Origin of the sequence: Alcanivorax sp. DG881, assembly GCF_000155615.1 — a bacterium.
Classification (GTDB): Bacteria; Pseudomonadota; Gammaproteobacteria; order Pseudomonadales; family Alcanivoracaceae; genus Alcanivorax.
The window spans coordinates 2987538-3043224 of record NZ_DS989915.1 but is presented as its reverse complement, the minus strand read 5'-3'; the positions used below and the strand labels follow the sequence as shown (position 1 = coordinate 3043224).

At 57.6% G+C, this 55687-nt stretch carries 62 protein-coding genes and 1 tRNA gene (1 of these 63 running past the window's edge); 10 read left to right on the top strand and 53 right to left on the bottom strand.

Going from position 1 to position 55687, the window contains the following annotated elements; translation table 11 throughout:
* The 3 genes from ADG881_RS13785 to ADG881_RS13775 form a co-directional block, all read right to left on the bottom strand.
* Positions 1-526 carry the 5' portion of a nitroreductase gene (locus ADG881_RS13785; RefSeq protein ID WP_007151480.1) on the bottom strand. It extends 158 nt beyond the left edge of the window, so only the first 526 of its 684 coding nucleotides appear in the window; its start codon is at positions 524-526; its stop codon lies off the left edge, out of view.
* Positions 527-594: 68 nt separating this feature from the next.
* Complete coding sequence (locus ADG881_RS13780) at positions 595-924, bottom strand: hypothetical protein (protein ID WP_007150910.1); 330 nt, start codon at positions 922-924, stop codon at positions 595-597.
* A gap of 115 nt (positions 925-1039) precedes the next feature.
* Entirely contained in the window at positions 1040-1672 is a 633-nt protein-coding gene (locus tag ADG881_RS13775; RefSeq protein WP_007151503.1) for a TetR family transcriptional regulator, read from the bottom strand.
* A gap of 234 nt (positions 1673-1906) precedes the next feature.
* Between ADG881_RS13775 and ADG881_RS13770 the strand changes: the two genes are divergently transcribed.
* Both ADG881_RS13770 and ADG881_RS13765 read left to right on the top strand, forming a co-directional pair.
* On the top strand, positions 1907-3913 hold the full coding sequence (locus ADG881_RS13770) for an SDR family oxidoreductase (RefSeq protein WP_039926827.1): 2007 nt from the start codon (positions 1907-1909) through the stop codon (positions 3911-3913).
* Between the two features lie 267 nt (positions 3914-4180).
* Entirely contained in the window at positions 4181-6139 is a 1959-nt protein-coding gene (locus ADG881_RS13765) for a GMC family oxidoreductase (protein WP_156790424.1), read from the top strand.
* 11 nt (positions 6140-6150) lie between these two features.
* On the opposite strand, the gene ADG881_RS17610 is transcribed toward ADG881_RS13765, so the two are convergent.
* Positions 6151-6348, bottom strand: a complete 198-nt coding sequence (locus ADG881_RS17610) for a hypothetical protein (RefSeq protein ID WP_039926818.1) — start codon at positions 6346-6348, stop codon at positions 6151-6153.
* Between the two features lie 271 nt (positions 6349-6619).
* Between ADG881_RS17610 and ADG881_RS13755 the strand changes: the two genes are divergently transcribed.
* Positions 6620-7597 carry a hypothetical protein gene (locus ADG881_RS13755; RefSeq protein ID WP_007148795.1) on the top strand — a complete coding sequence of 326 codons (978 nt, stop codon included), beginning with the start codon at positions 6620-6622 and terminating at the stop codon, positions 7595-7597.
* Between the two features lie 96 nt (positions 7598-7693).
* Here ADG881_RS13755 and ADG881_RS13750 read toward each other — a convergent pair whose 3' ends face one another.
* Together ADG881_RS13750 and ADG881_RS13745 are read right to left on the bottom strand one after the other, a co-directional pair.
* Positions 7694-8185, bottom strand: a complete 492-nt coding sequence (locus ADG881_RS13750; protein WP_039926817.1) for a nucleoside triphosphate pyrophosphohydrolase family protein — start codon at positions 8183-8185, stop codon at positions 7694-7696.
* Positions 8175-9143 (bottom strand): alpha/beta fold hydrolase, encoded by a 969-nt coding sequence (locus ADG881_RS13745; protein ID WP_039926814.1) that lies wholly within the window; start codon positions 9141-9143, stop codon positions 8175-8177. The genes ADG881_RS13750 and ADG881_RS13745 overlap by 11 nt, the downstream gene beginning before the upstream one ends.
* Positions 9144-9359: 216 nt before the next feature.
* Between ADG881_RS13745 and ADG881_RS13740 the strand changes: the two genes are divergently transcribed.
* Both ADG881_RS13740 and ADG881_RS13735 read left to right on the top strand, forming a co-directional pair.
* The gene (locus ADG881_RS13740; RefSeq protein WP_007149226.1) at positions 9360-10859 is read left to right on the top strand and encodes an adenylate/guanylate cyclase domain-containing protein; all 1500 of its coding nucleotides are present in this window, start codon (positions 9360-9362) and stop codon (positions 10857-10859) included.
* A complete protein-coding gene (locus tag ADG881_RS13735; protein WP_007151375.1) occupies positions 10843-11862 on the top strand; it encodes a hypothetical protein in 1020 nt (339 codons plus the stop codon). The genes ADG881_RS13740 and ADG881_RS13735 overlap by 17 nt, the downstream gene beginning before the upstream one ends.
* Positions 11863-12057: 195 nt before the next feature.
* Here the strand turns inward: ADG881_RS13735 and gspD are convergent, their stop codons facing one another.
* The 5 genes from gspD to ADG881_RS13710 all read right to left on the bottom strand — a co-directional run bounded on the left by gspD (position 12058) and on the right by ADG881_RS13710 (position 17881).
* Positions 12058-14142: a type II secretion system secretin GspD gene (gspD, locus tag ADG881_RS13730; RefSeq protein WP_007151300.1), complete on the bottom strand. Its 2085-nt coding sequence runs from the start codon at positions 14140-14142 to the stop codon at positions 12058-12060.
* A gap of 50 nt (positions 14143-14192) precedes the next feature.
* Positions 14193-15056 carry a type II secretion system protein N gene (locus ADG881_RS13725; protein WP_007150017.1) on the bottom strand — a complete coding sequence of 288 codons (864 nt, stop codon included), beginning with the start codon at positions 15054-15056 and terminating at the stop codon, positions 14193-14195.
* Between the two features lie 96 nt (positions 15057-15152).
* A complete protein-coding gene (gene gspN, locus ADG881_RS13720) occupies positions 15153-15881 on the bottom strand; it encodes a type II secretion system protein N (protein WP_007150684.1) in 729 nt (242 codons plus the stop codon).
* Between the two features lie 26 nt (positions 15882-15907).
* Positions 15908-16423: a single-stranded DNA-binding protein gene (gene ssb / locus ADG881_RS13715; protein ID WP_007150577.1), complete on the bottom strand. Its 516-nt coding sequence runs from the start codon at positions 16421-16423 to the stop codon at positions 15908-15910.
* A gap of 90 nt (positions 16424-16513) precedes the next feature.
* Positions 16514-17881 (bottom strand): MFS transporter, encoded by a 1368-nt coding sequence (locus ADG881_RS13710; protein WP_007151147.1) that lies wholly within the window; start codon positions 17879-17881, stop codon positions 16514-16516.
* A gap of 265 nt (positions 17882-18146) precedes the next feature.
* On the opposite strand from ADG881_RS13710, the gene ADG881_RS13705 reads away from it, so the two are divergent.
* From ADG881_RS13705 to ADG881_RS13690, 4 genes are all read left to right on the top strand, one after another.
* The gene (locus ADG881_RS13705) at positions 18147-18797 is read left to right on the top strand and encodes a response regulator transcription factor (RefSeq protein WP_007148438.1); all 651 of its coding nucleotides are present in this window, start codon (positions 18147-18149) and stop codon (positions 18795-18797) included.
* A gap of 120 nt (positions 18798-18917) precedes the next feature.
* Positions 18918-21740 carry an excinuclease ABC subunit UvrA gene (uvrA, locus tag ADG881_RS13700; RefSeq protein WP_007150119.1) on the top strand — a complete coding sequence of 941 codons (2823 nt, stop codon included), beginning with the start codon at positions 18918-18920 and terminating at the stop codon, positions 21738-21740.
* 199 nt (positions 21741-21939) lie between these two features.
* Positions 21940-23265, top strand: a complete 1326-nt coding sequence (locus tag ADG881_RS13695) for a glycerophosphodiester phosphodiesterase family protein (RefSeq protein ID WP_039926810.1) — start codon at positions 21940-21942, stop codon at positions 23263-23265.
* A 124-nt stretch (positions 23266-23389) separates the two neighbouring features.
* Positions 23390-23767 carry a hypothetical protein gene (locus tag ADG881_RS13690; protein WP_007148712.1) on the top strand — a complete coding sequence of 126 codons (378 nt, stop codon included), beginning with the start codon at positions 23390-23392 and terminating at the stop codon, positions 23765-23767.
* Between the two features lie 20 nt (positions 23768-23787).
* On the opposite strand, the gene ADG881_RS13685 is transcribed toward ADG881_RS13690, so the two are convergent.
* The 42 genes from ADG881_RS13685 to ADG881_RS13485 form a co-directional block, all read right to left on the bottom strand.
* Positions 23788-24123, bottom strand: a complete 336-nt coding sequence (locus ADG881_RS13685; protein WP_007150909.1) for a DOPA 4,5-dioxygenase family protein — start codon at positions 24121-24123, stop codon at positions 23788-23790.
* Positions 24124-24230: 107 nt separating this feature from the next.
* Positions 24231-24614 carry a 50S ribosomal protein L17 gene (rplQ, locus tag ADG881_RS13680; protein WP_011587709.1) on the bottom strand — a complete coding sequence of 128 codons (384 nt, stop codon included), beginning with the start codon at positions 24612-24614 and terminating at the stop codon, positions 24231-24233.
* 49 nt (positions 24615-24663) lie between these two features.
* Positions 24664-25671 carry a DNA-directed RNA polymerase subunit alpha gene (gene rpoA / locus ADG881_RS13675; protein ID WP_007150795.1) on the bottom strand — a complete coding sequence of 336 codons (1008 nt, stop codon included), beginning with the start codon at positions 25669-25671 and terminating at the stop codon, positions 24664-24666.
* A 20-nt stretch (positions 25672-25691) separates the two neighbouring features.
* Positions 25692-26324, bottom strand: coding sequence for a 30S ribosomal protein S4 (gene rpsD / locus ADG881_RS13670; RefSeq protein ID WP_007148340.1), 633 nt, complete (start codon positions 26322-26324; stop codon positions 25692-25694).
* A 16-nt stretch (positions 26325-26340) separates the two neighbouring features.
* A complete protein-coding gene (gene rpsK, locus ADG881_RS13665; RefSeq protein WP_011587706.1) occupies positions 26341-26739 on the bottom strand; it encodes a 30S ribosomal protein S11 in 399 nt (132 codons plus the stop codon).
* A gap of 36 nt (positions 26740-26775) precedes the next feature.
* The gene (gene rpsM, locus ADG881_RS13660) at positions 26776-27132 is read right to left on the bottom strand and encodes a 30S ribosomal protein S13 (protein WP_007150589.1); all 357 of its coding nucleotides are present in this window, start codon (positions 27130-27132) and stop codon (positions 26776-26778) included.
* Between the two features lie 116 nt (positions 27133-27248).
* Positions 27249-27365 carry a 50S ribosomal protein L36 gene (gene rpmJ, locus ADG881_RS17420; protein ID WP_008928865.1) on the bottom strand — a complete coding sequence of 39 codons (117 nt, stop codon included), beginning with the start codon at positions 27363-27365 and terminating at the stop codon, positions 27249-27251.
* 17 nt (positions 27366-27382) lie between these two features.
* Positions 27383-28765: a preprotein translocase subunit SecY gene (gene secY / locus ADG881_RS13655; RefSeq protein WP_039926807.1), complete on the bottom strand. Its 1383-nt coding sequence runs from the start codon at positions 28763-28765 to the stop codon at positions 27383-27385.
* 11 nt (positions 28766-28776) lie between these two features.
* Complete coding sequence (rplO, locus tag ADG881_RS13650; RefSeq protein ID WP_007151502.1) at positions 28777-29211, bottom strand: 50S ribosomal protein L15; 435 nt, start codon at positions 29209-29211, stop codon at positions 28777-28779.
* 3 nt (positions 29212-29214) lie between these two features.
* A complete protein-coding gene (gene rpmD, locus ADG881_RS13645) occupies positions 29215-29397 on the bottom strand; it encodes a 50S ribosomal protein L30 (RefSeq protein ID WP_007149547.1) in 183 nt (60 codons plus the stop codon).
* Between the two features lie 24 nt (positions 29398-29421).
* On the bottom strand, positions 29422-29919 hold the full coding sequence (gene rpsE / locus ADG881_RS13640; protein ID WP_007149291.1) for a 30S ribosomal protein S5: 498 nt from the start codon (positions 29917-29919) through the stop codon (positions 29422-29424).
* Positions 29920-29931: 12 nt separating this feature from the next.
* Positions 29932-30282: a 50S ribosomal protein L18 gene (gene rplR, locus ADG881_RS13635; protein WP_011587701.1), complete on the bottom strand. Its 351-nt coding sequence runs from the start codon at positions 30280-30282 to the stop codon at positions 29932-29934.
* Positions 30283-30299: 17 nt separating this feature from the next.
* Complete coding sequence (gene rplF / locus ADG881_RS13630) at positions 30300-30833, bottom strand: 50S ribosomal protein L6 (RefSeq protein ID WP_007150172.1); 534 nt, start codon at positions 30831-30833, stop codon at positions 30300-30302.
* A gap of 31 nt (positions 30834-30864) precedes the next feature.
* The gene (rpsH, locus tag ADG881_RS13625) at positions 30865-31257 is read right to left on the bottom strand and encodes a 30S ribosomal protein S8 (protein ID WP_007150648.1); all 393 of its coding nucleotides are present in this window, start codon (positions 31255-31257) and stop codon (positions 30865-30867) included.
* 31 nt (positions 31258-31288) lie between these two features.
* Positions 31289-31594, bottom strand: a complete 306-nt coding sequence (rpsN, locus tag ADG881_RS13620; RefSeq protein WP_007148355.1) for a 30S ribosomal protein S14 — start codon at positions 31592-31594, stop codon at positions 31289-31291.
* 11 nt (positions 31595-31605) lie between these two features.
* Positions 31606-32145 (bottom strand): 50S ribosomal protein L5, encoded by a 540-nt coding sequence (gene rplE, locus ADG881_RS13615; RefSeq protein ID WP_007151080.1) that lies wholly within the window; start codon positions 32143-32145, stop codon positions 31606-31608.
* 13 nt (positions 32146-32158) lie between these two features.
* Positions 32159-32467 (bottom strand): 50S ribosomal protein L24, encoded by a 309-nt coding sequence (rplX, locus tag ADG881_RS13610; RefSeq protein ID WP_039926805.1) that lies wholly within the window; start codon positions 32465-32467, stop codon positions 32159-32161.
* Positions 32468-32482: 15 nt separating this feature from the next.
* Positions 32483-32851, bottom strand: coding sequence for a 50S ribosomal protein L14 (rplN, locus tag ADG881_RS13605; RefSeq protein ID WP_007151625.1), 369 nt, complete (start codon positions 32849-32851; stop codon positions 32483-32485).
* Between the two features lie 51 nt (positions 32852-32902).
* Positions 32903-33166 (bottom strand): 30S ribosomal protein S17, encoded by a 264-nt coding sequence (gene rpsQ / locus ADG881_RS13600; RefSeq protein ID WP_011587695.1) that lies wholly within the window; start codon positions 33164-33166, stop codon positions 32903-32905.
* A 2-nt stretch (positions 33167-33168) separates the two neighbouring features.
* Positions 33169-33360 (bottom strand): 50S ribosomal protein L29, encoded by a 192-nt coding sequence (gene rpmC, locus ADG881_RS13595; protein WP_007150643.1) that lies wholly within the window; start codon positions 33358-33360, stop codon positions 33169-33171.
* A gap of 3 nt (positions 33361-33363) precedes the next feature.
* Positions 33364-33777, bottom strand: coding sequence for a 50S ribosomal protein L16 (gene rplP / locus ADG881_RS13590; RefSeq protein ID WP_007150407.1), 414 nt, complete (start codon positions 33775-33777; stop codon positions 33364-33366).
* A 13-nt stretch (positions 33778-33790) separates the two neighbouring features.
* On the bottom strand, positions 33791-34483 hold the full coding sequence (gene rpsC / locus ADG881_RS13585; protein WP_007149325.1) for a 30S ribosomal protein S3: 693 nt from the start codon (positions 34481-34483) through the stop codon (positions 33791-33793).
* Positions 34484-34487: 4 nt separating this feature from the next.
* On the bottom strand, positions 34488-34832 hold the full coding sequence (gene rplV / locus ADG881_RS13580; RefSeq protein WP_007149326.1) for a 50S ribosomal protein L22: 345 nt from the start codon (positions 34830-34832) through the stop codon (positions 34488-34490).
* A 10-nt stretch (positions 34833-34842) separates the two neighbouring features.
* Positions 34843-35118 (bottom strand): 30S ribosomal protein S19, encoded by a 276-nt coding sequence (gene rpsS / locus ADG881_RS13575; RefSeq protein WP_007151633.1) that lies wholly within the window; start codon positions 35116-35118, stop codon positions 34843-34845.
* Positions 35119-35140: 22 nt separating this feature from the next.
* Positions 35141-35965 carry a 50S ribosomal protein L2 gene (gene rplB / locus ADG881_RS13570; RefSeq protein ID WP_011587693.1) on the bottom strand — a complete coding sequence of 275 codons (825 nt, stop codon included), beginning with the start codon at positions 35963-35965 and terminating at the stop codon, positions 35141-35143.
* Between the two features lie 18 nt (positions 35966-35983).
* Positions 35984-36280, bottom strand: coding sequence for a 50S ribosomal protein L23 (rplW, locus tag ADG881_RS13565; RefSeq protein WP_007150124.1), 297 nt, complete (start codon positions 36278-36280; stop codon positions 35984-35986).
* Complete coding sequence (gene rplD, locus ADG881_RS13560; protein WP_007150728.1) at positions 36277-36879, bottom strand: 50S ribosomal protein L4; 603 nt, start codon at positions 36877-36879, stop codon at positions 36277-36279. The genes rplW and rplD overlap by 4 nt, the downstream gene beginning before the upstream one ends.
* A 14-nt stretch (positions 36880-36893) precedes the next feature.
* A complete protein-coding gene (gene rplC / locus ADG881_RS13555; RefSeq protein WP_007149479.1) occupies positions 36894-37529 on the bottom strand; it encodes a 50S ribosomal protein L3 in 636 nt (211 codons plus the stop codon).
* Between the two features lie 42 nt (positions 37530-37571).
* Complete coding sequence (gene rpsJ, locus ADG881_RS13550; RefSeq protein ID WP_007148458.1) at positions 37572-37883, bottom strand: 30S ribosomal protein S10; 312 nt, start codon at positions 37881-37883, stop codon at positions 37572-37574.
* A gap of 605 nt (positions 37884-38488) precedes the next feature.
* On the bottom strand, positions 38489-39679 hold the full coding sequence (tuf, locus tag ADG881_RS13545) for an elongation factor Tu (RefSeq protein WP_007151164.1): 1191 nt from the start codon (positions 39677-39679) through the stop codon (positions 38489-38491).
* Between the two features lie 32 nt (positions 39680-39711).
* On the bottom strand, positions 39712-41811 hold the full coding sequence (gene fusA / locus ADG881_RS13540; RefSeq protein ID WP_007148612.1) for an elongation factor G: 2100 nt from the start codon (positions 41809-41811) through the stop codon (positions 39712-39714).
* A gap of 78 nt (positions 41812-41889) precedes the next feature.
* Positions 41890-42360, bottom strand: coding sequence for a 30S ribosomal protein S7 (gene rpsG, locus ADG881_RS13535; RefSeq protein ID WP_011587676.1), 471 nt, complete (start codon positions 42358-42360; stop codon positions 41890-41892).
* A gap of 133 nt (positions 42361-42493) precedes the next feature.
* A complete protein-coding gene (rpsL, locus tag ADG881_RS13530; protein WP_011587675.1) occupies positions 42494-42865 on the bottom strand; it encodes a 30S ribosomal protein S12 in 372 nt (123 codons plus the stop codon).
* Positions 42866-43083: 218 nt separating this feature from the next.
* Entirely contained in the window at positions 43084-47286 is a 4203-nt protein-coding gene (rpoC, locus tag ADG881_RS13525) for a DNA-directed RNA polymerase subunit beta' (RefSeq protein ID WP_007150244.1), read from the bottom strand.
* Positions 47287-47377: 91 nt separating this feature from the next.
* On the bottom strand, positions 47378-51520 hold the full coding sequence (gene rpoB, locus ADG881_RS13520; RefSeq protein ID WP_007148802.1) for a DNA-directed RNA polymerase subunit beta: 4143 nt from the start codon (positions 51518-51520) through the stop codon (positions 47378-47380).
* Positions 51521-51666: 146 nt separating this feature from the next.
* The gene (gene rplL, locus ADG881_RS13515; RefSeq protein ID WP_007149799.1) at positions 51667-52044 is read right to left on the bottom strand and encodes a 50S ribosomal protein L7/L12; all 378 of its coding nucleotides are present in this window, start codon (positions 52042-52044) and stop codon (positions 51667-51669) included.
* Positions 52045-52109: 65 nt separating this feature from the next.
* Positions 52110-52640, bottom strand: a complete 531-nt coding sequence (gene rplJ / locus ADG881_RS13510) for a 50S ribosomal protein L10 (RefSeq protein ID WP_007148782.1) — start codon at positions 52638-52640, stop codon at positions 52110-52112.
* A 306-nt stretch (positions 52641-52946) separates the two neighbouring features.
* Positions 52947-53642, bottom strand: a complete 696-nt coding sequence (gene rplA, locus ADG881_RS13505) for a 50S ribosomal protein L1 (protein ID WP_007150884.1) — start codon at positions 53640-53642, stop codon at positions 52947-52949.
* Positions 53643-53645: 3 nt separating this feature from the next.
* The gene (gene rplK / locus ADG881_RS13500) at positions 53646-54074 is read right to left on the bottom strand and encodes a 50S ribosomal protein L11 (protein WP_007148611.1); all 429 of its coding nucleotides are present in this window, start codon (positions 54072-54074) and stop codon (positions 53646-53648) included.
* A gap of 113 nt (positions 54075-54187) precedes the next feature.
* Positions 54188-54730, bottom strand: a complete 543-nt coding sequence (gene nusG, locus ADG881_RS13495; RefSeq protein ID WP_039926800.1) for a transcription termination/antitermination protein NusG — start codon at positions 54728-54730, stop codon at positions 54188-54190.
* Between the two features lie 9 nt (positions 54731-54739).
* Positions 54740-55114: a preprotein translocase subunit SecE gene (secE, locus tag ADG881_RS13490; protein ID WP_007150146.1), complete on the bottom strand. Its 375-nt coding sequence runs from the start codon at positions 55112-55114 to the stop codon at positions 54740-54742.
* Between the two features lie 43 nt (positions 55115-55157).
* Positions 55158-55233 (bottom strand) — tRNA-Trp (locus tag ADG881_RS13485).
* A 60-nt stretch (positions 55234-55293) separates the two neighbouring features.
* Between ADG881_RS13485 and pth the strand changes: the two genes are divergently transcribed.
* On the top strand, positions 55294-55687 hold a 394-nt coding region (gene pth / locus ADG881_RS13480; protein ID WP_232211771.1), incomplete at its 3' end, for an aminoacyl-tRNA hydrolase.

The following is a 55687-nucleotide window of genomic DNA, read 5'->3' as shown; positions in this document are numbered from 1 at the left end:
AATAACGCATGCTGCCCTGGGCGCAGGCGCCCAACCCATAGGCACTCATGGACAGCAGCAATGACTGTACATACATGCCCACATCCAGGCCCACGGTGACACCGAAATCCCGCTCCATGCCGATAAACGCCACATGGGGTGCATCAAACAACTCGAAATTACGCAGCTCTGCACGCTGGCGACCAGGGCGGTCTTCGCGGGCAATGCCCATGCTGCCGTACAGCGCCATGGCGCAATCCACCTGGCGCTCGCGGTACACCCCCTCGAACCGGGGCAGGCTGTCGTAATCCGGAGCAAAAGGGACGCCCTGGGTCACCTTCTCCACCATGCGCTCGCGCAGCGCATCGCGCACGGCACCGGACGCCACCCACACTTTCCAGGGCTGGATATTGCAGTTGGAGGGAGAGCGCTGGGCGAGTGAGAATACCGCGTCCAACACCTCTTTGGGCACCGGCTTGTCGGTAAAGCCGCGTACCGAGCGGCGCTGGATCATGGCATCAGCCAGGGAAATATCGTGGGCGGTCATCAGGGGCTCCTGTCAAAACTCGCTCCGAGTCTACCGGGGCAAGAGGACAGACACGATGACCGTAGCGATCAGGCCGCTTGTTCGGACGCGTCACGCATGGCCTGGCAGATCTGGTCGATCACCGGTGCCGCCAATTCCATGCGGCCGTCGCAGCCATCTACCCCAAAGCGCCGGGCACAGTCAGGGCAAAGCACGTTGAACACCAGTTCATCACCGTGATTGCGGGCCGGCAGCACCGCCCACTTATCAAGCCGGGCCTGCTGACCGATGCGGTGGTAATAATCCAGATTCACCTCACCACCGGGTTCAAAATCAAAGGTGGCAGGACAACGGCTGCAATTGAGCCACATGTCATACAGCGCAGCGGCGTCGTATGGGTCCTTGGGATCGAAAGACATCGCCACCTCCTGTGGCAATCGGCGGCAACGTTGCGGTATTAACGTTGCTGAGTTCGCGACCCTTTTTAGTGCATTTTGCGGCATAAACCCACGAATCACGTCACAAACCGCCATTTCATAGCCGATTACCTACGGCCATCTGCCTGCCGCCCAATGCCATCATTTCCAGCTGCAGGCAGGCATGATCGGCCAGCACACGGCGCGCAGCAGGGCTGCTGTCGAGCATGGAAATGCCGGCGCCGAACATGATCGCGATGGCCGCTTGCGCTTCCTGTTCCGCTGGCACCTGGGCACGCCCCTGGCTGGCCACCGCCTGGCGCACGTCTTCGGCCAGCTCGTCCACCAGCAACTGTAATTCGCGCTGAATTCTCAACCGGTAGCGATCATGGCTGCCCAGACGCTGCTGCACCAGCAGGCGAAAATCATTGCCGTTCTCCGCAATGTAACGGGAAAACCGTCCGACCAGCTCCTGCACTGCCTGGGCCGCACCGATCTCGATCATGCTGCGCCGCTCGTATTCCATGGCAGAGCGCAGCCGAAAACAGCAGGAGTCGATCAGCGCCAGCCCCAGCGCTTCCATATCCGGAAAATGGTTATACAGGGAGGTGGCAGCCAGACTGGATTCCCGGGCCACTTCACGCAGCCCCAGGCTGTCCAGGCCCCGCCCGCCCGCCATCAAATTTCGGGCGGATTCCAGAATCCGCTCCCGGGTTTGCCGTTTCTGGCGCTGCCGCGCTGTTTCAGCCATAACAGTATCACTAACGAATGTTAGTTAAATATTCCCATAAACGGCAGCACCTGCGCAACAGCACGGCGGTTACAAAACAATCTTTGACAAACACTTGTTAGCTGGAAGAGAATTCACCTTACAGATGTAAGGCCGAAGATTTGGCACACGGCCTGATCACGGCGCATGATCAGACAGCGCTACAACATAACCTGCCTGCCCGAGCAGGCAGCAAGGAAGCACAAGGGGAAAGCAATGAACTATTTCGTTACCGGTGCCACCGGGTTTATCGGCCGTTTTCTGGTTGGCCGTCTGCTGAAACGCGACGATACCCGCGTTTTTGCCCTGGTCCGCTGCGGCTCCGAGTACAAGCTGGATGCCCTGCGCAATCGGCTTGGTGTGGATGCCGACCGGCTGGTCGCCATTCATGGCGACATCAACGAAAAACTGCTGGGCGTGAGCAAGCGTGACCAGGATGATCTGAACGGACAGATCGATCACTTTTTCCATCTGGCCGCCATTTATGACCTGACCGCCGATGAAAACACCCAGCGCTACACCAACATCGAAGGCACGCGGCAAACGCTGAAACTGGCTGAAAAAATTCAAGCCGGCCGTTTTCATCATGTCTCCTCCATCGCGGCCGCCGGCCTTTACGACGGCACCTTTACCGAAGACATGTTCGAGGAAGCCACCGGGCTGGATGACGCCTACCTGCTGACCAAGCACGAATCCGAAGCACTGGTACGCCAGGAAAGCAAAATCCCCTGGCGCATCTACCGCCCGGCCATGGTCGTCGGTCACTCCGAAACCGGCGCCATGGACAAGGTGGACGGCCCCTATTACCTGTTCAAATTCATCCAGAAACTGAAAGACGTGCTGCCCAACTGGATCCCCCTGATCGGCGTGGAAGGCGGGCACTTCAACGTGGTGCCGGTGGATTTCGTGGCGGACGCCCTGGACCACATTGCTCACCAGCCTGACCACGACGGCCAATGCTTCCACCTCACTGCGGACCGCAGCTACAGCCTTGGGGAGATCATGGACATCGTCGCCGGCGCCGCCCAGGCGCCGCGCATGGCCTTGAAGCTGGAAAACCGCCTGTTCGATGTGGTCCCCGGTTTCGTGCGCAAGGGCGTCAGCGCCCTGACCCCCAACCTGCTGCTCAATGCCGCACTGGACAACCTGGACATCCCGCCCTCGGCCATGAAGTTCCTCACCTTCCCCACCGAGTATGACAACAGCCGCGCCAAAGCGGCCCTGGAAGGCACCGGCATCGCGGCACCGGGGCTGGAAAGCTATATCCAGCAACTGTGGGATTTCTGGGAAAACCATCTGGACCCGGACCGCGGCGAGCGCAAGGATGAACTGCAACCGCTACCCACCCTGCCCGAACGGGTGGAAGGCAAGGTCGTCATGGTCACCGGTGCCACCTCCGGTATCGGCAAGGCCAGCGCGCTGAAGCTGGCTCGCGCCGGCGCCACCGTCCTGGTGATCGCCCGTACCGCCGAAAAACTGGAAGAAACCCTGCATGAGATTGACCAGCTGGGCGGTACCGCACAGGCCTACAGCTGTGATGTCTCCGATCTGACCGACGTGGACAATTTAATCCAGCAGGTCCTCGCCGATCATGGCCATGTGGATATTCTGGTGAACAACGCCGGGCGCTCCATTCGCCGTTCCGTGGTCCATGCGTTTGACCGTTTCCACGATTACGAACGCACCATGCAGCTCAATTACTTCGGCGCCCTGCGACTGATCATGCAGTTGATGCCCAGCATGATCGAGAATGGCAGCGGCCATGTGATCAACATTTCCAGCATTGGCGTGCTCACCAATGCGCCCCGCTTTTCCGCCTATGTGGCATCCAAAGCGGCACTGGATGCTTTCACCCGCTGCGCTTCCAGCGAGCTGGCCCACGAGGGAATCCGCTTTACCACTATCAACATGCCGCTGGTGCGCACACCGATGATCGCGCCCACCAAGATCTACAACCACGTGCCGACCATCAGCCCCACCCAGGCAGCGGACATGATCTGCGACGCCATTGTGCGCCAGCCAAAACGCATCGCCACCAACCTGGGCGTCATGGGGCAGGTGATGCACTTCATCACCCCCCGGGTCACCGAGACCATCATGAATACGGGCTACAAGCTGTTCTCGGATTCCTCTGCCGCCCTGGGAGGCAAGGAAGGCACGCCGAAGAAGATCCGCCGCGAACAGGCCGCTTTCTCGCGGTTGTTCAAAGGGATCCATTGGTAAAGGGAGACGCTTCACGCGACACGCACCATGCATCAAGGGCATGTCGTGTGAAGCCGGCAGACGCAAACAAAAAAAAGGCCCCGTTTCCGGGGCCTAATTGTTTCCGGAGACAACCGGAAGCATACGCAGCGGGATCAAATCCCACGGCTATCCTCTCTCCTCACCGCCTCTCCCGCCTTGATCGACATCAAGGTTTTTGTCCGTAGCCACAATCAATCCCTGTCAGCGAAGACAAGCACGCATTTCCGTGCTGACTACACTGAAGCCATGGGACAACTCACACTACGCCAACACCCCACCGCCATCGCCCTGTGCCGCGCCCTGTTCCCGGCCGGGAAGACGTTACCGGCGGCAGATACCGACGCCCTGCTCGGCAAGATGGATGCGCAACTGACCGGCCACCCGGCCCTGCAACGCAGCCTGAAAACCGGCTTGCTGTGGCTGGACAACCGCCACCGATTGGTGCGGGGCTACGCCTTCCATCGAGCCAGCCCGGCCCGCCAGGCCCGCTTTCTCGACAAACTGGCCACCACGACGGTGTCCGGCAAACTGCTGCGCCTGCTGGCCCTGCCCTTCAAGGCCGCCTATGTGCTGGATGATCAGGTAGAGCAGGCCACCGGTTGCCGGGAACCGGTGCAGCTGCCCGCCCAGATCGAAACCTTCCGCTGGCAACAGCAGATCACCGCCGCCCGGGACTGTGAAGAAGACCTGACACTGGAAGCGGATGTAGTGATCCTGGGCAGCGGTGCCGGCGGTGCCGCAGCGGCCTACGAACTGGCCTGCCGTGGCCTGGCCGTGGTGATCATCGAGGAAGGCCAGTACTACGACCGCAGCCACTTCAACGGCAAACTCACCGAGGTGATCCCCAAGCTCTACCGCAGCTGGGGGGCGACCGTGGCCACCGGCAACGCCATCATTCCGGTGCCGGTGGGCTGCAATGTGGGCGGCACCACCACCATCAATTCCGGCACCTGCATGCGCACGCCGCCGTCGGTACTGGCACGCTGGCGGGAGCAGGGGCTGCATGATTTCACCGAACAGAATCTGGCCCCCTGGTTCGAGGGCGTGGAACGCATGCTCTGTGTACAGCAAGCGACGCCGGAGACCGTCGGCCCCATTGGCCACATCATCGACCAGGGCGCTGCTGCCAACGGTTTTTTGCAACGCCAGCCACTGATGCGCAATGCAACGGGCTGTGACGGCCAGGGGCTCTGCCAGTTCGGCTGCCCCACGGACGCCAAGCAATCCACCAACGTCAGCTACATCCCTCGGGCCCTGGAACGGGGCGCCTTTCTGTTCAGCGGTTTCCGCGCCGAACGACTGCACCGCCACGGCAACCGCATTACCGGCGTCACCGCCCGCGGCACCAATGCCGCCGGGCGCCCGGTAACCCTGCGACTCACCAGCCAGCGCACCATTGTTGCCATGGGCAGCTTGTTCACGCCCCTGTTCCTGCAGCAACAAGGCGTGCGCAATCGTCATCTGGGTCGCCATCTGACCCTGCACCCGGCAGGGGTAGTCAATGCTCTCTTTGCGCAACAGGACCTGGGCAACGGTCGCAGCATTCCCCAGGGCTACGGGGTATCGGACTGGGAAGAACAGGGCCTGATGTTCGAGGGCGGCACCATTCCGCTGGCCGGGCACAGCCTGCTCAATCCCCTGGTCGGGCGGGACTGGGTGCGTTTCACCGAAGACTATCCGCACACCGCCTACTTCGGCTTCATGATCCGCGATACCAGCGAAGGGCGGGTACGCCGGGGGCCACATCGGGGGTTACCGCTGATCCGCTACCACCTGAACCGGCAGGACTTTGCGTTGTTCAAACGCGGCATTCACACCCTGGCCTGCTGGTATCTGGATGCCGGCGCCAAACAAGTGCTGATCCCCGGCCTCAACCGCATTGCGCGAATCCACAACCGCACCGAACTGGAACGCTTTCTGCGCTCGCCACTGAAACCCACGGACTTCCTGATCAGCGCCTATCATCCGCTGGGCACCGCCCGTATTGCCGCCTCCCCTCATGAGGGCGTCTGCGACAGCCATCATCGGGTATTCGGTCATCCGGGGCTGTATGTCATGGATGGCGCCAGCGTGCCCACCAGCCTGGGCGCCAATCCCCAGGTCACCATCATGGCCATGGCCAGCCGGGCCGCCGACACCCTGGCCCGGGAACTGCTCGACGATATGGATTCCACCCACACACGACCACAAGGAGAATGCGCATGACCCTGGGCCTGTTACTCAAGGAACGCATGAGCGGCTGGCTGCAACTGGACAGTCAGGGCCGCCAGCAACCCTTTGCCTTCCAGATCCGCGCCTTTACCACTCGCATCTTCAGCATCAGTGCCCCCCGTTACTTTCGCGGCACCGTCAATCTGGACGGACAAGACTTTCCCTGCGAAGGAGAACTGACCATCCACCTGAACGGTCCCCATTACTGGCTGACCTTCAGCCACCCGGAGCTGGGCCAGCTACGCGTGGAGGGCAAGAAACAATACGGGCGTAACGGCCTGCTGGCCTCGCTGATTACCTGCCCGATGACGGTCTACCGAACCCGGCAGCCATCGGCCAGGCGGAAGTGGCCTACCGGGAAAGCATGCTGGCCTTTCCCTTCACCGCCCTGCGCCTGGTGGACGAACAACAGGCTTACCAGCAAGATCATGGCGTCGGTTCGTCCCGCGGATGATCCAGACCAGGGAGCCCTTCATGATTCCTTACTACGGCCTGCAGGCACCGGCCAAAGGCGGTCACTACGAGTCCTGGTTTGTGCGTGCCAATCACCCGCACAAACCCCAGGCAATCTGGATTCGCTACACCCTGTTCCGCGCCCGTGATCAGCGCCCGGCCCTGGGTGAAGTGTGGGCGGTATGGAGTGACGGCGCCCGGCAGCAGACCCATGCATTCAAGGAAGAGTTTCCTCTGGAGCAGTGCCACTTCAGCACCACACAGATGCAGGTGAGTGCCGGTGGCAACCACCTGCAACCCGGCGCCCTGCAGGGCCAGCTGACCCGGGGCAACGACCAACTGAGCTGGGATCTGCACTACGATGACGGCGAGGCGCCATTGCTGTTTCTACCGGAGAACTTTTACCAACGCTCCCTGCCCAAGGCCAAATCCCTGGTCAGCCGCCCCCATATTCGTCTCAGTGGCACCCTGACCCTGAACGGCGAGCCCCTGGTGCTGGACCGGTGGCCCGGCAGCGAGAACCATAACTGGGGGAGCCAGCATACCGACCGTTATGCCTGGGGCCAGGTGGTGGGCTTCGACAATGCGCCGGACGCCTTTCTGGAATGCGCCACCGCCCAGGTGAAAGTGGGCCCCCTGTACAGCCCGCCATTGTCCATTGCCGCCCTGCGGCTGGACGGGGAAACCCTGCTGTTCAACAGTCTGCCCCGGGCGCTGCGGGCCAACGCCGGCTACCGCCCCTTCCAGTGGACCCTGCAAACCGGTAACGGCGATGCCCGGTTGAGCATCAGCATGGCCACCGTGGCAGACCGGGTGGCCGCTCTCACCTACTACAATCCGCCCGGCGGCAACAAGATCTGCCTGAACAGCAAACTGGCCCAGGTCACCACCACCCTGTCGCGACGGGGCAAACCGGAGCGGGTATTGCACAGCGCCCACGGCGGCGCGTTCGAAATTCTCACTGACCAGTTGCCGGCGGAGGTGGAGCTGCAGGTATAGGGACGAGTTTCGAGGGGCGAGTTGCGAGTAGCGAAAACATTAACAGCCCAAACCCCGAAAGGGTTTTGCCTCTGGAAACTCGCTTCTCGCAACTCGTTATTCGCCGCTGATGCTACCTCCCTGCGCCGCCAGCACCCTCTCCAGGGATGGCGGCGAATAATCCGGGCCCTTTAGCACCTTGCCCCGCGCGTCCTTCACCGGCTTGCCATCGGCGCCCAGCTTGCTCATGTTGCTGCGATGCACTTCTTCGCAGCAGGCATTCAGGTCGATACCAAAGGTGTGCCCGGCGCCGTAGGTGACATAGTTGATATCGGTGAGCGCATCCGCCACCTCCACCAGATCCACCCGAAAACCACCCAGCGTTTCCAGCTGCTCGCGGGCCTGGGCCAGCGTGGCGAGAAACGCCTGCTGACTATCGTTGGCCTCCTGGCAGGTCGCTTCGGCCAGCTCGTGAAACTCCTCCAGTAACAGGGCCAGCCGCAGACGCACGGTGGCATCGTCTGGCACCATCGGTGTCGGTTCCACTGGCAAGGAAAAGGCCCGATGGAACGCTCCCACCTTGTCAAAATTGCTGACGCTATTCCCCATCGACCTGAATCTCCTCCAGGAACGCCAGGATTTCCCGGTTCACTTCGGCCGCCTGCTCCATCTGGATCCAGTGACCGCACTGATCCAGCATCACGGTACGCAGGTCCGGAATATAATCCGGCATGCGCTGCAGCGCTTTCTGGCCAAACATGATGACCGGGTCCTGCAAACCACCGATAAACAAGGTCGGCATGGTGATCTGCCAGTTGCTGTCGTCACGGCTTTCTTGCCAGGACGCATCCATGGCACGGTACCAGTTGATTGGCCCGGTAAAGCCACTGTGCTCAAAACGTTCCACGTAATAAGCCAGATCCTCCTCGCGCATCCAGCGCGGCTGGGTCTCCGGCACCGGCATGGATTGAAGGAAACCGGTGTCATCCGGCTTCACATTGAAATCTGCAATGCCATCCGCCGACAAGCCATGGAAGATGCATCGCAAGCTATGCGCCACATCAGCTTCCAGCTCCTGCTCCGGCAAGGCCGGCTGCTGGAAGTAGAGCATGTAGAAAAAACGGTCTTCAAACAGTTTGCGCATGGCGGCGGTGGGCGGCTCCGGAGCCGGCCCACCATAGGGCACCGACATACCAATCACGGCTTTGATAGCTTGCGGATATTGCCGTGCGACCTGCCAGGCCAGACCGCATCCCCAGTCATGCCCCATCAAGATAGCGCTTTCATACCCCAGCGCCTGAATCAGCGCCATCACATCCTCGACCAGCAAACTCTGCCGGTAGGCATCCACCTCTTTGGGGCCACCGGTAAAGCCATACCCCCGCAGATCCGGAGCCACCGCGTAATAACCGGACTGGGCCAACACCGGTAATTGGTACCGCCAGGACGCCCAGCATTCGGGGAACCCATGCAGGCACAGTACCAGCGGGGCGCCAGCTTCACCGGCCTCCGCCACAAAGAAATCCAGCCCATTCGCGGGGACCTGCCGCTCTCGCGTAAACGCCATACTCATATCCTAATTCAGGGCCGGGCAACAAACAGTCAGACGGCTACTTACCCGGCACGACGAAAATGCTATTGTTGGCATAACATAGGCTCGAATTTGACAGCAAGAACTGCCGCTGACAAGCACAGACCGGAGCCCACGGATTCCGGCCTGCGCGAACCTGCTTGCTGACAGAAACACGGGGATCCACCCCCACAGCAACACCAGGGATGAAACGTGAACACGCCAAAGGGACCTGAACAATCCAGCCCCCCACGCACCCGCCTCGGCGAGTGGCTGGCCCCCTATGTGCCTGCGTATTTCCCGGTGGCCTGGAAACTGGGGCTGTCCATCTCTTTGCTGATTCTCTGCGGCATGACCATCCTCGGTACCCTGCTGCTCAATAATCAGCTCAGCCGCATGCGCGACCAGGCCGACAGCTTTGGCACCGCCATCGCCCAGCAGCTGGCCAACACCGCCCGCGAACCCCTGCTCGCTGACGACACCTTCTTTCTCAAAGTGCAGCTCAACAACCTGAGCCGCAGCGACAGTGTTCGCGGCGCCGCCCTGTTCGGCCGGGACGGAAACCTGATCGACAAGGCCGGTATTCTGCCGCTGGCCGCCAGCCCGCTGCACGAGCAGGTAAAGCGCTGGAGCCTGGAAGACGAACCGGTCACCACCTACTACGCCCCCATCAAGATCAGCGATGCAGTGGCCGGGCACACTGCCATCTCCCTGTCTGACCGCCCGATCATGGCGGCCCGCCAGGCCGTGCAGGACACCATGGTGACTGCCACTCTGATCATGAGCGTGATTGCCATTATCGTTGCCTTCCTGATCAGCCGCCGGCTCGCCCAGCCCATTCATGATCTGCTGGCCGCCACCAGTGCCATGCGCAAAGGCGACTTGAACTACCGCATTCAGGACCGCCGTAACGATGAAATCGGCGGCCTGATCGAGGCCTACAACACCATGGCCCACGGCATGCTGGAGAAAGACCAGGTGGAACGGGTACTGCAACGCTTCGTCAGCCCCTCCGTGGCCCGCAACATGATGGCCGACCTGGATCAGGTACAGCTGGGAGGCCGTGACGTTTCCGCCACCGTGGTCTTCGCGGATATCGTCGGCTTCACCCGGCTGTCCGAAAACCTGGCGCCGGATGCCATCGCCGACATGCTCAACGTCTACTTTGATGCTATCACCACCGCCACCAGCTTTTACCGAGGCACCATCGACAAATACATGGGCGATTGCGCCATGATTGTCTTCGGCGTGCCAGAGAAAGATGACGAGCATCTGTTTCACGGATTGTGTTGTGCGGTGATGATCCAGCGGCTGGTGGAACGGCTCAACGAATACCGCAACGCCCGTGGAGAAACCACCGTGGCGTTCCGCATCGGCATCAATTCCGGCGACATGCTGGCCGGCAACCTGGGCTCACGCGACCGCATGCAATACACCGTGGTCGGCGACGCGGTCAATTTGGCTTCACGGCTGTCGAACATGGCAGGCGGCAACGAGATCATTGCCGCCGCGCCCCTCCTGTCCAACCCCAACATCGCCTCACGGGTTCGCGCCACAGAATCCGGGGCCATGCGGATTCGCGGCAAAGAAAACCCCGTGGGCACCTATCGCATCGACGGCGTTCACGCCTTGTCCGAAACCCTGATGGAACAACGTATTGCCCAGTTTCTGGCAAAACTGAATACGGAGCATCAACGTGTACAAGGCGAGTAGCCTGACCCTGGTCACGGTGCTGGCTGGCTGCACGACCTTCGGCAACCCCCACCCGGAAAGCGATATCAGCGCCGCGCTGGAACAGCACGACTACGCCCGGGCGGCGGCCATTATTGAACAGACCAAACCCAGGCACCCGGAATACCCGGCCCTGCAGGAGCAATACCCCGGTATCCGCCAGGCCAGCAAGGCATACCGCCAGCACATCATTCAGCAGGCACAGGAACTGGGCAGGAAACAGCAGTGGGAGGACGCCTTCAGGCTGCTGGACGATAACCGCGACAAGGTGTTGAACCCGGCGGCCATGGATGAATTGAGCGCCGCCCTGACGACTCTGGAAGAGCGCCAGCTGAACCAGCTACTGGCAGAGAGGCGCCAGGCCCAGGCTACTGCCATGCTGGCCAACGACAGACTGGAACAGCAACTGGCCAACTTCCACGCGGCCGACGCCAAGCAGGAGCGCCAGACCCTGGCTGAGGAACGCCAGCAGCTGATCCAGGACCTGACCACGCTGGGCGAATATTTCGGTGAACGGGAACAGTGGATGCTGGCCCGCGACCTGCTGCGCTCCGCCCATCAGCTGGCCCCCCAGACCAAACCGTCCCCGGTACTGGCCCAGGCCCAGCAAGTGCTGAACAATGAAGAACAGCGCGCTCGCGCCAAGCGCAACCTGGCCCTGCAAACCGAAGCGGAACAACGGATGAGTCGTTACCAGCGCAACGGCCAGCTGCAATCGCTGCTCGCCGCCCGCGCCTTCCTGAACCGACACCCGGGCAACCCGGCCCTGGCCAGCCATCGCAAACGGCTGGAGCAATGGTGCCGCCGCCGGTTCGCGGAAGAGATGAACACCGGGGAAGCCCTCTATGCCCGCGGCCAGTACCGCGAGGCTTACCGAATCTGGAAACAGGTCGCACCGCTGTACCCGGACAACGAAGAACTCAACAAGAAACTGGAACGCAGTCAGCGTGTACTGACCAACCTGCGCAGCCTTCAGCAATCCTGATAAGGCTCTGCCCTCTGAGTGTTATTCCCTCCGGGGGAGCGAATAACACCTCTCTGCTCTGAATCCTCAGCAAAGCACGAAAGGCCCCATCACAACCCGGTCAGCCGGCGGTCACCGGCTTGCTCATTTCACCCGCGATGAACATAAAAAAACGCGCCGAAGCGCGTTTTTTTAACTCGAACGAAGGAAGACCTACTACAGGTCGGAATCCCCCTCCGCCTGACGATCAACCCCTGGAACCTTCCTGGGCTGCTTGTCCTCGATGTCTTTTTTGGTGGCCGGAATCGGCGCATCCTGCTCATTGAAGTAGGCATCACGGAAGTCCTGCGGTACCGGTGTACGCCCTTCAAAAATATGATCCAGAGTCTGCGGGATCGGGTTCTTCTCCACCTGCTCCAGCTCGCCATCATCATTAAGACGGAACTGCAGGGCGGTGAGGCCCATGTACTTCTCGCGACTCATTTTTACCAGACGATCATTGTTGGCCAGAATCGTCGGTTTCAGGAAGACCATAAGATTACTTTTCACCCGGTCCTTGCTGGTCGAGCGAAACAAGAAACCCAGAAACGGGATATCGCCCAGCAATGGCACCTTTCGCACCGTAACGCGAATATCATCCTTGATCAGGCCGCCCAGGGCGATGGTCTCAGCATCATCCGCCAGCACCGTACTTTGCAACTTGCGGGTCGTGGTAACGATATCCACGGCATCACCGGCGGAGTCCTTCACCGCAGAGTTTTCCTGCTCCAGCTCCAGACGAATGGTGGACAAGCCCGCCACATGCGGGGTGACTTTGAGGGTCAGACCCACGTCTTCACGCTGAATGGTGGTGAACGGATTGGATACCCCGGAACCCGTGTTGGTGCTTTGCCCGGTCACGAACGGCACATTTTCACCGACAACAATTGAGGCTTCTTCGTTATCCAGGGTCAGAATGCTCGGCGTGGACAGCAGGTTCACATCTGACGAAGTGGAAAGTGCCTGAACCAGGGCGCCCCACTTCAAGTCGCCGTTGGAATCGGTTTCACCCAGCCCGGCGGTAATACCATCGCCCAGGCTCAGGCCAGAAGGATCATCAGTGGCCAGGGCCTGGACGATGGAATTGATGCTCAGCCCACCGCCACCAAAATTCACTGCGCCGACGCCACTTTCATTGCTGCCGCCCACGTACTGAAAGCCCAGGTTCTTACCCTGCTCGCCGGAGATTTCTACAATCGCCGCCTCAATCAGGATCTGCGCACGGCGCACATCCAGCTGGCTGATCACCGACTGTAGCTCACGCATCATGCTCGGTTCGGCGCGGATCACCAGCGCGTTCAGGGATTCGTCTGCCTGAATGGACACCTTACTGTTATTGGATGATGCGGCTGTGGCGGTCTTGCTATCGCCGCCCGCCTTGGTCACCGATGCGCCATCAGCAAAATTCTTGAGCAATTCGGCCAGGGTCTTGGCATCGCCATGGCTAAGACGGATGACTTGCACACCGCCATTATCCGTTTCTTCGGTGTCCAGGCTGCGGATCATCTGCACCATCCGCTGACGGGTAACTCGATCCCCTTTGATAATCAGCCGATTGGTCCGCTCATCTGCCACCACGGTCACCCCACCTTCAGGGGTTTTACCGCGACGACCGCCCGTCTGTGGCGTCAGGCTTTCCAGCATCTTCACCATGTCACCCGCGAAGGCATACTTGAGCTTGATCACCTGAACGTCTTCGGATTCCGCACTATCCAAGCTGGCAATAATCGCTTCCATGCGACGGATGTTGTCCATGTGATCACTGATGATCAACGCATTGGCAGACCCCACCGCCGCCAGATGGCCGTACTGGGGCACCAACGGGCGCAGTACTGGCACCAACTCTTCCACCGGCGAGTTTTCCACCGGAATCACCCGGGTCACCAACTCTTCTCCACCGGCTGCATTCTTGCCCACCAGCGGCAGATTGCTCTGTTTGGCCGTGGTGTTGGGCACAATCTTGATAATGTCGCCGGCCGGCACCGCCGCATAGCCGTGCACCTGAAGCACGGACAGGAACAGCTCATAGACTTCACTGGAGGTAAGCGACTTGGTGGACACCACCGTCACGTCCCTGGCCCGGACCCGGGGGTCGACCACGAAGTTCTTGCCGGTCATGTCGGCCACCTGGCTGATAAACGCCTGAATATCCGCATTGCGGATATTCACCGTCCAGCTCTTGCCGTCATCACTGGCCTGCACTTCGTTCGTTGTCCGCGCATGGGCTGTGGTCGCCATGGCAACCGACAACGCCAGCAGCATTATTATTCTTGATAGAGACGTTCTGAAAAAAGGCGTCATAAAACCACTCACTAAGGCGGATAGTTCACGGTAAATTGCTGGTCACCCCGTTGCACCACAATGGATGCCTGCTGGGTGTCCTGATACGAACGCAGAGCCGCCATGTCGTTGCTTTCTGTTCCCAGCGGGTGTCCGTTAACCGAGAGAATTACGTCATCGCTTTGCAGGCCAACCTGCGCAAGCAATTGCTTTGGAGCACGCTTGCCCAACCGGTAACCGGCGCTGCCACCCTCGGTGACAGGCTCCAGCCCCAGCTGGCCAATAATAGTGGTACGCTGGCGAGCCAGATCGGCCGCCCCGCCCTCATTGCCGGCAGGCACCGTGGGTGCCGGGCGCGGCGCGGGCTCACGCGACACTTCAGTCACACCGCCCAGGGCATTGTCGCTCCAGCGCAGCGTTTCCAGTCGACCCGCCCGGCGCAGGATCACCCGGTCGGGGTACACTTCTTCCAGTTTGGCGTTACCGGGAATGCTGTCACCGATATGGTACAACTCCCCCTCTTTGCCTTTCTCGGCAATAATCGCCGTAGCGCGCTTGGTATCGGCATTCTGGAAGACCCCCAGCAGCTCCAGGCGCAGGCGGGTATCGGGGGCGTCGGTGGGCTTGTCATCGCCGGTGCTGGCCACGGGCTCATAGTTACCGAACAGTTGCCAGTTATCGATCTGGGCCTGGGAGAGGGTCGGGGCATCGCCAGAAGAGGAGACCTCCAGGCGCGTCCGGGTATTCGCCGGCACGGGCTCACTGGGGCCATACCACAATAGCCATACGGTCTGCGCCAGCACATAGGCCAGCACGACCACCAGCAATACAGCGATCACCCACCGAAGCGGTGCGCCCCATTGCTGCTGCTTTCCCCAACTCGCCAGTTGCGACATAACTGTCCTGCGACTTCCTTTATCGTTATTGCCGATTACCGATATGGCAGAGGCTACAACCTACCGGATTCTACGGCTTATTATTGCAATATAGTGTTACTGACCACCCGGCAAGGCAAAAGGTTGCGACATCTGAAATACCACATCCTCCGGATTGCCTCCCTGGCTCACACCCAACAGCATGGGCCAGGCACGCCGCACTTCCAGGTCGAAGCGCCCATCTGCCAGTCGGGCATCCACCAGCGACTCACTCTCCGGCCCCACCACTTGCAAGGTCGGCTGCGTATTTTCCATGCTCAAACGACCCTGCAGCACCGGTACCGTTGCGGAGCCATTGCGGCCCCAGGTGACCGTGCCGCCGCCGTACTGCAGCGTGCCCTGCAATGCCTTGATCTTGCCATCACCAAAGGTAATCTGCATCAGGGTCGCGTCCACACGCCCGTCTGCACTGCCCTGGGGAATATGGTCAGCCACCAGCGCCACCGGCAACGACAGCCGGGTCTGCTGCAATTGCCAGTCACCCCAATCTGCACCCAGCCAGCCGGACAGGCGCGCGGCGTCATCATCACTGCGGGTCTTCAGTGCCAGGCCTGGCACCAGCCCGTGCCAGTCCAGCGCCCACTGCACTGCTCCCTGGCGGCGCTGCCACTGCCAGTTTGCCTGCCCGTCCCACCAGAGCCCCTGGGGGTTAGTGATGACCAGCGGTGCACCGCCAGGCCGCAGGGCCGGGACGCGCTCCACCAATACAGCTGCTGGCATCAGCAGCAGCAGGAACAGTAGCAGGCTGACGCTGAAAAGCAGCGCCAGTGTTATTTTTCGTGGCATAACGGAGCCGGTTTCCTGTCTACCGATCAGAACGGGATGTCGTCGTCGAAGTCATCCGCCGGGCCGCTGAAACCGCCACCCTGGTTGCTATTCTGGTTCTGCGCCGGCTGGCCGCCTCCGGACTGGCTATCATTGCCGTAGCCACCCTGATTGCCCTGAGCCGGGGAAGACTGGGTATATCCGCCGCCCTGGCCGCCGCCGTCACCGCGCCCATCCAGCATCTGCATCTCGTTGGCCACGATTTCGGTGGTGTAACGATCCTGGCCGTCCTGCCCCTGCCACTTGCGGGTACGGATAGAGCCTTCGATGTACACCTTGGAGCCTTTTTTCAGGTACTCGCCAGCAATCTCGCCCAGCTTGTTGAAAAACACCACCCGGTGCCATTCGGTGCGTTCCTGCATCTGGCCGCTCTGACGGTCTTTCCAGCTTTCACTGGTGGCCAGCCGCACATTCGTGACAGCGCCACCGCTGGGCATAAAGCGGGTTTCCGGGTCCGCCCCCAGGTTACCAATCAAAATTACCTTGTTAACGCCGCGCGCCATGTTTCTCTCCGTGACTTCTTATGGTCTGACTACTGTCTATCTTCTCGTCATCGCCGCTGGACGACAAACTCAATCAAGCTGTCCATTGTGTCAGCTTTGTCCGGCTCCGGCGACACCCTGTAACTGTTGCTCATCCAGCTGGCCGGCATCCACCTTCAGCAGAGCTAGGGCCTGCTCTTCTACAATCACTGTTTCTACCACCCCGGGCACGGATTTCAGCCGCTCAGTCAGGGCCTGCCAGTCCTGCCCGGGCGACAACGGCAGAACCCGGTTATCCAGCTTGGGCAGCTCTTTCATCCCCACCAACACCAGCAGCCAGATCAGCGCCAGTGCACCGCAGCCATAAAAAACGGCTTCCGCGCCCACCCATTGATACAGCGCGCCACCCATTTGCCCGCCGACAAACACGCCCAGAAACTGGCTGGTGGAATACACCCCCATGGCCGTTCCGCGGGTGCCGGCCGGGGCAGCGCGCCCCACCAGCGAGGGCAACAAGGCTTCCAGCAGGTTAAAAGCCGTAAAGAAAACCAGCAAGGCCAGGACAAAATGCCACAATTGCGCGCCAGCCAGCGCCAGCAGCAACTGGGAAACCGCCAGCAACACTACTGCCAGACGCTTCATGGGCACCGCTCCGCGGCGCTCCGCCCGGATAATCAAGGGCACCATGGCCAGGAACCCTGCCACCAGCACCGCCAGATACAACAAGCTGTGGCTTTGCAGCGTCAGCCCCAGGCGCTCGCTAAGCAGGGCAGGCACCACCACAAAGGATGCGGTCATGATCAGATGCAGGCTAAAAATGCCCACATCGAAACGCAGCAATGTCTTACTGCCCAATACGCGGCGGAAGCGCTCCGACGCGGGCAATGCCTCACCCTGCAAGGCTTTCGGAGCCGGCACCACAAAAGCAACCAGCAAGGCAAAGCCCCCCAGCACCGAGGTCATCCAGAACAGGCCGGACAAGCCCAGCCAGCCCGCCAGCAGGGGGCCAAGAATCAGCGCCAGCACAAAAGAGCCGCCCACCGACATGCCGATCAGCGCCATGGCCCGGGTACGGTGCTTTTCCGTCACCACATCACCAATCAACGCCATGATCACGCTGGCGATGGCCCCGGCCCCCTGCAGCGACCGCCCCGCAATCACTCCGTAAATATGGTCACTCATGGCCGCCACTGCGCCACCGGCAATAAACAGCAACAGGCCAATTAACAACAACGGACGACGACCAAAACGGTCCGACAGCATGCCAAACGGAATCTGCAGCAATGCCTGCATCAGGCCATAGGCGCCAATGGCCGTACCGATCAAAAGCGGCGAAGCCCCTTCAAGGGCCTGCCCGTAGACTGCAAAAATCGGCAGGATCATGAACAAACCAAACATCCGCAACGCGAAAATGGTTGCCAGATAACCCGTGGTTTTCAGTTCTGTCCGCTGCAGGGCATGGGAAGATGATGCCGTCATGAACCGTGATCGCTCCTAACCCGGAGAGGCCGCTGCACCGCAGCACACAGCTGCCGCAACCCCGGCCGATACAAAAGGGCACGCAGTGTAGCAGATTCCGGCACCGTCAGGACCAGTGCCCGGAAGACCCGGTCCACAACCTTTGATCGTGAAATCGGTAAAACTCGACTGCATCAAATTGAACCCCCGCCAAAGCGGTGATAAATTGACAGGCTGATCAGTTTTTTTTCTTAGGTGTTTGCCTGAGCAATCACGGACGGGGCCAATGAATAGCCAAGAACATACCCAGCAAGTTTACGTGGTCGGCAGCCAACAGCTGCAAAACGCCCTGCTTACAGAGTTTCTCGTCAAGGAAGACGTGGCAGCCAAGAGCATTCCCACCGCCCTGGATATCACCACCGAGATCCTGCGCGAACAGAACCAGAACCTGTTTCTGGTGGACTACCACTCAGTGGACGTGAATGAAGTCATCGCCCACTTGCTGGAAGCCGACCAGGAAGTGGAAAGCGATGTCCTGATCGCCGTTTTCAACGTGGACAGCGATGAGTCACTCTCCAAACTGGCCGGGCTTCCCATGGTCAACGGCGGCTTTCAGCACGACTGCCCCCAGGCCCTGCTCAGCAAAGGCATCAAGGCCATTTTCGACGGCGAGCTGTGGTTCCCGCGCGCCGTCCTGCAGACCTATTTGATGAAGAGCCGGACCTTCAACAAGACGTTCTCCCGTAGCGAGGTCAGCCTGACAGACCGGGAAGTGGAAGTGCTGAAAGTCATGGCCACCGGCGCCAAGAACTCGGAAATCGCCAGCAGCCTGAATCTGAGCCCGCACACCATCAAGACCCACATCTACAACATCTTCAAGAAAATCAACGCCTCCAACCGCCTGCAAGCGGTGAACTGGGCCCAGGAAAACCTGTAACCACGCCTGACGCAAGACGCCAAATGCCTGACGCCGGCTTTTCGCATCCTGCGTCTGGCGTCGAGCGTCCAGCGTCCCTTATACTGCCCTGTTCATTTTGACAGTACTCAGGGGCAGTAGATGGATACCATTCTGGTTCGTGGCGCACGCACCCATAACCTGAAGAACGTGGACCTGGATATTCCCCGGGACAAGCTGGTGGTTATTACCGGCCTGTCCGGTTCCGGCAAATCGTCCCTGGCGTTCGACACCCTGTACGCGGAAGGTCAGCGCCGCTATGTGGAATCGCTGTCCACCTACGCCCGCCAGTTCCTGTCGATGATGGAAAAGCCCGATGTGGACCACATCGAAGGGCTGAGCCCGGCGATTTCCATTGAACAGAAGTCCACCAGCCACAACCCGCGCTCCACCGTGGGCACCATCACCGAAATCTACGACTATCTGCGCCTGTTGTTCGCCCGGGTCGGCGAGCCCCGCTGCCCCGAGCATGATGCCCCGCTTGCCGCGCAAACCATCAGCCAGATGGTGGACCAGGTGCTGACCATGGAAGAAGGCAGCAAGCTGATGCTGCTGGCCCCGGTCATCCGCGAAAAGAAAGGCGAGCACGTTCACCTGTTCGAGGAGTTGCGCGCCCAGGGCTTTATCCGGGTACGCATTGATGGCCGCATCTACGACATGGACGACACCCCGGACCTGGACAAGAACAAGAAGCACACCATCGAAGTGGTGGTGGATCGCTTCAAGGTCCGTGACGACCTGCAGAACCGCCTGGCGGAATCCTTCGAAACCGCCCTGAACCTGGCCGACGATATCGCGGTGATCGCGCCCATGGATGGCGACGGCGAGGAAACCACCTTTTCCGCGAAATTCGCCTGCCCCAGCTGTGGCTACTCGATCCCGGAACTGGAGCCTCGCCTGTTCTCGTTCAATAACCCGGCCGGTGCCTGCCCCAGCTGTGACGGCCTGGGCATGAAACAGTTCTTCGATGAAGGCAAGGTGATCAACTCCGACGAGCTGTCTCTCTCCGAAGGCGCCATCCGAGGCTGGGACCGACGCAACGTCTATTACTTCCAGATGCTCCATTCCCTGTCCCAGAGCATTGGTTTCGACATGGACGCGGCATTTAAAGACCTCCCCAAGGAGGTCCGCAAGAAGGTGCTACATGGCACCGGCAAGGAAAGCATCGAATTCCGCTACCTGAACGACCGCGGCGATATCATCAAGCGTAACCATCCGTTCGAGGGCATCATTCCCAACATGGAACGCCGTTACCGGGAAACCGAATCCGATGCGGTGCGCGAAGACCTGCTCAGCTACATGTCGACCTCCAGCTGCCCCAGCTGCAACGGCTCGCGCCTGCGCGAAGCCGCCCGCCATGTCTTTATTGAACAGACTACCCTGCCGGAAGTGGTGCGTCTGGCGGTGGGCAAGGCCCACGCCTACTTTAGCGAGCTCACGCTGCCCGGCAGCAGAGGCGAAATCGCCGACAAGATTCTCAAGGAAATCCGTGACCGCCTGCAGTTTCTGGTTAACGTGGGACTGGAATACCTGACGCTGGAGCGCAGCGCAGAAACCCTCTCTGGCGGCGAGGCCCAGCGTATTCGCCTGGCCAGCCAGATCGGCGCCGGCCTGGTGGGCGTGATGTATGTGCTGGATGAGCCATCAATCGGCTTGCATCAGCGCGACAACGAACGCCTGCTCAGCACCCTCACCCGCCTGCGGGACCTGGGCAATACGGTGCTCGTGGTGGAGCACGATGAAGACGCTATTCGTCTGGCTGATCACGTCATCGATATCGGTCCCGGAGCCGGAGTCCACGGCGGCGAGGTTATCGCCCAGGGCAGCGCCCAGGACGTGGCGGACAACCCCGCTTCACTGACCGGTGATTACCTGTCTGGCCGCAAGCAAATCGCCATTCCCGCCCAGCACCGGGAGCACAATGACGATCGCTGGCTGACCTTGCACGGCGCCACCGGCAACAACCTGAAAGGGCACCCGCTGAATATTCCGGTCGGGTTGCTGACCTGCATCACCGGCGTGTCCGGCTCCGGCAAGTCCACGCTGATCAACAGCACCCTGTACCCGCTGGCGGCCACCAAACTCAACAAGGCCACCACCCTGACCGCGGGCCCCCATGAGTCCATCGACGGCCTTGAGCATTTCGACAAGGTGGTGGATATCGACCAAAGCCCCATCGGTCGCACCCCGCGCTCCAACCCGGCCACCTATACCGGTATTTTCACCCCGGTGCGGGAATTGTTCGCAGGCACCCAGGAAGCCCGCGCCCGCGGCTACAAACCCGGGCGCTTCAGCTTCAACGTGAAAGGGGGTCGCTGCGAAGCCTGCCAGGGTGACGGGGTCATCAAGGTAGAAATGCACTTCCTGCCCGACATCTATGTTCCCTGTGAAGTCTGTGAAGGAAGACGCTACAACCGGGAAACCCTGGAAATCACCTACAAGGGTAAAAATATCTTCGAAGTGCTCGACCTGACTATCGAGGATGCCCGCGAGTTTTTCGATGCCGTACCGTCGCTGGCACGCAAACTCCAGACCCTCATGGATGTGGGCCTCAGCTATGTGAAACTCGGCCAGGCAGCCACCACGCTATCCGGCGGCGAAGCCCAGCGGGTCAAACTGGCCAAGGAATTGTCACGCAGGGATACCGGCAACACCTTGTACATCCTCGACGAGCCCACCACCGGCCTGCACTTCCATGACATCCAGCTCCTGCTGGACGTACTCAATCGCCTGGCCGACCACGGTAATTCTGTGGTGGTGATCGAACACAACCTGGATGTGATCAAGACCGCTGACTGGATCGTGGATCTGGGTCCCGAGGGCGGTGACGGTGGCGGTGAAATCATCGCCGAAGGCACCCCGGAAGACGTCGCCAAGGTGAAAGGCAGCCATACCGGGCGCTTCCTCAAACCCATGCTGAAATAATGCGGCCAGCCTGATACCGGCACGGGGCGGCGAGGACGCCAAGCCCCTGTCCGTCTCTTCCTTAAAGGGCCACCGCAGGAGTTTCGCCGTGACGAACAGCACATTTCCACGCCCTGTCACGCAGCCGCAGCCTGCTCCCCACCAGCCCGTCATATTTGACCTTCAGACTCCCCCTCAATCACCAACATGGAGGCGAGTCATGAAACGGATTGATGCATTGAAAGGCTGCATCGCAGCACTGGCCATGGGCGCCGCAGCTGTAGCCTGTGCCGCTCAGGCACCTGATCACAACACACCAGGTGACGCCAATCGCAAAGCGCCACACCACGCCGCGGTCCACAGCAGTAGCGTATCGCTCGGCCCTCGCCCCTATTACCTTGTCTCTGATATGGACAGCGGGCCAGTCAAAGAGGCTCTGCAGGCCTGCGCCGCGGAGCGCCGCCCGCAGCGACGAAGCGACTTTTCCATCGGCCACCGCGGCGCACCGCTGCAATTCCCTGAGCATACTGAAGAATCCTACCGTGCAGCAGCGCGTATGGGCGCAGGCATTGTGGAATGTGACGTTACCTTTACCAAAGATCGGGAGCTGGTTTGCCGTCATTCACAGTGCGATCTCCATACCACCACCAACATCCTGGAAACCGAACTGGCCAACCAGTGCAGCGAACCGTTCAGCCCGTTTGATGGCACACGCGCCGCCAGTGCGAAATGCTGTACCAGTGACATCACTCTGGCCCAATTCAAAACCCTGAAAGGGAAGATGGATGGCGCCAACCCTCAAGCCACCACCGTTGACGAGTACCTGAATGGCACCCCCGACTGGCGCACCGAGCTCTACCGCCAGCGCGGCACCCTGCTCAGCCACCAGGAAAGCATCGCCCTGTTCCGCCAGCTGGGAGTCAAAATGACCCCGGAACTGAAGGCCCCTCAAGTTCCCATGCCCTACCAGGGCGACTACAGCCAGCAGGACTATGCACGGCAAATGATCCGTGACTACCAAGAGGCCGGCGTCAGTCCCCACCGCGTCTATCCACAATCATTCAATCTGGAGGATGTTCGCTATTGGTTATCGGCCACACCGGCCTTTGGCCGTCAGGCGGTCTACCTGGACGGCCGTGACAGCAGCGGACTCGACCCGCAAAACCCCGGCACCTGGCAGCCCGACATGGCAACGCTGAAAGGCTACGGGGTCAACATCATCGCCCCGCCGCTATGGATGCTGGTCACCACCGATGCCCAGAACCGTATCATCCCCAGCGTCTATGCCCGCTCCGCACAACAGGCCGGTCTGGATATGATTGCCTGGTCCCTGGAGCGCTCCGGACCATTGGCCAACGGCGGCGGCTGGTATTACCAAAGTATTCCTTCGGCCACCAATAACGACGGTGACACCCTGACGCTACTGGATGTTTTGGCTCGCCAGGTGGGCGTCATCGGTGTCTTTTCCGACTGGCCCGCCACCACCACCTTTTATGCCAACTGCCTGCGACAACACCGCGCCCCACGCTCCCACGCACGACAATAGCGCAGCCGCACCACACTTTGCCCCGCCCGCCCTGTGGCGGGGCATTATCGTCCCCAGGCGGGCCTGAATTGATGGCACGCTTTCTGCTTTGTACCAGGCTATACACAGGCCGAGGAGTACCAGTATGGAATCCACCCCGGACCACCGTTGGCTGATGCAGTACAACATTGTTAATCTGGTCAATCAGTGTCGGCGCTTGATCCGCGCCGAGTTCGACGAAAACCTTTCCCTCACCGACCCACAACTGCGCTTCAAGCTGGCTCACTTCGCCGGCCATACCCGCTCTCAGGGGCTCCAACGGCTGTACGGTGAAATTCGGCTTGCACTACTCAAGCTGGAAGGCGCCGACCCGGAACCACAGCAGCCGCCCGCACCAGCAGTGCGACGCTACCGGGGACAAGCGATCAGCCCTGCGCCCGAAACCGCCAGACAAACGCCCACACGCTCGCGCTCGACACAAAAGGCCGTTATTTACCGGGGAAGGACGGTCGCACAAGGGTAGAAAAGCGAGGCACAACCTTGTCAGGCGGAGAACTGAAAAATACTTAAATCCAGTGGCTGGCTCTCCCCCAGCCACATCACCAACTCCGTATGATCACGAAGATCGTTACCACTGAGGCCATGCACAAACACGGTTAGGCCGTTACGGCTGGCCATTAACCAGGGAATAACCTCCCCTGCCAAACGGCGCGGGATGGTCAGCTGACAGCTCCAACATGGGTGCGGCCCCACCGGCTTGCGGTGCATATGGCCCATGGGCACGGAAAAGTGTTGGTGGGCAGCCTGGCAGAGAGCCGCCGCCTGGGAAAAGGTCTGTTCGTCGAAATAGACGTGTGCGTGAAAACCGTTAATCGCCATACGCTGTGCCCGTTAATGACAACTCCAGCATAGCCGATGCTTTCACACTTGCAACAGGCACAAAAAAACCGGGCACAGGGCCCGGTTTCTTCTGGAACGGTTAACGCTTACTCTTCGTCAGCGTCAACCAGTTCAGGACGGTCAACCAGCTCAACATAGGCCATCGGTGCGTTATCGCCCGCACGGAAACCCATCTTGAGAATGCGGATGTAGCCACCCGGACGCTCCTGGTAACGAGGACCCAGCTCGTTGAACAGCTTACCAACCATTTCCTTTGAACGGGTACGGTCGAAAGCCAGACGACGGTTAGCGACGGAGTCTTCCTTAGCCAGAGTGATCAGCGGCTCAGCCACACGACGCAGCTCTTTGGCTTTCGGCAGAGTGGTCTTGATCGCTTCGTGCTCGAGCAGAGACACAGCCATGTTACGGAACATCGCCTGACGATGAGAGCTGTTCCGATTCAGTTTTCTGCCGCTTTTGCGATGACGCATGATTCTGTTCCTATGTTCAGGGGCGCTTCACAGCGTCCACAACAACTAATTAGCGCAATTTGGTGTTCAGCCGGTCATCATCCCGCAGGCTGACCGGTGGCCAGTTCTCGAGACGCATGCCCAGTGACAGACCTTTAGAGGCCAGCACATCTTTGATCTCGGTCAGCGACTTCTTACCCAGGTTCGGGGTTTTCAGCAGCTCAACCTCGGTACGCTGTACCAGATCACCGATGTAGTAGATGTTTTCCGCTTTCAGACAGTTAGCGGAACGAACGGTCAGCTCAAGATCATCCACCGGACGCAGCAGGATAGGATCGATTTCCTCACGCTCCTGCTTCGGCTCAGGCTTGGCATCCTGCTCCAGGTCTACAAACACCGCAATCTGCTGCTGCAGAATCGTTGCTGCACGACGAATCGCTTCTTCCGGATCAATGGTTCCGTCTGTTTCCAGATCGATAACCAGTTTGTCCAGGTCAGTACGCTGCTCAACACGGGCCGCTTCAACCACATAGGCCACGCGACGAACCGGGCTGTAGCTGGCATCCAGCTGCAGACGGCCAATACCACGAGTCTCGTCGTCTTCAGACTGACGGGAATCCGCAGCAACATAGCCACGCCCTTTCTGAACCTTCAGCTTCACACGCAGTTCGGTGTCGCCGGTGATGGTGCAGATCAGGTGATCCGGATTAACAATCTCAACGCTGTGATCGCGTTGGATGTCATTCGCGGTTACAGCGCCCGGGCCTTTTTTGACCAGCTCGAGGGTCGCTTCTTCGCGATCTTCCATCTGCAGGGCAACGCCCTTCAGGTTCAACAGGATGTTGATCACATCTTCCTGAACCCCTTCGATAGAAGAGTATTCATGCTGCACACCGTCGATCTCCACTTCGGTGATCGCACAGCCGGGCATGCTGGAGATCAGGATGCGGCGCAGCGCAGTCCCCAGAGTGTGGCCAAAACCACGCTCCAGCGGTTCCAGAACCACTTTGGCGTGGGTCTGGTTGATCGCGTTGACCGCGATCGAGCGGGGCGTGAGAAAGTCGTTCACGGCGGTCATAGAGATCCCTCAGGCAGTCCTTACTTGGAGTACAGCTCGACGATCAGATTTTCGTTGATCTCGGCAGGCAGGTCGATACGCTCAGGCTTCGCCTTGTAGGTACCTTCCAGCTTCTTGTCATCAACTTCAATCCACGGCATAAAGCCGCGCTGCTGAGCGAGCTCCATGGCGTTCTTCACGCGCAGCTGGTTCTTGGACTTCTCGCGAACGTTGATCTGGTCGCCAGGCTTCACCTGGTAAGACGCAACATTCACAGACTGGCCGTTAACCAGGATGGCACGGTGGCTAACCAGCTGACGCGCTTCGGAACGGGTAGAACCAAAGCCCATGCGGTAAACCACGTTATCCAGACGGCCTTCCAGCAGCTGCAGCAGGACTTCGCCTGTTGCGCCCTTGGAAGCGGCCGCTTTCTTGTAGTAGCTACGGAACTGCTTTTCCAGCACACCATAGGTACGACGAACTTTTTGCTTCTCGCGCAGCTGAACACCGTAGTCAGACAGCCGTGCCGGGCGACGCCCGCTTGCACCAGCAGCCTGGCCAGGAGCCTGCTCAGCTTTACACTTGGATTCCAGAGGGCGGATACCGCTCTTCAGGAACAGATCAGTGCCTTCTCGACGGGAAAGCTTGCACTTGGGACCGATGTATCTTGCCATCTTGCTCTAACTCCCGTTACACGCGACGCTTTTTAGGCGGACGGCAACCGTTATGGGGAATCGGCGTTACGTCCTCAATATGGGTGATCTTGTATCCGCAGCCGTTCAGGGCGCGAATAGAAGATTCACGACCCGGACCGGGGCCTTTCACCCGCACTTCAAGATTTTTCAGACCGTAGTCCTTCGCAGCATTGCCCGCGTTTTCAGCCGCCACCTGGGCAGCAAACGGGGTGCTTTTACGGGAACCACGGAAACCAGCACCACCGGAGGTCGCCCAGGACAACGCATTGCCCTGACGATCAGTGATGGTGATGATGGTGTTGTTGAAGGAAGCGTGCACGTGCGCAATACCGTCCGCAACGGTGCGCGTTACCTTCTTACGACGTGCGCCACTATCTTTCTTTGACTTAGCCATAATGCCTATCCAAATCCAGCCGCTGTCTAATTCAGCTTATTTGCGAATCGGTTTACGCGGACCTTTACGGGTGCGCGCATTGGTCTTGGTACGCTGACCGCGAAGCGGCAAGCCGCGACGATGGCGAATACCACGGTAGCAACCGAGGTCCATCAGACGCTTAATGTTCATGTTGATTTCCCGGCGCAGGTCACCTTCGGTAGAGAACTTGGCAACTTCGCCACGAATGGCATCAAGTTGCTCACCGGTCAGCTCGCGAACTTTCGCGGTCTGCTCAATACCAGTCGCTACGCAGATTGATGCTGCGCGGGTGCGACCGATCCCGAAGATGTAGGTGAGAGAAATCACCGTGTGCTTATTTTCCGGGATGTTAACGCCTGCAATACGGGCCATCCGAATATCTCCGATTCACAAAACGGGTGGCGCCAGGCTCACAGGCGCCGAAAGGCGGCAGAGTCTAGCGCTACACCGACTGAATTTCAACCAAACACTTAAAAGAAGACTAAACCTTAACCCTGGCGCTGCTTGTGCCGGGGTTCGGCACTGCAGATTACCATGACACGCCCCTTACGACGGATCACTTTGCAGTTACGGCAGATCTTCTTTACAGAAGCCTGAACTTTCATCGCACTCGCCTCGTTCGTTAACGCACCAGACCGGTGCCACCATACCCTTTCAGGTTGGATTTCTTCATCAACTTCTCGTACTGGGTGGACGTCAGGTGCGAATTAACCTGCGACCAGAAGTCCATTACCACTACCACAACGATCAGCAGAGAGGTGCCGCCCAGGTAAAAGGGCACATTGGCAACAGCTTGCAGACCCAGCGGCAGTAAGCACACCAGCGTCATGTATACCGCACCGATCAGAGTCAAACGCCCCATCACCGTGTCGATATAGCGAGCGGACTGCTCGCCCGGGCGAATGCCCGGAATATAAGCACCGGATTTCTTCAGGTTGTCAGCGACATCCTTCGGATTGAACACCAGCGCTGTATAAAAGTAGCAAAAGAACACAATTGCCAGGGTAAACAGCAGAATATACAGCGGTGTACCCGGCAGCAGAGCTTCACTGACATTACGCAGTGCCTGGCCCCACCATGAATCCGGATTGGAGTCACTGAACCACTGGGTCAGGGACGCCGGAAACAGCAATATAGAGCTGGCAAAAATCGCAGGAATCACCCCTGCCATGTTCACCTTCAGCGGCAGATGACTCTGCTGTGCTGCATACACACGACGCCCTTGCTGACGGCGCGCATAGTTTACCGTAATACGGCGTTGCCCGCGCTCCACGTACACCACACCGAAAATCACGGCCATGGCGACCAGGAACACAAACAGCATCATGATCAGGCTGAGGTCGCCGGTACGCGCAGATTCAAACGTCTGCGCCACCGCACCAGGCAGGCCGGACACGATGGAGGCGAAAATCAGCATGGAGATACCATTGCCGATACCGCGCTCGGTAATCTGTTCACCCAGCCACATCAGGAAGACAGTACCCGTTACCAGGGTGCTGACTGCCACAAAGTAGAAGCTGGCAATTTGCATGGTGCTGGCTGTTTCAGGCAGTAGCGTAATGCCCTGGCTGTTAAGGCCGGCCACCATACCAAAAGACTGAATCGCCCCCAGTGCCACCGTCAGATAACGGGTGTACTGGGTTATCTTGCGCCGCCCTTGCTCACCTTCTTTACGAAGCTGCTCAAGTGTGGGCACTACGGCCGTCATCAGCTGAATCACGATGCTGGCTGTAATGTAGGGCATGATGCCCAACGCAAAGATACTCATGCGCTCCAGTGAACCACCAGAGAACATGTTGAACAGGCCAAGAATGGTGTCCCGGTTATTGTTGAACATCTGTTGCAACGCTTCCGGGTTCATGCCCGGGACCGGGATATGCGCCCCGACCCGGAACACCACCAGGGCGCCCAACAGAAAACCGATCCGCCGCCACAGTTCACGCATTGCGTTACCGTCAGCTTTCGGCGCACCGCCATTTAGTGTTTGAGCGCGATTCTTCGCCATAAAGCGCAGCCTTACTCTTCGACTTTACCGCCAGCTTTTTCAACCGCTTCACGGGCGCCTTTGGAAATGGCCACACCACGAACGGTCACTGCACGATCAATTTCACCTTGCAGAACAATCTTGGCCCGCTTCATGTCACGGCGAACAACGTTGGCTGCTTTCAAAGAAGCCAGGTCGATCACGTCACCTTCCACTTTTGCCAGCTCAGCAAGACGGACTTCAGCAGTACCCATTGCCAGCTTGGACGTGAAGCCGAACTTCGGCACACGACGCTGCAGCGGCATTTGACCACCTTCGAAACCTGGCTTCACGGTACCACCGGAGCGAGACTTCTGACCTTTATGACCACGGCCACCAGTCTTGCCCAAGCCGGAACCGATACCGCGACCTACGCGCTTACCTTCCGGACGGGAACCTTCAGCAGGATGCAAATCATTAAGACGCATCACTTATTCTCCCTCTACCTGCACCAGGTACGAGACCTTGTTAATCATGCCTCGTACTGACGGGGTATCTTCAACTTCAACGGTGTGGCCAATACGGCGCAGACCGAGACCACGCACACAGGCCCTATGCTTTTCGAGCCGGCCGTTGGTGCTTTTAACCAGCTTTACCTTGATCTTTTCAGCCATCGTATCGATTCCGCTTATCTGCGCTTAGTTCAGAATCTCTTCAACAGACTTGCCACGCTTGGCAGCCACAGATTCCGGAGAAGCCATGGATTTCAGACCATTGAAAGTAGCCCGAACCACGTTTACCGGGTTAGTGGAGCCATAGCATTTGGCCAGTACGTTCTGAACGCCTGCGACTTCCAGCACGGCACGCATGGCACCGCCGGCAATCACACCGGTACCTTCATCGGCCGGCTGCATGTACACCTTGGAGGCACCGTGACGGGCCTTCATTGGGTGCTGGATGGTAGAGCCGTTCAGCTCTACCTGAATCATGTTGCGGCGGGCAGCTTCCAGGGCTTTCTGGATAGCAGCAGGCACTTCACGCGCCTTGCCACGACCAAAGCCAACTTTGCCCTTGCCGTCACCCACTACAGTCAACGCGGTAAAACCAAAAATACGGCCGCCTTTTACTACTTTAGCAACCCGGTTTACCTGAACCAGTTTTTCCTGCAGACCTTCGTTGGGATCAACCTTCGCCATAACCAAGCACCCTTAGAATTCAAGCCCGTTTTCACGCGCGGCATCAGCCAGCGCCTTTACGCGACCGTGATATTTAAAACCAGAACGGTCAAAGGCTACGCGCTCAATGCCCGCTTCTTTGGCACGCTGAGCAATAATCTGACCAACTTTGGTCGCTGCATCAGCGTTGCCGGTAGCGTCAGCACGCAAATCTTTCTCCACTGTACTGGCAGAAGCCAGTACCTGGTCGCCTGCCGCAGAGATTACCTGCGCATAAATATGACGCGGGGTACGATGTACGCAAAGACGAACTTCGCCCAACTCGCGGATCTTCAGACGAGTGCGCTTGGCCCTGCGTAGACGTGCAACTTTTTTGTCTTTCATGGCATCAATCTCGACGATTATTTCTTCTTGGCTTCCTTACGGCGCACTTGCTCATCAGCATAGCGCACCCCTTTACCCTTATAGGGCTCAGGCGGACGGAAGGCCCGAACATTGGCTGCAACCTGACCAACCAGTTGCTTATCAATGCCCTTAATGACAATTTCAGTCTGGCTCGGGGTTTCTACGGTAATCCCTTCAGGCAACTCGTAAGCCACCGGGTGGGAAAACCCGAGGGTCAGGTTCAACACCTTGCCCTGAGCCTGTGCGCGGTAACCAACACCCAAGAGCTGAAGCTTACGCTCAAACCCATCGGCTACGCCGGTTACCATGTTATTCAGCAGAGCACGGGTAGTCCCGGCCAAAGCCCAGGCCTTCTGGGAGTCGTCGTGAGGCTTAACAGACATCACGCCTTCTTCCAGGGACACGGCTACCAGCTCGTGAACTTCATGCTCCAGGCTGCCTTTGCCACCTTTTACGGCGACTTTCTGGCCATCGACTTTAACTTCGACGCCCTTCGGCAGATTTACCGGATTTTTTGCTACTCTAGACATTGTTGCACCTAACCTGTCTACGCCGCTTCTGTTAGGACACTTCGCAGATCAGCTCGCCACCAACATTGGCTTTGCGCGCTGCGCGGTCAGAAATAATGCCCTGATTAGTGGATACGATCATAACACCAAGGCCATCTTTAACCTTGGGGATCTCACCAGCGGACTTGTAAACCCGCAGACCAGGACGGCTTACCCGTGCGATCTTTTCGATCACTGGGCTGCCTTCGAAATACTTCAGCTCAACCGTCATTACCGGTTTCTTATCGCTGGTTACTTCGTAACCTGCAATATAGCCCTCGTCCTTCAGTACTTTGGCAACAGCTTCCTTTGCTTTTGACGCAGGAATCTCTACCTGTACTTTCTTGGCCATTTGGGCGTTACGGATACGAGTAAACATATCCGCCAGGGTATCTTGCATGCTCATGCCGCAATCGCTCCGCTACCTAACTCTTGGCTTACCAGCTGGCTTTTACCAGACCGGGAACATCACCGCGCATTGCTGCTTCACGCAGCTTGATCCGGCTCAGGCCGAACTTGCGGTAGTAACCGTGCGGACGACCGGTGATGCGACAGCGATTACGCTGACGAACCGGGGAAGAATCGCGCGGCATTTTTTGCAGCTGAAGCTGAGCATCCCACTTCGCTTCAGGTTCTGCATTGGGATCCTGGATGATCGCCTTAAGCGCTGCGCGCTTGGCGGCAAAACGCTGAACCAGCTTAGCGCGTTTTGCTTCCCGGTTTTTCATGGATTCTTTAGCCATGATAAATCCTCTTAGCCCTTCAGCGGGAAGTTGAAGGCGCGCAGCAGCGCCCGTGCTTCGTCATCGGTCTTGGCTGTAGTGGTAATGGTAATATCCATACCACGCAGCTTGTCGACCTTGTCGAAATCGATCTCCGGGAACACGATCTGCTCGCGCAGACCCATGGAGAAGTTGCCCCGGCCATCGAAGGATTTCGGATTCAAACCACGGAAGTCACGGATGCGCGGAATGGCAACAGAAACCAGGCGTTCCAGAAATTCATACATTCTCTGGTTGCGCATGGTCACCTTGCAGCCAATCGGCCAACCTTCACGGATCTTGAAGCCTGCAACAGACTTGCGAGCGTTGGTTACCAGCGGCTTCTGACCAGAAATGGCCGTCATGTCCGACAGTGCACCTTCCATCGCTTTACGATCCGCAGAAGCTTCACCAACACCCATATTCAGGGTGATCTTGGTGATCTTCGGCACTTCCATGATGTTACCGAGACCAAGCTCTTCTTTCAGCTTGGGCGCGATTTCGTCTAGATAAATCTTTTTCAGATCACTCATGGGTCACCTAAACCTACAGCGTTTCGCCGTTGGACTTGAAGAAGCGAACTTTTTTGCCGTCTTCAAAACGGAAGCCCACACGATCCGCTTTCTGCGTCTTGGGGTTCCAGATGGCAACGTTGGAAGCGTTAAGCGATGCTTCCTGTTCTACGATGCCGCCTTGAGTACCGCGGTTAGGGTTGGCTTTAACATGCTTCTTGACCATGTTAACGCCAGCAACGATGAGGCGACCGTTGTCCAGGACTTGCTGAACAGAGCCACGCTTACCTTTGTCCTTTCCCGCAATTACGATGATTTCGTCATCACGCTTAATCTTGAGCATTACCTTCACCCGCCTTTACAGAACTTCAGGTGCCAGGGAAATGATCTTCATAAATTGCTCAGTACGCAGCTCGCGCGTTACCGGGCCGAAGATCCGGGTACCGACCGGTGCTTTGTTGTTGTTCAACAACACCGCGGCATTTTCGTCGAAACGAATCAGTGAACCGTCGGGACGACGTACACCTTTACGGGTACGTACGACAACGGCGGTCATCACGTCGCCTTTCTTTACACGGCCGCGTGGAATCGCTTCCTTTACTGTGACCTTGATGATGTCACCAATGCCTGCATAGCGGCGGTGAGAACCACCCAGCACTTTGATGCACTGTACTCGACGGGCGCCACTGTTATCAGCTACCTCGAGCATGCTTTCGGTCTGAATCATCGCTTAATCTCTCCAACTCTGCCCTTACAGGCAGCCACAGCAACGGTCCGTTTAGGCCTTAGACTGTTCAACTACGTTAACCAGCATCCAAGCTTTACGCTTGGACAGCGGCCGGCACTCCTCGATGGTGACCAGGTCACCTTCACGACACTGATTTTCTTCATCATGCGCCATCAGTTTGGTGGAACGCTTGATGATCTTGCCGTAAATCGGGTGCTGTACCCGGCGCTCTACCAACACAGTGATAGTTTTGTCACCTTTATTAGAGATGACTTTGCCGGTAGCGGTCCGGCGCATTGTGTTCGCCTCTGCCATGACTAGTTACCCTGTTTCTCTCTCAGAATGGTCTTAACGCGCGCAATATTGCGGCGAACCTTCCCAAGCTCATGGGTTTTAGAAATCTGACCGGACGCGCTCTTCATACGCAGCTTGAATTGTTCCTCAAGCAGCTCGATTTGCGTCTGCTGCAGCTCCTCGACACTCTTATCTTTCAGCTCGCTCGCTTTCATGGCTTACATCACCGTCCGAGTCACGACACGGGTGCTTACCGGCAGCTTGGCCGCGGCCAGACGGAACGCTTCACGCGCAACGTCTTCTGACACACCTTCCATTTCGTAAAGCATCTTTCCAGGTTGAATCTGAGCAACCCAGTACTCTACAGAACCTTTACCTTTACCCATCCGCACTTCAAGAGGCTTATTGGTAATCGGCTTGTCCGGGAATACCCGGATCCAAATTTTACCGCCCCGCTTGATATGGCGGGTCATTGCACGACGGGCTGCTTCGATCTGGCGCGCAGTAATACGGCCACGACCGGTTGCTTGCAGGCCAATGGTGCCGAAAGACACCTTGCTGCCCCGCTGTGCCAGGCCACGGTTACGGCCCTTCATCACTTTCCGGAATTTGGTACGCTTCGGCTGCAACATCGTTCGTTACCCTTTAACCGCGGCCGCGCTTCTTCGCGCCCTTGGACTGCTTCTGCTCTTCCTGTACCTGCTCCATGCCACCAAGCACTTCGCCGCGGAAGATCCAGACCTTCACACCGATGGTGCCGTAAGTGGTTTCAGCACGTACGCTTGCGTAGTCGATGTCGGCACGCAAAGTATGCAGAGGCACTCGGCCTTCGCGGTACCATTCGGTACGCGCAATTTCTGCACCACCCAGACGACCGGACAGCTGAATTCGAATACCTTCAGCGCCAGACTTCATGGCGTTCTGCACCGCACGCTTCATAGCGCGACGGAACATGACTCGACGTTCCAGCTGACCGGCGACATTGTCACCTACCAGGCGGGCATCCAGGTCGGGTTTGCGCACTTCCTCGATGTTGATGTGCACAGGCACACCCATCTTGGCAGCAACATCACGACGCAGACGCTCAACGTCTTCACCTTTCTTGCCAATAACAATGCCCGGACGCGCAGTAGCAATAGTGATGCGAACGTTTTCAGAAGGACGTTCGATCTTGATACGGCTTACCGATGCACTTTTAAGGCGCTTGAAAAGATATTCACGCACTTGCAGATCGGTAACCAGGCAGTCTGAATAAGACTTCGGTCCGGCATACCAAAGCGAGTTATGCTCTTTGACAATGCCAAGGCGAATACCGACCGGATGAACTTTCTGACCCATCTGGTTACTCCTGACCTTCTGAGACTTTCACAGTAATGTGGCAAGTACGCTTGAGGATACGGTCAGCGCGGCCTTTGGCGCGCGGGCGGATCCGCTTCATCGTCATGCCTTCATCCACGAACACCGTGGACACCTTCAGCTCATCAACGTCAGCGCCGTCGTTGTTTTCCGCATTTGCAATCGCGGACTCCAGCACCTTCTTAACGATTTTTGCCGCCTTCTTCGGGCTGAATTCCAGAAGATTCAGCGCCTTCTCGACCTCCAGGCCACGGACCTGGTCGGCTACGAGGCGGGCTTTCTGAGCCGAAATTCTTGCACCGCGCAGACGGGCTGCAACTTCAGTAGCCATAACTGTCACCTTATCGCTTAGCCTTCTTGTCCACGGCATGCCCGCGGTAATTGCGGGTCAGGGCAAATTCACCCAGCTTGTGGCCAACCATGTGCTCGGAAACCATTACCGGCACATGTTGCTTGCCGTTATATACCGCAATAGTCAGGCCCACCATCTCCGGAATAATCATGGAGCGGCGAGACCAGGTTTTAATCGGCTTACGGGAGCCGGCTTCCACCGCATCTTCCACCTTGCCTAGCAGGTGGTGATCCACAAAAGGACCTTTTTTCAGTGAACGTGGCACAGCCTGAACCTCTCTCTATCCCTTACTTACGACGGTCACGCACAATCATTTTGGTCGTGCGCTTGTTTGTACGGGTCTTGTAGCCTTTGGTCGGAACACCCCAAGGTGTAACCGGATGACGGCCACCAGAGCTGCGCCCTTCACCACCACCATGCGGGTGGTCTACCGGGTTCATCGCCGCACCGCGAACGGTGGGTCGAACACCCCGCCAGCGCTTCGCGCCCGCCTTACCCAGTGAGCGCAAGCTGTGCTCACTGTTGGATACTTCACCGATTGTGGCCTTGCAGTCAGCGTGAACTTTACGCATTTCGCCGGAGCGCAAACGCAGAGTCACATACTGGCCGTCTTTTGCCAGCAGCTGCACGGAAGTCCCTGCAGAGCGAGCAATCTGACCACCTTTGCCAGGCTTCATTTCCACATTGTGGATAGTGGAACCCAGCGGAATATTACGCAGCGGAAGTGCGTTACCCAGCTTGATCGGCGCATCTTCGCCGGACTGGATACGATCTTCTGCTTTCAGGCCTTTGGGGGCCAAAATGTATCGACGCTCACCGTCCAGATACTTCACCAGCGCAATGTGCGCAGTACGGTTCGGGTCATACTCCAGGCGCTCAACAACACCAGCAATACCGTCTTTGTTACGACGGAAGTCGATAACGCGATACTTCTGCTTGTGACCACCACCTTTATGACGGGTGGTAATACGACCGTTGTTGTTACGACCACCGTTTTTCGCCTTGGCTTCCAACAGTGGCGCGTAGGGAGCACCCTTGTGCAGATCTTCGTTGACCACCTTGACTACAAAGCGGCGGCCCGGAGAAGTCGGCTTGCACTTTACAATCGCCATTATTCCTTACTCCCTTCCTTACTCTGCGCCCAGGAAGTCAATGTCCTGGCCTTCCGCGAGGGAAACATAGGCCTTCTTCCAGTCAACGCGCTTACCCGCAACGCGACCAAAGAATTTGGACTTGCCTTTCATGTTGGCGGTACGAACAGCTTCAACTTTCACTTCAAAAAGCGCTTCTACCGCTTTTTTGATTTCCAGCTTGCTCGCATCTTTAGCAACCTTGAATACGAAGGTGTTGTTCTGATCGGCTACAATCGTGGCCTTTTCAGAAACGTGCGGCGCACGCAGCACCTGCAAAATACGCTCTTGATTCATGCCAGGGCCTCCTCAAGCTTCTTCAGAGCCGGCACAGTGATCAGCACCTTCTCGAAAGCAATCAGACTTACCGGATCAACGCCCTGAGAATCGCGCACATCAACCTTCGGCAAATTACGTGAAGCCAGGAACAGGTTTTCGTCAACGTCATCAGTGACGATCAACACGCTGCTCAGCTCCATGTCTTTCAACTTGGCTGCAACCGTTTTGGTCTTGGGAGAGTCAACAGTAAACTCATCCACAACAACCAGACGTTCTTGACGCACCAGCTCAGACATAATGCACTGCAGCGCACCGCGGTACATTTTGCGGTTCACTTTCTGAGAGTGGTCACGTGGTACCGCAGCAAAAGTCTTGCCGCCGCCACGCCAGATCGGGCTACGAATCGTACCCGCACGGGCACGACCAGTACCCTTTTGACGCCACGGCTTACGACCACCACCACTCACATCGGAACGGTTTTTCTGAGCTTTGGAACCCTGACGGGCACCTGCCAGAAACGCAGTCACAACCTGATGAACCAGAGGCTCGTTAAAGTCCTTGCCGAAGGCGACTTCGGAAACGGTAACGGTACCTCCAGAGGCAGTATTGAGATTCATCCTCTATTCCTCTTTCAGGCCTTCGCCTTCACTGCCAGACGCACGATCACATCACCACCGGTAGCACCGGGGACCGCACCTTTAACCAGCAACAGATTCTTGTCAGCATCGACACGCACCACTTCCAGGTTCTGGACAGTGACACGCTCAGCACCCAGATGACCGGCCATCTTCTTGCCTTTAAACACGCGGCCCGGGGTTTGGTTCTGACCAATAGAACCCGGAGCACGATGGGACAAGGAGTTACCGTGAGTGGCGTCCTGGGTGCTGAAGTTCCAGCGCTTAACGCCGCCTGCGAACCCTTTACCCTTGGAGGAGCCAGTGACATCGATCATCTGACCTGCCTCAAACCCCTCTACAGTCACCGCGGAACCCGCCTCAAACTCACCAGCTTCAGCACGGAATTCCCAGACACCACGACCCGCCTCAACACCAGCTTTCGCGAAATGACCGGCTTGCGCCTTGGTCACGCGGCTGGCACGGCGCTCACCTACAGTTACCTGTACGGCCTGATAGCCATCTGATTCTTCGGTCTTGACCTGGGAAACCCGATTAGGGCTAACCTCAATCACAGTCACCGGAACACTGACACCTTCTTCAGTGAACACCCGGGTCATGCCGCATTTTCGACCGATCACACCAATCGCCATTGTTTACCTCTTCACAACCTGTCGGGATAAACCCGCCCGTTGTTAACCCAGGCTGATCTGCACGTCCACACCAGCAGCCAGATCCAGCTTCATCAGCGCGTCTACGGTTTTATCCGTAGGCTCGACAATATCCACCAGCCGCTTGTGGGTGCGGATCTCATACTGATCTCGCGCATCTTTGTTTACGTGCGGAGAGACCAGCACTGTAAAGCGTTCTTTACGCGTCGGCAGCGGGATTGGACCCGTTACTTGCGCGCCTGTCCGTTTGGCCGTATCCACGATCTCCTGGGCGGACTGATCAATCAGACGATGATCAAAGGCCTTGAGACGAATACGGATTCTTTGGTTAGCCATAGCTAACAAACTCCAGACCGTTTCGAGCCATAGTTTATATGGCAAAAAGCCCACTTACCTCATCGCTACAGGATAGGTGAGTGGTATCAAAACAAGCCCGGGAACAATGCCCCGGTTGGTACTGCCCGAAGGCAGGGCGCGAATATTAGCCATACCCCGGGGGTATTGCAAGGGGTATTTCGCCAAAAACCCCAAATTAACTGTAAAAGCAGTTATCGCAAAGCGACACCCGCCGCCACAGGGCCCATCAAAGCCACAACCGCGGCGCCAGCCAAGGAACAAGCCAATACTGAACCCCTTCCTGGTGGCATCCTACCGGGCTGTGACGGTACTCCTGTTTTTCCGCCCCGCCAAGCCCTGTCTTGAAAATCCGACAATTCATTGCCGAACAGGCAGCCCACTACCTTCGACTGCAGCCACCACAAGCGCGAACAACACCAGGCCGCATCCACACAGCCTCACACACCGTTCAGCACGCCACAGTGAAGCCGTCAGACCGCTCACAGCCCCAACCTTCAGCAGCCCGAAAGACACCTTTGGCAACAACATAAAATCGCAGGCAAAAAAAGGGCCGCCGAAGCGACCCTTTTTCATCACCGTAAAACTTACTCGGTGATTTTAGCTACCACGCCGGCGCCAACGGTACGGCCACCTTCGCGAATCGCGAAGCGCAGGCCGTCTTCCATGGCGATCGGAGCGATCAGCTCAACGTCCATCTGCACGTTATCGCCCGGCATTACCATTTCGGTACCTTCCGGCAGAGTACATGCACCTGTCACGTCAGTCGTACGGAAGTAAAACTGCGGACGGTAACCGTTGAAGAACGGAGTGTGACGACCACCTTCGTCTTTGCTCAGGACATATACCTCAGCAACGAACTTGGTGTGCGGCTTGATGGAGCCCGGCTTGGCCAGTACCTGACCACGCTCAACTTCATCACGCTTGGTACCACGCAGCAGAACACCAACGTTCTCACCAGCACGACCTTCGTCCAGCAGCTTGCGGAACATCTCAACACCGGTACAGGTGGTCTTGGTGGTGTCGTGGATACCCACGATTTCCAGCTCTTCACCAACCTTGATGATGCCACGCTCTACACGGCCGGTTACCACGGTACCGCGACCGGAGATGGAGAATACGTCTTCGATCGGCATCAGGAACGGCTGATCAACGGCACGCTCCGGCTCCGGGATGTACTCGTCCAGGCACTCAACCAGCTTCTGCACGGCAGGCATACCGATTTCGCTGGTATCGCCTTCCAGTGCCTTCAGGGCAGAACCCTTGATGATCGGCGTGTCGTCACCCGGGAAGTCGTAGTCGCTCAGCAGCTCACGTACCTCCATTTCTACCAGCTCGAGCAGCTCTTCATCGTCAACCATGTCCGCTTTGTTCAGGAACACAACGATGAAAGGCACGCCAACCTGACGGGACAGCAGGATGTGCTCACGCGTCTGCGGCATGGGGCCGTCAGCTGCGGAACAAACCAGGATTGCGCCGTCCATCTGCGCGGCACCGGTGATCATGTTTTTCACATAATCAGCGTGACCGGGGCAGTCTACGTGGGCGTAGTGACGAGTCGGAGAATCGTACTCTACGTGTGAGGTCGCGATGGTAATACCACGCTCACGCTCTTCCGGGGCATTATCAATACCATCGAAAGCAATGGCGCTACCGCCCCAGACTTCTGCACACACGCGTGTCAGCGCGGCGGTCAGGGTGGTTTTACCATGGTCAACGTGACCGATGGTGCCTACGTTTACGTGCGGTTTATTACGTTCAAACTTTTCCTTTGCCACGGCTCTATACCCTTAACAAATTAACCGTAAATTTAAGATTTCTTGCCGCTGATGACTTCATCAGCGATATTCTTCGGTGCCTCAGCGTACTTCAGGAACTCCATGGAGTAACTGGCACGGCCCTGAGACATGGAACGCAGATCAGTAGCGTAACCGAACATTTCAGACAAAGGCACCTCGGCACGAATAATCTTGCCGGCCATGGTGTCTTCCATGCCCTGAACGATACCACGGCGACGGTTCAAGTCACCCATCACGTCACCCATGTAGTCTTCCGGGGTTACCGCTTCCACCTTCATCATCGGCTCAAGCAGTACCGCACCGGCTTCCTTCGCTGCGTTCTTCACAGCCAAGGCGCCCGCCATACGGAAAGCGTTTTCGTTGGAATCCACCTCATGGTAGGAACCATCGTACAGAGTCGCTTTCACGCCCAGAATCGGGTAGCCCGCCAGCACACCGGCCTGCAGCTGCTCGTCGATACCCTTCTGCACCGCGCCAAAGTATTCCTTCGGTACGGAACCACCGTGAATCTGCTCCTCGAACTGGAACTCTTCATCACGATCGATAGGCTCAAACTTGACCTTAACGTGACCGTATTGACCACGACCACCGGACTGCTTCACGAACTTGCCATCCACGTCCGCAGCGCGGGTGAAGGTTTCGCGGTATGCCACCTGCGGCGCACCGATGTTCGCTTCCACCTTGAATTCACGCTTCATACGATCCACGAGAATATCCAGGTGCAGCTCACCCATGCCAGAGATAATGGTCTGGCCGGTTTCTTCGTCGGTCTTCACACGGAAAGACGGATCTTCCTGCGCCAGACGGCCCAGCGCCAGACCCATTTTTTCCTGGTCTGCCTTGGACTTGGGCTCCACAGCAACGGAAATTACCGGATCCGGGAATTCCATACGCTCGAGAACGATCGGGCTCTTCATGTCGCACAGAGTGTCACCGGTGGTGACGTCCTTCATGCCAACACAGGCCGCAATGTCACCCGCCAGTACTTCCTTGATCTCTTCACGGCTGTTTGCGTGCATCTGCAGCAAACGCCCCACACGCTCTTTCTTCTCGCGTACGGAGTTCATCACGCTGTCACCGGAATTCAGCACACCGGAGTAGACACGAATAAAGGTCAGAGAGCCGACAAACGGGTCGGTAGCGATCTTGAATGCCAGCGCAGAGAACGGCTCATCGTCTGAAGACTTACGCGCTTCAACGGTTTCGCCATCCGGCAGCACACCCTGGATGGCTTTTACTTCATCCGGGGCCGGCAGGAATTCGATCACTGCGTCGAGCAGCGCCTGAACGCCCTTGTTTTTAAACGCGGAACCACACAGGCCGAGAACGATTTCGTTGGCCAGAACCTGCTGACGCAGACCCGCCTTGATATCGTCATTGGAAAGGTCACCTTCTTCCAGGTACTTTTCCATCAGCTCTTCAGAGCCCTCTGCTGCCGCTTCCGTCATTTGTTCACGGAGCTCGTCACAACGCGCCTTGATGTCGTCCGGGATGTCCTTCTCTTCGTAGGTCATCCCCATGTCGTCTTCGCTCCAGTAGATAGCCTTCATCCGGATCAAATCGACGACACCCTTGAAGTTGTCTTCCGCACCGATGTTGTACTGAATCGGCACAACGGAAGCACCCAGACGCTTGCGAATCTGGTTACAAACGGAGTCAAAATCTGCGCCAGCGCGGTCCATCTTGTTGACGAACACGATACGCGGGACTTCATATTTGTTGGCCTGGCGCCATACAGTCTCGGACTGCGGCTCAACGCCGGAAGAACCACAGAACACCACCACGGCACCATCGAGTACACGCAAGGAACGCTCTACTTCAATAGTGAAGTCAACGTGCCCGGGGGTATCAATGATGTTGATACGGTGCTGATCATACTGCTGGTCCATACCCTGCCAGAAAGTGGTGGTCGCAGCGGAGGTAATGGTAATACCACGCTCCTGTTCCTGCTCCATCCAGTCCATGGTGGCAGCACCGTCGTGCACCTCACCAATTTTGTGAGACACACCGGTGTAGAAAAGAATACGCTCGGTAGTAGTGGTCTTGCCCGCATCTACGTGCGCACAGATACCGATGTTGCGATAGCGATTAAGAGGAGTCTTACGAGCCACGGTGCTAACCTCGATTCACTGGTTCAAATACAAAAACCGGCCTGTACACAGGCCGGTTTCACTCGCTTGCCTTCTGCCTTAGAAGCGGAAGTGGGAGAAGGCCTTGTTGGCCTCGGCCATACGATGCACGTCTTCACGTTTCTTCATCGCAGCGCCTTTGCCTTCAGCGGCATCCATCACTTCGCCGGCCAGACGAGCAGGCATGCTCTTCTCACCACGCTTACGGGCAGCATCTACCAACCAGCGCATTGCCAAAGCAGTACGGCGGCTGGGACGAACCTCAACAGGAACCTGGTAAGTCGCACCACCAACACGGCGGCTCTTTACCTCGACGGCAGGACGGATATTGTCCAGCGCCTTTTCGAACGTCTCCAGGGAATCAAGCCCTTTACGCTCGGTGATAATATCCAGCGCACCGTAAACAATACGCTCGGATACAGATTTCTTACCACTAACCATTACATGGTTCATGAACTTGGCCAGAATCTGGCTTCCAAACTTCGGATCCGGCAGGATCTCCCGTTTGGCGACAACGCGACGTCTTGGCATCGGATGTGTTCCTCTAACATTCCCGCTTTGGGCGGGGAAAGCTTCAGGTGACTCCGGAACGGCATGCCGTCCGGACCTTACTCATCCCTCCGCAGCCACACGGGCTACGGCATTCAGAAAAGGTAGCTAGGTATTACTTCGGACGCTTGGCGCCATACTTGGAGCGACGCTGCTTGCGGTCCTGCACGCCTGCCGTATCCAGGGTGCCACGTACGGTGTGGTAGCGAACACCGGGAAGGTCTTTTACACGACCGCCACGGATCAACACTACGGAGTGCTCCTGCAGGTTATGCCCTTCACCACCAATGTAGGAAGAGACTTCATAACCGTTGGTCAGACGCACACGACACACTTTACGCAGCGCGGAGTTAGGCTTCTTCGGAGTAGTGGTATACACCCGAGTGCAAACGCCGCGACGCTGGGGGCAGCCCTGCAGGGCTACGGAGTCGCTCTTTTCTACCTTGCTTTTGCGCGGCTTGCGCACCAGCTGGTTTACAGTTGCCATGAAACTACTGCCTCACGCTTACAGTTCTGTGACAAAAACCGTCAGTTTACGGCCCATGCCACCCAATTACCGCCCATGAAACCATGGGGGGCAGCGATTGTAGGGAGCCTCCGGCATCCCGTCAAGGCGCCGGAGAATCTCTACGGTTGCCCCCGAAGGGGCGAAATGGCACCAGCCACTTGTGCGGGTGCCATTATCGGGTCAAGAAAACGCCCGCACTACTCGTCGGAGGAGCTAAGCGCCTCGGACAGAGCCGCTTCCACCTCGTCCATGGTCGGCGCTTCCGGCCCGCGTGCGTCAGCACGCTGGCGGCGGCGATCCATGTGGTAGGCATAGCCGGTACCGGCCGGGATCAGACGACCCACAACCACGTTTTCTTTCAGGCCACGCAGATCGTCCTCCTTGCCGGTTACCGCCGCTTCGGTGAGAACGCGGGTAGTTTCCTGGAAAGACGCCGCAGAGATGAAGGACTCGGTTGCCAGGGAAGCCTTGGTGATACCCAACAACAGACGCTGGTATTGCGGCAGCATCTTGTCTTCGGCTTTCAGACGGTCGATCTCTTCCATAACGCGGGCATATTCTGCCTGCTCACCCTTGATGAAGTGAGACTCGCCCACTTCCAGGATCTCTACTTTGCGCAGCATCTGGCGGATGATCGTTTCAATGTGCTTGTCATTGATCTTCACACCCTGCAGGCGGTAAACCTCCTGCACTTCGTTAACGATGTAACGGGCCAGCTCGGACTCACCTTTCAGGCGCAGGATATCGTGGGGGTTCAGCGGCCCATCGGAAACCACCTCGCCCTTCTCAACCCGCTCACCTTCAAACACGTTGAGCTGACGCCACTTGGGAATCAGTTCTTCGTAGTTGTCATCACTGTTATCCGGAGTGATCACCAGGCGAACCTTGCCTTTGGTTTCTTTACCGAAGGACACGGTACCGGTCTTTTCAGCCAGGATTGCCGCTTCTTTCGGGTTCCGTGCTTCGAACAAGTCAGCAACACGGGGCAGACCACCGGTGATGTCACGGGTCTTGGAGGATTCCTGCGGAATCCGCGCAATCACGTCACCCACACCGATGTTGGCGCCATCCTTCAGGCCACACAGCGCGCCGCCCGGCAGGAAGTACTGAGCCGGCATGTCAGTGTTAGGCATGACAATAGGCTTGCCCTTGCCATCCAGCACCCGGATAACCGGACGCATATCCTTACCCGCAGAAGGACGGTTCTGGGAACCGAGCACTTCGATATTGGTCAGGCCGGTCAGCTCGTCGGTCTGGTGGTTTACGGTGATACCTTCTTCCATATCACCGAACTGCACCTTACCTTCCACTTCCGCGATGATCGGGTGTGTGTGCGGGTCCCAGGTTGCAACAACCTGACCACCGCCAACTTCGTCACCTTCGTTCACGGTCACAGTGGCACCGTAGGGCAGCTTGTAACGCTCACGCTCACGGCCGATCTCATCAGCCACCGCCAGATCCGCAGAACGGGAAACGATGACCAGACCGTCCTTGTGCTGCACGTGCTTGGCATTGTGGAAACGCACCTTGCCGCCGTGCTTGATCTGAATGCTGGACACCGCAGATGCCCGGCTAGCCGCACCACCAATGTGGAAGGTACGCATGGTCAGCTGGGTACCCGGCTCACCAATGGACTGTGCCGCGATAACACCGACAGCCTCGCCCACGTTGACCTGATGGCCACGGGCCAGATCACGACCGTAACAGGTGGCACACACGCCCCAGCGAGTCGCACAGGTAATCGGCGAGCGCACCAGCACTTCGTCCACACCCATGGTTTCCAGCTGCTCAACCCAAACCTCATCCAGCAGGGTGCCGGCTTCCACCGCCACTTCGTCCTGTTTCAGCGGGTTCATCACATCACGGGCAACCACACGACCGAGAACACGTTCACGCAGCGGCTCTACCACGTCACCACCTTCGATCAGCGGCGTCATCAGCAGGCCTTCCTCTGTGCCACAATCGATATGATTGATCACCAGATCCTGCGCCACATCCACCAGACGACGTGTCAGGTAACCGGAGTTCGCCGTTTTCAGTGCGGTATCCGCCAGACCTTTACGTGCACCGTGAGTAGAGATGAAGTACTGGAGTACGTTCAGGCCTTCACGGAAGTTACTGGTAATCGGCGTTTCGATAATGGAGCCATCCGGCTTCGCCATCAGACCACGCATACCGGCCAGCTGACGAATCTGGGCGGCGGAACCCCGCGCCCCGGAATCGGCCATCATGAAGATGGAGTTGAAAGAGCCCTGCTCTTCGTCCTTGCCGTCGCGGTTCTTGACCACTTCAACCCGGAGGTTTTCCATCATCGCCTTGGCGATCTGGTCATTGGTCCGCGCCCAGATATCCACGACCTTGTTGTAACGCTCGCCGCGGGTTACCAGACCGGAAGCGAACTGCTCCTCGATCTCGCGCACTTCCTCTTCGGCAGCGTCGATCATGGTGTACTTGGCATCCGGAATCACCATGTCTTCCACACCAATGGAAGAACCGGACAGCGTCGCTTCGCGGAAGCCCAGGTACATCAGCTGGTCAGCGAAGATACAGGTCTCTTTGGTGCCCAGAATCCGGTAGCAGGTATTCAGCAGCTTGGAGATGGCCTTCTTGGTCATGTTCTGGTTGACCATATCGAAGCCCAGACCCGCCGGCACGATATCCCACAGCTTACAACGGCCGGGGGTGGTGTCGGCGATGAAGGTACGCTCTTCCACGTTACCTTCCAGGTCTTTCACCACTTCATGCACTCGCACTTTAACGCGGGCATGAATGTGCACCTGCTTGTTACCCAGCGCACGCATCACTTCCTTGGTGTCGGCAAACACCTGGCCTTCACCCTGTGCATTCACACGGTCACGGCTGATGTAGTACAGACCCAAGACCACGTCCTGGGTAGGACCGATAATCGGTTCACCGTTGGCCGGGGACAGGATGTTGTTGGTGGACATCATCAGCGCACGGGCTTCGAGCTGGGCTTCCAGGGTCAGCGGTACGTGTACCGCCATCTGGTCACCATCGAAGTCGGCGTTGAATGCCGCACACACCAGCGGGTGCAGCTGGATGGCTTTACCTTCAATCAGTACCGGCTCGAACGCCTGGATACCCAGACGGTGAAGGGTCGGCGCCCGGTTCAACATCACCGGGTGTTCGCGAATCACTTCGGCGAGGATATCCCACACCTCGGCAGTTTCGCGCTCGACCATCTTCTTGGCCGCCTTGATGGTGGTCGCCAGACCACGCCCTTCCAGCTTGGCAAAGATAAACGGCTTGAACAGTTCCAGCGCCATCTTCTTGGGCAGGCCACACTCGTGCAGCTTGAGAGTCGGACCAACCACGATCACGGAACGACCGGAGTAATCGACTCGCTTGCCCAACAGGTTCTGACGGAAGCGACCCTGCTTACCCTTGATCATGTCGGCCAGGGATTTCAGGGGACGCTTGTTGGAACCGGTAATGGCGCGGCCACGACGGCCGTTATCGAGCAGCGCATCCACAGATTCCTGCAGCATACGCTTTTCGTTACGCACGATGATGTCCGGCGCACTCAGGTCCAGCAAACGCTTGAGGCGGTTGTTCCGGTTGATCACCCGGCGATACAGATCGTTCAGGTCGGAGGTCGCAAAACGGCCACCGTCCAGTGGTACCAGCGGACGCAGATCCGGCGGCAGAACCGGCAGAACGGTCAGAATCATCCACTCAGGCGCGTTACCGGAATCCTTGAAGGCTTCCATCAGCTTGAGACGCTTGGACAGCTTCTTCAGCTTGGTGTCGGAGTTAGTGGATTCCACTTCCTCACGCAGGATCTTGATCTCTTCAACCAGATCCAGCTCCATCAGCAGCTGCTGTACGGCTTCGGCACCCATCTTGGCTTCGAATTCGTCACCGAACTCTTCCAGCGAATCGAAATACTCTTCGTCGGTAAGCAGCTGCCCACGCTCCAGCGTGGTCATGCCCGGCTCGGTCACGACAAAGGATTCGAAGTACAAAACCCGCTCGATATCACGCAGGGTCATGTCCAGCATCAGACCGATACGTGACGGCAGTGACTTCAGGAACCAGATGTGAGCAGTGGGGCTGGCCAGCTCGATATGGCCCATGCGCTCACGACGCACCTTGGACAGGGTGACTTCAACGCCACACTTTTCACAGATTACGCCACGATGCTTCAAACGCTTGTACTTACCGCACAGGCATTCGTAGTCCTTGATCGGACCAAAGATTCGCGCACAAAACAGACCATCACGCTCAGGCTTGAACGTGCGGTAGTTAATGGTCTCAGGCTTTTTCACTTCGCCAAAAGACCAGGAGCGGATCAGATCCGGCGGCGCAAGCGCGATGCGGATCTTGTCGAACTCCGTGACTTGTCCCTGACTTTTGAGCAAATTCAGCAAGTCTTTCAAGGCCAGTCCTCCGTAGTGAGCTTTCGCTCTAGATTCTTTCCTAAACCCGGGTAACAGTGGCGCCGTCTGCTAACAGACAGCGCCCACTGCCTCAGTCGTTTTCCAGCTCGATATTGATACCGAGAGAACGAATTTCCTTCAGCAACACGTTGAAGGATTCCGGCATACCCGGATCCATGCGGTGATCACCATCCACGATGTTCTTGTACACGCGGGTACGGCCATTCACGTCATCGGATTTCACAGTGAGCATTTCCTGCAAGGTGTAAGCGGCGCCATAAGCTTCCAGCGCCCACACTTCCATCTCACCGAAACGCTGACCACCGAACTGCGCCTTACCACCCAGCGGCTGCTGGGTAACCAGGCTGTAGGAACCGGTGGAACGCGCATGCATCTTGTCGTCCACCAGGTGGTTCAACTTGAGCATGTACATGTAGCCCACGGTCACCTTGCGGTCAAAGGCTTCACCGGTACGGCCATCCCACAGCTGCACCTGACCGGAGCGGTCGTGTCCAGCCAGTTCCAGCAGCTCCTTGATCTCGAACTCTTTGGCGCCGTCGAATACAGCCGTCGCCATGGGCACGCCGCCCACCAGGTTCTTGGCCAGGTCGATGATTTCGTCATCGCTGAAGCTGTCCAGATCTTCCGGTGTGCCACCGGCACCCGCCTGGTTGTAGATCTTGTCGAGGAAGACACGAATGTCCGCAATCTTCTTCTGCTCGGCCAGCATTTCGCCGATCCGTTCACCAAGACCTTTCGCAGCCCAACCCAGGTGGGTTTCCAGGATCTGCCCCACGTTCATACGGGACGGTACACCCAGCGGGTTCAACACCACATCCACCGGCACGCCGTTCTCGTCATGCGGCATATCTTCTTCAGGCATGATTACGGAAATCACACCCTTGTTGCCGTGACGGCCGGCCATCTTGTCACCGGGCTGAATACGACGCTTGATTGCCAGGTAAACCTTGACCACTTTCAGGACGCCGTGAGCCAGATCATCACCACCGGAGATCTTGGCCTGCTTGTCCTTGTAGCGCTCGTCCTGCTCTTTCTTGTGCTGCTCCAGATACTGCTGGGCACGCTCAAGTTGCTCGGCCACATCATCGTCAGCCGGACGCAGTTCGAACCACTTCTCGGCATCCAGGCCGTCCAGAACGTCACCGGTCAACTCTGCGCCGCGCTTGAAGCCCGCACCACCGTTAACCTTCTTGCCCACCATTACGGTGCGCAGACGCTCAAGAATATCCTGCTCGAGAATACGGTACTCGTCTTTCAGATCCTTGCGGAACTGCTCCAGGGCAGCCTGCTCGATCTGACGAGCGCGCTCGTCTTTCTCAACACCATCGCGGGTAAAGACCTGTACATCGATGATAGTGCCCTTAACGCCGGAAGATACGCGCTGAGAGGTGTCCTTCACGTCGGAGGCTTTCTCACCGAAGATCGCACGCAACAGCTTCTCTTCAGGGGTCAGCTGGGTTTCGCCTTTCGGCGTTACCTTGCCCACCAGAATGTCGCCGGCTTCCACTTCTGCACCGATGTAGACAATGCCGGACTCATCCAGTTTGGACAGCGCCGCTTCGCCCACATTGGGGATATCCGCAGTAATCTCTTCCGGACCCAACTTGGTATCACGGGCGATACAGGTCAGTTCCTGAATGTGGATGGAGGTGAAACGATCATCCTTCACCACCTTCTCGGAGATAAGGATGGAATCCTCGAAGTTGTAGCCATTCCACGGCATGAAGGCCACGCGCATGTTCTGGCCCAGGGCCAATTCGCCCATGTCCACAGAAGGACCGTCAGCCATGATATCGCGGGCAGCAACCCGATCACCCACCTTCACCAGCGGACGCTGGTTGATGCAGGTGTTCTGGTTGGAGCGGGTGTATTTGGTCAGGTTGTAGATATCAACACCGGCCTCACCTTCACTCACTTCACTGTCATTAACCTTAACGATAATCCGTGATGCATCGACCTTGTCGACGATACCGCCACGGGTGGCGACCACACAGACGCCGGAGTCACGGGCAACGTGACGCTCGAAGCCAGTACCCACCAGCGGCTTGTCAGCACGCAGGGTCGGCACAGCCTGACGCTGCATGTTCGAGCCCATCAAGGCCCGGTTCGCATCATCGTGCTCGAGGAACGGGATCAGCGACGCCGCCACGGATACCACCTGACGAGGAGAGACATCCATATGGGTAATGGTGTCGCGCTCCATCACGGTAAATTCGTAACGGTGACGCACGGTAACGAAGTCTTCCTCGAAACCACCGTCTTCTGTCATTTTCGCGTCCACCTGTGCGATTACGCACTCAGCTTCTTCGATCGCAGACAGGTATTCGATTTCTTCACTGACCTTGCCGTCAATCACTTTCAGGTACGGAGACTCGAGGAAGCCGTACTCGTTGGCGCGGGCATAGGTGGCCAGAGAGTTGATCAGACCGATGTTCGGACCTTCAGGGGTCTCGATCGGACACACACGACCGTAGTGAGTCGGGTGTACGTCACGCACCTCAAAGCCGGCACGCTCACGGGTCAGACCACCCGGGCCCAACGCGGAGACACGACGCTTGTGCGTAATCTCGGACAGCGGGTTGTTCTGGTCCATAAACTGGGACAGCTGGGAAGAGCCAAAGAACTCTTTCACGGCAGCAGCCACCGGCTTGGAATTGATCAGATCCTGCGGCATCAGGCCTTCGGATTCGGCCAGGCTCAGACGCTCCTTGACCGCACGCTCAACACGCACCAGACCCACACGGAACTGGTTCTCGGCCATTTCACCCACGGAACGCACACGACGGTTACCCAGGTGATCGATGTCATCGACCACGCCGTTACCGTTGCGGATATCCACCAGGGTTCTCAGCACTTCAATGATGTCAGAGGTTTCGCCGCCCATCTGTTCGAAGTACTGCTTGCCTTCCTCATCGGAGCGGGCGCTGAAGTAACGGCCGTCATAAAGGATGCCAGGACCGGTCTCATCTTCACGACCGAGACGACGGTTGAACTTCATCCGGCCAACACCGGACAGGTCGTAACGCTCATCGGTGAAGAACAGGTTCTTGAACAGGTTCTCAGCCGCTTCCTTGGTCGGCGGCTCACCCGGGCGCATCATGCGGTAGATTTCGACCAATGCCTCAAGCGGCGTACGGGTCGGATCAGCGCGCAGGGTATCGGCCATGAACGGGCCGTTATCCAGATCGTTGGTATAGAGTGTTTCAAAGTCGGCAATGCCGCCTTGCTCCAGCTTCTCCAGCGTTTCCGCTGTCAGCTCGGTATTACACTCCACCAGAATCTCGCCGGTGTCCTGGTCGATGATCGACTTGGCCAGGTATTTGCCCTGCAGGTATTCAGCCGGGATTTCCAGGTATTCAATGTTGGCTTTTTCCAACTGGCGAATGTGGCGCGCGGTAATACGACGACCACGTTCAACCACGACTTCACCGTCAGCCAGGATATCGAAGGTCGCGGTTTCACCACGCAGACGCTCCGGCACCAGCTTCATACGGTAAATGCCGTCTTCTACTGCGATTTCATTGGTGTCGAAGAACATCTCCAACACTTCGTCGGAGGTGTAACCCAACGCACGCAGCAGGATGGTCGCCGGCAATTTGCGGCGACGGTCGATCCGCACAAAGACCTGGTCTTTGGGATCGAATTCGAAGTCCAGCCAGGAACCACGGTAAGGAATCACCCGGGCAGAATAGAGCAGCTTGCCGGAAGAGTGAGTCTTGCCTTTATCGTGGTCGAAGAACACACCGGGAGACCGGTGCAGCTGGGACACGATTACACGCTCGGTACCATTGATAACGAAGGTACCATTTTCGGTCATCAGGGGAATTTCACCCATGTAGACCTGTTGTTCACGAATATCCTTGATCGCCCCGGATGATTCACGATCGTAAATCACCAGACGAATACGCACACGCAATGGCGCCGCGTAGGTAGTACCGCGAATGATGCATTCTTTTACATCAAAAACGGGTTTGCCGAACTCGTAGCCGGCATACTCCAGCGCTGCATTTCCTGAATAACTGGCGATCGGAAATACCGATCGGAAAGCGGCTTCCAGACCTTCTTCCAGGCGTTCTTCTGCGCTCTTATCCTGCTGCAGGAATTTACGGTAAGAATCGAGCTGTATCGCCAGGAGATAAGGCACTTCCATAACTTTCGGAAGCTTGCCGAAATCTTTGCGGATCCGCTTTTTCTCAGTGAATGAGTATGCCATCTGCGTTCCTCAGCTGTTGACCTATCACCCTGTGGTGATATTTCTGCATGAAACCCTTCATACAGAAACGACAAAAGGCTGGCAGCCAAAAAGCTGCCAGCCGGCGCCTTTCCGCGAAACCGCGGAAAGACATAGCGCTAACGCGCTTACTTGAGCTCGGCAGTACCGCCAGCCTCTTCGATCTTTTTCTTGATCTCTTCGGCTTCGTCTTTGGCAGCGCCTTCCTTAACAGGAGCAGGAGCGCCTTCAACCAGCTCTTTGGCTTCTTTCAGACCCAGGCCAGTCACTTCACGGACAGCCTTGATCACGCCAACTTTCTTGTCACCGAAACCGGTCAGAACAACGTCAAACTCGGTTTGCTCTTCAGCGGCAGCAGCTTCACCACCAGCGGCTGCAGGAGCAGCAGCAACAGCGGCAGCGGCGGTAACGCCGAACTTCTCTTCCATGGCCTCGATCAGTTCAACGAGGTCCATAACACTCATATCGGCGATAGCGCCGAGGATATCTTCTTTGGAAACGGCCATTTTCAATCTCCTAAATCACCACTTTGGTGATCCGATTGGATCGGGTAGTTACGCAACCTGAAAAATCAGGCAGCACTCTGTTTCTGGTCCTTGACTGCAGCAACCGTGCGAACAAATTTGCCGGGCACCTCGTTGAGGGTACGAACAAACTTGGCCACCGGGGCCTGCATAACGGACATGAGCTGAGAAATTGCTTCGTCGCGAGTCGGCAACTTGGCGAGGATATCGATATCCTGCGCACCATAAGTTACGCCACCCACGGCCAGAGCTTTTACTTCCAGCGCGTCATGGTCTTTGGCGAAATCCTTGATGAGGCGAGCAGCAGCGCCCGGATCATCCTGGGAAAAAGCCAAAACAGTGGGGCCAACCAGTGCATCGTTCAGACACTCAAATTCAGTGTCTTTCACGGCGAACTTCGCCAGCGTGTTCCGTACTACTTTCAGGTACACGCCAGTTTCACGGGCCTTACTACGCAACTCAGTCATCTGAGAAACAGTGAGACCACGATAGTCAGCAACCACAGCAGACAGCGCTTCAGTAGCAACAGCATTAACCGAAGCAACAATCGCTCGTTTGTCCTCCAGATTCAAAGGCATGATGTACCTCCTGGATTCACAAACATTAACCGTCAAAATCGACTGCAATCTGATTTCGAGGCGGTCGCCAGAGCCGGTTTCCCGGCTATTATCGCGGAGCCACAACCTGAGCAAATCAGGAAACAACTACCGCGCCTGCGCAGGCGGTTACCCCTTAATTCCGGCGGCTTACTTACCTCATAAAGGCAGACACCAAAACACACCGAAAACCTGCGGTCTTTGACGCCCCGGCGTCGCTCACTGCATGAGACGCGCCGCCGGGATCAAAGCCCTTTTGATCCTGCCTTGCGGCAGGATCGAAACTTCTTACATCGCCAGGGATGCCGGGTCGATGGACAGACCGGGACCCATGGTGGTGGACAAGGTAACCTTCTTGAAGAAAGTCCCTTTAGCGGAAGATGGCTTGGCCTTTTTCAGGTCAGCGATCAACGCTTCCACATTTTCCTTGATGGCGCTGGAGTCGAAACCCACCTGGCCGACGGTGCAATGAATAATCCCGCCTTTATCGGTACGGTAACGCACCTGACCACCCTTGGCGTTTTTAACCGCCTGGGCAACATCAGGAGTCACGGTGCCAACTTTCGGGTTCGGCATCAGACCGCGGGGACCCAGAATGGTGCCCAGCTTGCCGACAACGCGCATGGCGTCCGGGGATGCAATCACAACGTCAAAGTCGAGCTCGCCCGCCTGAACCTTCTCGGCCAGATCGTCAAAACCGACAACGTCTGCACCCGCTTCTTTGGCTTCTTCAGCCTTGGCGCCCTGAGCAAACACGGCAACACGGACAGTCTTGCCAGTACCGTGAGGCAGAACAGAAGCACCACGAACGTTCTGGTCGGATTTACGTGGGTCAACACCCAGGTTTACCGCCACGTCCACAGACTCTTTGAATTTCACGGCAGAAAGCTCAGCCAGCAGTGCGACAGCTTCCTCAACCGGGTACAGCTTACCCGCTTCAACCTTCTCGCGGATGGCACGGTTACGCTTAGACAGTTTAGCCATTGGTTAACCCTCCACATCCAGGCCCATGGAACGGGCAGAACCCGCGATAGTGCGCACAGCGGCATCCAGATCCGCAGCGGTCAGATCCGGCTCTTTAGCCTTGGCGATCTCTTCCAGCTGCGCGCGGGTTACCTTGCCCACTTTCTTGGTGTTCGGCTCACCGGAACCGCTTTTGATGCCAGCCGCTTTCTTCAGCAGGTAAGCCGCCGGCGGCGTCTTCATGGTGAAGGTAAAGGAGCGATCGTTGTAAACGGTGATCACGACCGGAACCGGCGCACCGGCATCCAGCTGCTGAGTCTGGGCGTTGAACGCCTTACAGAACTCCATGATGTTCACACCGTGCTGACCCAGAGCAGGACCAACCGGCGGTGACGGGTTAGCCTGACCCGCTGCAACCTGCAGCTTGATGTAGGCTTGTACTTTCTTCGCCATTTTAAGACTCCTTGGGTGCAAACGCCGCGCCTATGGCGGGCTCCCCTCAGGTTGTCAAAACGCCCCGGCCGCCTTTCAGCGACCAGGGCACCTAATTTAAACGCTGCTTCCAATCAGGTTTTTTCGACCTGACCGAACTCCAGCTCAACCGGTGTGGACCGACCGAAGATCATCACAGCCACCTGCAGGCGGCTCTTCTCGTAATTCACTTCTTCGATCACACCATTGAAGTCAGCGAAAGGACCGTCGTTAACACGAACCACTTCACCCGCTTCAAACAATGTCTTCGGCTTCGGCTTCTCAACTGCATCATCCATACGACGCAGAATGGCATCCGCCTCTTTCTGGGTAATGGGCGAAACACGACCCGGATTTTTCGGATCTTCACCAATGAAACCCATCACTTTCGGGGTTTCCTTGATCAGGTGCCAGGAGTCATCACACATCTCCATTTGCACCAGAACATAACCCGGAAAGAACTTGCGCTCGGATTTGCGTTTCTGGCCACCCTTGATCTCCACCACTTCCTCAGTGGGAACCAGAATTTCGCCAAAAAGCTCTTCCATAGAACGTAATTTAACGCGCTCCTCAAGAGCACGTTTTACGTATTTCTCGAAACCTGAATAGGCGTGTACTACGTACCAGCGCTTTGCCATGCTTACCCCTTAGCCAATAACCCAGGACATGAGCCCACCGAGAATCCAGTCGAGCACAAACAGCAACAGGGCCACAATCACAACAAAGACCAGAACAATCAGCGTAGTCTGCAAGGTTTCCTGACGCGTCGGCCACACAATCTTGCGAAGCTCGACCAGAGAATCCTTACGCAACTGGTTGAACGCTTTGCCCTGCTCAGTTTGCAGAGCAACAAACACCGCCACCAGAGAAACAGCAACGACACCGATCACCCGATACAGGGTTGCCTGGTCGGAGAAATAGCTATTGCCCACTACGGCCGCAGCAACAAACCCCACAACCAACAACCACTTCACCGCCTCAAAGGCGGCAGAGCCGGAACGCGCTTCTGTTTTCTCGCTCATCTGACGATGCACCCCACCACCTGAGTGGCAGTTTTGGGAAAATTGGCAGGCCAGGAGGGACTCGAACCCCCAACAGCCGGTTTTGGAGACCGGTGCTCTACCAATTGAACTACTGGCCTGTAACTCTTTAAACCTGAAATAAAACAGGGTGGCGGGCCGGCGTCTGGCATGTAGACGCCCTGGCCCGACGCCAGGGCGTCTTCTTTACCGAAGACAAGAAATATTTCGGCCTCACCGCCACCTTCTCCTTTGAAGGCGAAACTATCCGCCTGCTGGTTCCGACCACCTTCATGAACCGCGGTGGTCAGGCAACCGCCGCACTGGTAAATTTCTTCCCGATTCCCGTTACGCAGATGCTGATTGCTCACGACGAGCTCGACCTGCCCCCCGGCTGTGCCCGCTTCAACCAAGGCGGCGGCCACGGAGGCCACAATGGTCTGCGCGACATCATCAGCCGACATGGCAACAGCCGCGACTTTTACCGGCTACGCGTGGGCATCCGCCACCCCGGCTCTGCAGACCGGGTTACCCCCCACGTGCTGAACAAACCCTCCAAAGCCGACCGGGACCTGA

Excerpts from the sequence above, each read along its gene's own strand:
- ADG881_RS13750 (WP_039926817.1), bottom strand. The coding sequence starts at position 8,185 with ATGGGGAATAGCGTCAGCAATTTTGACAAGGTGGGAGCGTTCCATCGG.
- ADG881_RS13780 (WP_007150910.1), bottom strand. The coding sequence starts at position 924 with ATGTCTTTCGATCCCAAGGACCCATACGACGCCGCTGCGCTGTATGAC.
- rplV (WP_007149326.1), bottom strand. The coding sequence starts at position 34,832 with ATGGCTACTGAAGTTGCAGCCCGTCTGCGCGGTGCAAGAATTTCGGCT.
- nusG (WP_039926800.1), bottom strand. The coding sequence starts at position 54,730 with ATGGCAAAGCGCTGGTACGTAGTACACGCCTATTCAGGTTTCGAGAAA.
- ssb (WP_007150577.1), bottom strand. The coding sequence starts at position 16,423 with ATGGCGCGCGGCGTTAACAAGGTAATTTTGATTGGTAACCTGGGGGCG.
- ADG881_RS13770 (WP_039926827.1), top strand. The coding sequence starts at position 1,907 with ATGAACTATTTCGTTACCGGTGCCACCGGGTTTATCGGCCGTTTTCTG.
- ADG881_RS13765 (WP_156790424.1), top strand. The coding sequence starts at position 4,181 with ATGGGACAACTCACACTACGCCAACACCCCACCGCCATCGCCCTGTGC.
- rpsH (WP_007150648.1), bottom strand. The coding sequence starts at position 31,257 with ATGAGCATGCAAGATACCCTGGCGGATATGTTTACTCGTATCCGTAAC.
- rplF (WP_007150172.1), bottom strand. The coding sequence starts at position 30,833 with ATGTCTAGAGTAGCAAAAAATCCGGTAAATCTGCCGAAGGGCGTCGAA.
- ADG881_RS13710 (WP_007151147.1), bottom strand. The coding sequence starts at position 17,881 with ATGACGGCATCATCTTCCCATGCCCTGCAGCGGACAGAACTGAAAACC.
- rplK (WP_007148611.1), bottom strand. The coding sequence starts at position 54,074 with ATGGCGAAGAAAGTACAAGCCTACATCAAGCTGCAGGTTGCAGCGGGT.
- rpsK (WP_011587706.1), bottom strand. The coding sequence starts at position 26,739 with ATGGCTAAGTCAAAGAAAGATAGTGGCGCACGTCGTAAGAAGGTAACG.
- rpmD (WP_007149547.1), bottom strand. The coding sequence starts at position 29,397 with ATGGCTGAAAAGATCAAGGTAAAGCTGGTTAAAAGCACCAACGGCCGG.
- gspD (WP_007151300.1), bottom strand. The coding sequence starts at position 14,142 with ATGCTGCTGGCGTTGTCGGTTGCCATGGCGACCACAGCCCATGCGCGG.
- ADG881_RS13695 (WP_039926810.1), top strand. The coding sequence starts at position 21,940 with ATGAAACGGATTGATGCATTGAAAGGCTGCATCGCAGCACTGGCCATG.
- rplW (WP_007150124.1), bottom strand. The coding sequence starts at position 36,280 with ATGAATCAAGAGCGTATTTTGCAGGTGCTGCGTGCGCCGCACGTTTCT.
- gspN (WP_007150684.1), bottom strand. The coding sequence starts at position 15,881 with ATGCCACGAAAAATAACACTGGCGCTGCTTTTCAGCGTCAGCCTGCTA.
- rplC (WP_007149479.1), bottom strand. The coding sequence starts at position 37,529 with ATGGCGATTGGTGTGATCGGTCGAAAATGCGGCATGACCCGGGTGTTC.
- ADG881_RS13685 (WP_007150909.1), bottom strand. The coding sequence starts at position 24,123 with ATGGCGATTAACGGTTTTCACGCACACGTCTATTTCGACGAACAGACC.
- rpsM (WP_007150589.1), bottom strand. The coding sequence starts at position 27,132 with ATGGCCCGTATTGCAGGCGTTAACATCCCGGAAAATAAGCACACGGTG.
- rplA (WP_007150884.1), bottom strand. The coding sequence starts at position 53,642 with ATGGCTAAACTGTCTAAGCGTAACCGTGCCATCCGCGAGAAGGTTGAA.
- rpsN (WP_007148355.1), bottom strand. The coding sequence starts at position 31,594 with ATGGCTAAAGAATCCATGAAAAACCGGGAAGCAAAACGCGCTAAGCTG.
- rplB (WP_011587693.1), bottom strand. The coding sequence starts at position 35,965 with ATGGCGATTGTAAAGTGCAAGCCGACTTCTCCGGGCCGCCGCTTTGTA.
- rpsE (WP_007149291.1), bottom strand. The coding sequence starts at position 29,919 with ATGGCGAAGGTTGATCCCAACGAAGGTCTGCAGGAAAAACTGGTTCAG.
- rpsG (WP_011587676.1), bottom strand. The coding sequence starts at position 42,360 with ATGCCAAGACGTCGCGTTGTCGCCAAACGGGAGATCCTGCCGGATCCG.
- rplO (WP_007151502.1), bottom strand. The coding sequence starts at position 29,211 with ATGCGTCTTAATGATTTGCATCCTGCTGAAGGTTCCCGTCCGGAAGGT.
- uvrA (WP_007150119.1), top strand. The coding sequence starts at position 18,918 with ATGGATACCATTCTGGTTCGTGGCGCACGCACCCATAACCTGAAGAAC.
- ADG881_RS13725 (WP_007150017.1), bottom strand. The coding sequence starts at position 15,056 with ATGTCGCAACTGGCGAGTTGGGGAAAGCAGCAGCAATGGGGCGCACCG.
- rplE (WP_007151080.1), bottom strand. The coding sequence starts at position 32,145 with ATGAGTGATCTGAAAAAGATTTATCTAGACGAAATCGCGCCCAAGCTG.
- ADG881_RS13745 (WP_039926814.1), bottom strand. The coding sequence starts at position 9,143 with ATGGCGTTTACGCGAGAGCGGCAGGTCCCCGCGAATGGGCTGGATTTC.
- rpsD (WP_007148340.1), bottom strand. The coding sequence starts at position 26,324 with ATGGCAAGATACATCGGTCCCAAGTGCAAGCTTTCCCGTCGAGAAGGC.
- ADG881_RS17610 (WP_039926818.1), bottom strand. The coding sequence starts at position 6,348 with ATGGGGACCGTTCAGGTGGATGGTCAGTTCTCCTTCGCAGGGAAAGTC.
- rplQ (WP_011587709.1), bottom strand. The coding sequence starts at position 24,614 with ATGCGTCATCGCAAAAGCGGCAGAAAACTGAATCGGAACAGCTCTCAT.
- rpoB (WP_007148802.1), bottom strand. The coding sequence starts at position 51,520 with ATGGCATACTCATTCACTGAGAAAAAGCGGATCCGCAAAGATTTCGGC.
- rplN (WP_007151625.1), bottom strand. The coding sequence starts at position 32,851 with ATGATTCAGACCGAAAGCATGCTCGAGGTAGCTGATAACAGTGGCGCC.
- rpoA (WP_007150795.1), bottom strand. The coding sequence starts at position 25,671 with ATGACCGCCGTGAACGACTTTCTCACGCCCCGCTCGATCGCGGTCAAC.
- rpsL (WP_011587675.1), bottom strand. The coding sequence starts at position 42,865 with ATGGCAACTGTAAACCAGCTGGTGCGCAAGCCGCGCAAAAGCAAGGTA.
- rplX (WP_039926805.1), bottom strand. The coding sequence starts at position 32,467 with ATGCTCAAGATTAAGCGTGATGACGAAATCATCGTAATTGCGGGAAAG.
- rplD (WP_007150728.1), bottom strand. The coding sequence starts at position 36,879 with ATGAATCTCAATACTGCCTCTGGAGGTACCGTTACCGTTTCCGAAGTC.
- rpsJ (WP_007148458.1), bottom strand. The coding sequence starts at position 37,883 with ATGGCTAACCAAAGAATCCGTATTCGTCTCAAGGCCTTTGATCATCGT.
- rplR (WP_011587701.1), bottom strand. The coding sequence starts at position 30,282 with ATGAAAGACAAAAAAGTTGCACGTCTACGCAGGGCCAAGCGCACTCGT.
- rplP (WP_007150407.1), bottom strand. The coding sequence starts at position 33,777 with ATGTTGCAGCCGAAGCGTACCAAATTCCGGAAAGTGATGAAGGGCCGT.
- ADG881_RS13775 (WP_007151503.1), bottom strand. The coding sequence starts at position 1,672 with ATGGCTGAAACAGCGCGGCAGCGCCAGAAACGGCAAACCCGGGAGCGG.
- secE (WP_007150146.1), bottom strand. The coding sequence starts at position 55,114 with ATGAGCGAGAAAACAGAAGCGCGTTCCGGCTCTGCCGCCTTTGAGGCG.
- rpmC (WP_007150643.1), bottom strand. The coding sequence starts at position 33,360 with ATGAAAGCGAGCGAGCTGAAAGATAAGAGTGTCGAGGAGCTGCAGCAG.
- secY (WP_039926807.1), bottom strand. The coding sequence starts at position 28,765 with ATGGCGAAGAATCGCGCTCAAACACTAAATGGCGGTGCGCCGAAAGCT.
- ADG881_RS13705 (WP_007148438.1), top strand. The coding sequence starts at position 18,147 with ATGAATAGCCAAGAACATACCCAGCAAGTTTACGTGGTCGGCAGCCAA.
- rpsQ (WP_011587695.1), bottom strand. The coding sequence starts at position 33,166 with ATGGCAGAGGCGAACACAATGCGCCGGACCGCTACCGGCAAAGTCATC.
- rpmJ (WP_008928865.1), bottom strand. The coding sequence starts at position 27,365 with ATGAAAGTTCAGGCTTCTGTAAAGAAGATCTGCCGTAACTGCAAAGTG.
- rpsC (WP_007149325.1), bottom strand. The coding sequence starts at position 34,483 with ATGGGTCAGAAAGTTCATCCGGTCGGTATTCGCCTTGGCATTGTCAAA.
- rplJ (WP_007148782.1), bottom strand. The coding sequence starts at position 52,640 with ATGCCTTTGAATCTGGAGGACAAACGAGCGATTGTTGCTTCGGTTAAT.
- ADG881_RS13690 (WP_007148712.1), top strand. The coding sequence starts at position 23,390 with ATGGAATCCACCCCGGACCACCGTTGGCTGATGCAGTACAACATTGTT.
- ADG881_RS13755 (WP_007148795.1), top strand. The coding sequence starts at position 6,620 with ATGATTCCTTACTACGGCCTGCAGGCACCGGCCAAAGGCGGTCACTAC.
- rplL (WP_007149799.1), bottom strand. The coding sequence starts at position 52,044 with ATGGCCGTTTCCAAAGAAGATATCCTCGGCGCTATCGCCGATATGAGT.